This is a genomic window from Streptomyces sp. NPDC005202 (assembly GCF_040608235.1).
Classification (GTDB): Bacteria; Actinomycetota; Actinomycetes; order Streptomycetales; family Streptomycetaceae; genus Streptomyces.
This window is the reverse complement of the sequence record NZ_JBEXHW010000013.1, coordinates 1-57,177: the sequence shown is the minus strand read 5'-3', so window position 1 is coordinate 57,177 and position 57,177 is coordinate 1. Positions and strand designations below refer to the sequence as shown.

The 57,177-nt window shown below is 71.4% G+C and carries 44 protein-coding genes and 13 pseudogenes (1 of these 57 only partly in view); 32 read left to right on the top strand and 25 right to left on the bottom strand.

What is annotated here, in order from left to right:
- Positions 1-109: pseudogene (locus ABZV31_RS20320) on the bottom strand (alpha-amylase family glycosyl hydrolase) (its annotated part extends 844 nt beyond the left edge of the window); the annotation flags it as partial.
- A gap of 204 nt (positions 110-313) precedes the next feature.
- On the opposite strand from ABZV31_RS20320, the gene ABZV31_RS20315 reads away from it, so the two are divergent.
- The 3 genes and pseudogenes from ABZV31_RS20315 to ABZV31_RS20305 form a co-directional block, all read left to right on the top strand.
- Positions 314-436 (top strand): putative leader peptide, encoded by a 123-nt coding sequence (locus ABZV31_RS20315; protein WP_355895547.1) that lies wholly within the window; start codon positions 314-316, stop codon positions 434-436.
- 240 nt (positions 437-676) lie between these two features.
- A pseudogene (locus ABZV31_RS20310) lies at positions 677-871 on the top strand (glutathione S-transferase family protein); the annotation flags it as partial.
- 620 nt (positions 872-1,491) lie between these two features.
- Positions 1,492-2,677, top strand: a pseudogene (locus ABZV31_RS20305) (LuxR C-terminal-related transcriptional regulator); the annotation flags it as partial.
- Between the two features lie 32 nt (positions 2,678-2,709).
- Here the strand turns inward: ABZV31_RS20305 and ABZV31_RS20300 are convergent.
- Positions 2,710-5,274, bottom strand: a complete 2,565-nt coding sequence (locus tag ABZV31_RS20300) for a CHAT domain-containing tetratricopeptide repeat protein (protein ID WP_355895838.1) — start codon at positions 5,272-5,274, stop codon at positions 2,710-2,712.
- A gap of 148 nt (positions 5,275-5,422) precedes the next feature.
- Between ABZV31_RS20300 and ABZV31_RS20295 the strand changes: the two genes are divergently transcribed.
- Genes ABZV31_RS20295 through ABZV31_RS20285 form a run of 3 tightly spaced genes read left to right on the top strand, consistent with a single transcriptional unit; the run spans position 5,423 to position 7,976 of the window.
- Positions 5,423-6,859, top strand: a complete 1,437-nt coding sequence (locus tag ABZV31_RS20295; RefSeq protein WP_355895545.1) for a S8/S53 family peptidase — start codon at positions 5,423-5,425, stop codon at positions 6,857-6,859.
- Between the two features lie 59 nt (positions 6,860-6,918).
- Positions 6,919-7,494: a sigma-70 family RNA polymerase sigma factor gene (locus tag ABZV31_RS20290; protein ID WP_355895542.1), complete on the top strand. Its 576-nt coding sequence runs from the start codon at positions 6,919-6,921 to the stop codon at positions 7,492-7,494.
- Positions 7,491-7,976 (top strand): hypothetical protein, encoded by a 486-nt coding sequence (locus tag ABZV31_RS20285; protein ID WP_355895540.1) that lies wholly within the window; start codon positions 7,491-7,493, stop codon positions 7,974-7,976. The genes ABZV31_RS20290 and ABZV31_RS20285 overlap by 4 nt, the downstream gene beginning before the upstream one ends.
- A gap of 35 nt (positions 7,977-8,011) precedes the next feature.
- Here ABZV31_RS20285 and ABZV31_RS20280 read toward each other — a convergent pair.
- The 6 genes and pseudogenes from ABZV31_RS20280 to ABZV31_RS20255 all read right to left on the bottom strand — a co-directional run.
- A pseudogene (locus tag ABZV31_RS20280) lies at positions 8,012-8,216 on the bottom strand (hypothetical protein); the annotation flags it as partial.
- 57 nt (positions 8,217-8,273) lie between these two features.
- A complete protein-coding gene (locus ABZV31_RS20275) occupies positions 8,274-9,071 on the bottom strand; it encodes an N-formylglutamate amidohydrolase (RefSeq protein ID WP_355895538.1) in 798 nt (265 codons plus the stop codon).
- Positions 9,072-9,111: 40 nt separating this feature from the next.
- A pseudogene (locus ABZV31_RS20270) lies at positions 9,112-9,535 on the bottom strand (helix-turn-helix domain-containing protein).
- 9 nt (positions 9,536-9,544) lie between these two features.
- Positions 9,545-9,842, bottom strand: a pseudogene (locus ABZV31_RS20265) (homoserine O-acetyltransferase); the annotation flags it as partial.
- Positions 9,841-10,806 (bottom strand): annotated as a pseudogene (locus tag ABZV31_RS20260) (aminotransferase class I/II-fold pyridoxal phosphate-dependent enzyme); the annotation flags it as partial. The pseudogenes ABZV31_RS20260 and ABZV31_RS20265, both read right to left, overlap by 2 nt.
- A gap of 414 nt (positions 10,807-11,220) precedes the next feature.
- Positions 11,221-13,440, bottom strand: a complete 2,220-nt coding sequence (locus ABZV31_RS20255; protein ID WP_355895535.1) for an NADP-dependent isocitrate dehydrogenase — start codon at positions 13,438-13,440, stop codon at positions 11,221-11,223.
- Between the two features lie 693 nt (positions 13,441-14,133).
- On the opposite strand from ABZV31_RS20255, the gene ABZV31_RS20250 reads away from it, so the two are divergent.
- Entirely contained in the window at positions 14,134-14,637 is a 504-nt protein-coding gene (locus tag ABZV31_RS20250) for a hypothetical protein (RefSeq protein WP_355895835.1), read from the top strand.
- Positions 14,562-15,197, top strand: a complete 636-nt coding sequence (locus ABZV31_RS20245; protein WP_355895832.1) for a M1 family aminopeptidase — start codon at positions 14,562-14,564, stop codon at positions 15,195-15,197. Before ABZV31_RS20250 ends, ABZV31_RS20245 begins: the two co-directional genes overlap by 76 nt.
- A gap of 41 nt (positions 15,198-15,238) precedes the next feature.
- Here the strand turns inward: ABZV31_RS20245 and ABZV31_RS20240 are convergent, their stop codons facing one another.
- The 4 genes from ABZV31_RS20240 to ABZV31_RS20225 all read right to left on the bottom strand — a co-directional run bounded on the left by ABZV31_RS20240 (position 15,239) and on the right by ABZV31_RS20225 (position 19,621).
- On the bottom strand, positions 15,239-15,658 hold the full coding sequence (locus ABZV31_RS20240) for a DUF4186 domain-containing protein (RefSeq protein WP_355895534.1): 420 nt from the start codon (positions 15,656-15,658) through the stop codon (positions 15,239-15,241).
- A 102-nt stretch (positions 15,659-15,760) separates the two neighbouring features.
- Positions 15,761-16,852, bottom strand: coding sequence for a mechanosensitive ion channel family protein (locus tag ABZV31_RS20235; protein ID WP_355895532.1), 1,092 nt, complete (start codon positions 16,850-16,852; stop codon positions 15,761-15,763).
- Between the two features lie 200 nt (positions 16,853-17,052).
- Entirely contained in the window at positions 17,053-18,585 is a 1,533-nt protein-coding gene (locus ABZV31_RS20230) for an amino acid permease (RefSeq protein ID WP_355895529.1), read from the bottom strand.
- A 37-nt stretch (positions 18,586-18,622) separates the two neighbouring features.
- Positions 18,623-19,621 carry a hypothetical protein gene (locus tag ABZV31_RS20225; protein WP_355895527.1) on the bottom strand — a complete coding sequence of 333 codons (999 nt, stop codon included), beginning with the start codon at positions 19,619-19,621 and terminating at the stop codon, positions 18,623-18,625.
- A gap of 253 nt (positions 19,622-19,874) precedes the next feature.
- On the opposite strand from ABZV31_RS20225, the gene ABZV31_RS20220 reads away from it, so the two are divergent.
- From ABZV31_RS20220 to ABZV31_RS20210, 3 genes are read left to right on the top strand one after another with little or no spacing between them, the layout of a single operon-like run.
- Positions 19,875-21,305 (top strand): FGGY family carbohydrate kinase, encoded by a 1,431-nt coding sequence (locus ABZV31_RS20220; protein WP_355895525.1) that lies wholly within the window; start codon positions 19,875-19,877, stop codon positions 21,303-21,305.
- Positions 21,302-22,705 carry an FAD-dependent oxidoreductase gene (locus tag ABZV31_RS20215; protein ID WP_355895522.1) on the top strand — a complete coding sequence of 468 codons (1,404 nt, stop codon included), beginning with the start codon at positions 21,302-21,304 and terminating at the stop codon, positions 22,703-22,705. The genes ABZV31_RS20220 and ABZV31_RS20215 overlap by 4 nt, the downstream gene beginning before the upstream one ends.
- A complete protein-coding gene (locus ABZV31_RS20210) occupies positions 22,702-23,928 on the top strand; it encodes an FAD-dependent oxidoreductase (protein WP_355895519.1) in 1,227 nt (408 codons plus the stop codon). Before ABZV31_RS20215 ends, ABZV31_RS20210 begins: the two co-directional genes overlap by 4 nt.
- Before the next feature lie 3 nt (positions 23,929-23,931).
- Here the strand turns inward: ABZV31_RS20210 and ABZV31_RS20205 are convergent, their stop codons facing one another.
- A complete protein-coding gene (locus tag ABZV31_RS20205; protein ID WP_355895516.1) occupies positions 23,932-24,696 on the bottom strand; it encodes a crotonase/enoyl-CoA hydratase family protein in 765 nt (254 codons plus the stop codon).
- Positions 24,697-24,765: 69 nt separating this feature from the next.
- Positions 24,766-25,758 carry a lysylphosphatidylglycerol synthase transmembrane domain-containing protein gene (locus tag ABZV31_RS20200; protein WP_355895514.1) on the bottom strand — a complete coding sequence of 331 codons (993 nt, stop codon included), beginning with the start codon at positions 25,756-25,758 and terminating at the stop codon, positions 24,766-24,768.
- Positions 25,759-25,932: 174 nt separating this feature from the next.
- Between ABZV31_RS20200 and ABZV31_RS20195 the strand changes: the two genes are divergently transcribed.
- Positions 25,933-27,834 (top strand): ABC transporter ATP-binding protein, encoded by a 1,902-nt coding sequence (locus tag ABZV31_RS20195; protein ID WP_355895829.1) that lies wholly within the window; start codon positions 25,933-25,935, stop codon positions 27,832-27,834.
- Between the two features lie 202 nt (positions 27,835-28,036).
- Here ABZV31_RS20195 and ABZV31_RS20190 read toward each other — a convergent pair whose 3' ends face one another.
- From ABZV31_RS20190 to ABZV31_RS20175, 4 genes and pseudogenes are all read right to left on the bottom strand, one after another.
- Positions 28,037-28,477 (bottom strand): hypothetical protein, encoded by a 441-nt coding sequence (locus ABZV31_RS20190; protein ID WP_355895511.1) that lies wholly within the window; start codon positions 28,475-28,477, stop codon positions 28,037-28,039.
- The gene (locus ABZV31_RS20185; RefSeq protein ID WP_355895508.1) at positions 28,474-29,883 is read right to left on the bottom strand and encodes an NAD(P)/FAD-dependent oxidoreductase; all 1,410 of its coding nucleotides are present in this window, start codon (positions 29,881-29,883) and stop codon (positions 28,474-28,476) included. Before ABZV31_RS20185 ends, ABZV31_RS20190 begins: the two co-directional genes overlap by 4 nt.
- The gene (locus ABZV31_RS20180) at positions 29,876-30,637 is read right to left on the bottom strand and encodes a DUF3556 domain-containing protein (RefSeq protein WP_355895505.1); all 762 of its coding nucleotides are present in this window, start codon (positions 30,635-30,637) and stop codon (positions 29,876-29,878) included. Before ABZV31_RS20180 ends, ABZV31_RS20185 begins: the two co-directional genes overlap by 8 nt.
- A 13-nt stretch (positions 30,638-30,650) precedes the next feature.
- Positions 30,651-30,965: pseudogene (locus tag ABZV31_RS20175) on the bottom strand (AMP-binding protein); the annotation flags it as partial.
- Positions 30,966-31,265: 300 nt separating this feature from the next.
- Here ABZV31_RS20175 and ABZV31_RS20170 point away from each other — a divergent pair.
- Entirely contained in the window at positions 31,266-32,279 is a 1,014-nt protein-coding gene (locus tag ABZV31_RS20170; protein WP_355895502.1) for an NADP-dependent oxidoreductase, read from the top strand.
- A gap of 5 nt (positions 32,280-32,284) precedes the next feature.
- Complete coding sequence (locus ABZV31_RS20165) at positions 32,285-33,073, top strand: SDR family oxidoreductase (RefSeq protein ID WP_355895500.1); 789 nt, start codon at positions 32,285-32,287, stop codon at positions 33,071-33,073.
- A gap of 15 nt (positions 33,074-33,088) precedes the next feature.
- Here the strand turns inward: ABZV31_RS20165 and ABZV31_RS20160 are convergent, their stop codons facing one another.
- The 3 genes and pseudogenes from ABZV31_RS20160 to ABZV31_RS20150 form a co-directional block, all read right to left on the bottom strand.
- Positions 33,089-33,460 carry a hypothetical protein gene (locus tag ABZV31_RS20160; protein WP_355895497.1) on the bottom strand — a complete coding sequence of 124 codons (372 nt, stop codon included), beginning with the start codon at positions 33,458-33,460 and terminating at the stop codon, positions 33,089-33,091.
- Positions 33,461-33,646: 186 nt separating this feature from the next.
- Positions 33,647-33,862, bottom strand: a pseudogene (locus tag ABZV31_RS20155) (respiratory nitrate reductase subunit gamma); the annotation flags it as partial.
- 2 nt (positions 33,863-33,864) lie between these two features.
- Positions 33,865-34,643 (bottom strand): annotated as a pseudogene (locus ABZV31_RS20150) (nitrate reductase subunit alpha); the annotation flags it as partial.
- A 704-nt stretch (positions 34,644-35,347) separates the two neighbouring features.
- Between ABZV31_RS20150 and ABZV31_RS20145 the strand changes: the two are divergent.
- The 12 genes from ABZV31_RS20145 to ABZV31_RS20090 all read left to right on the top strand — a co-directional run bounded on the left by ABZV31_RS20145 (position 35,348) and on the right by ABZV31_RS20090 (position 48,651).
- A complete protein-coding gene (locus ABZV31_RS20145; protein ID WP_355895495.1) occupies positions 35,348-35,677 on the top strand; it encodes an MBL fold metallo-hydrolase in 330 nt (109 codons plus the stop codon).
- 1,341 nt (positions 35,678-37,018) lie between these two features.
- Positions 37,019-38,359, top strand: a complete 1,341-nt coding sequence (locus ABZV31_RS20140; RefSeq protein ID WP_355895492.1) for a LytTR family transcriptional regulator DNA-binding domain-containing protein — start codon at positions 37,019-37,021, stop codon at positions 38,357-38,359.
- Between the two features lie 135 nt (positions 38,360-38,494).
- On the top strand, positions 38,495-40,639 hold the full coding sequence (katG, locus tag ABZV31_RS20135) for a catalase/peroxidase HPI (protein WP_355895826.1): 2,145 nt from the start codon (positions 38,495-38,497) through the stop codon (positions 40,637-40,639).
- Positions 40,640-40,973: 334 nt separating this feature from the next.
- Complete coding sequence (locus ABZV31_RS20130; RefSeq protein ID WP_355895490.1) at positions 40,974-41,435, top strand: MSMEG_3727 family PQQ-associated protein; 462 nt, start codon at positions 40,974-40,976, stop codon at positions 41,433-41,435.
- A 16-nt stretch (positions 41,436-41,451) separates the two neighbouring features.
- Positions 41,452-43,155 carry a PQQ-dependent dehydrogenase, methanol/ethanol family gene (locus ABZV31_RS20125; RefSeq protein WP_355895487.1) on the top strand — a complete coding sequence of 568 codons (1,704 nt, stop codon included), beginning with the start codon at positions 41,452-41,454 and terminating at the stop codon, positions 43,153-43,155.
- Positions 43,156-43,203: 48 nt separating this feature from the next.
- The gene (pqqA, locus tag ABZV31_RS20120) at positions 43,204-43,299 is read left to right on the top strand and encodes a pyrroloquinoline quinone precursor peptide PqqA (RefSeq protein ID WP_355895484.1); all 96 of its coding nucleotides are present in this window, start codon (positions 43,204-43,206) and stop codon (positions 43,297-43,299) included.
- Positions 43,300-43,409: 110 nt separating this feature from the next.
- Complete coding sequence (gene pqqB, locus ABZV31_RS20115; RefSeq protein WP_355895481.1) at positions 43,410-44,297, top strand: pyrroloquinoline quinone biosynthesis protein PqqB; 888 nt, start codon at positions 43,410-43,412, stop codon at positions 44,295-44,297.
- Positions 44,298-44,301: 4 nt separating this feature from the next.
- Entirely contained in the window at positions 44,302-45,000 is a 699-nt protein-coding gene (gene pqqC / locus ABZV31_RS20110; protein WP_355895478.1) for a pyrroloquinoline-quinone synthase PqqC, read from the top strand.
- 5 nt (positions 45,001-45,005) lie between these two features.
- Positions 45,006-45,335: a pyrroloquinoline quinone biosynthesis peptide chaperone PqqD gene (gene pqqD, locus ABZV31_RS20105; RefSeq protein ID WP_355895475.1), complete on the top strand. Its 330-nt coding sequence runs from the start codon at positions 45,006-45,008 to the stop codon at positions 45,333-45,335.
- The gene (gene pqqE / locus ABZV31_RS20100) at positions 45,328-46,470 is read left to right on the top strand and encodes a pyrroloquinoline quinone biosynthesis protein PqqE (RefSeq protein WP_355895472.1); all 1,143 of its coding nucleotides are present in this window, start codon (positions 45,328-45,330) and stop codon (positions 46,468-46,470) included. The genes pqqD and pqqE overlap by 8 nt, the downstream gene beginning before the upstream one ends.
- Positions 46,471-46,700: 230 nt before the next feature.
- Positions 46,701-48,104, top strand: a complete 1,404-nt coding sequence (locus ABZV31_RS20095; protein WP_355895470.1) for an NF041680 family putative transposase — start codon at positions 46,701-46,703, stop codon at positions 48,102-48,104.
- A gap of 91 nt (positions 48,105-48,195) precedes the next feature.
- Positions 48,196-48,651, top strand: a complete 456-nt coding sequence (locus ABZV31_RS20090; protein WP_355895468.1) for a hypothetical protein — start codon at positions 48,196-48,198, stop codon at positions 48,649-48,651.
- A 25-nt stretch (positions 48,652-48,676) separates the two neighbouring features.
- Here the strand turns inward: ABZV31_RS20090 and ABZV31_RS20085 are convergent, their stop codons facing one another.
- Entirely contained in the window at positions 48,677-49,471 is a 795-nt protein-coding gene (locus tag ABZV31_RS20085) for an IS5 family transposase (protein WP_355895465.1), read from the bottom strand.
- A gap of 297 nt (positions 49,472-49,768) precedes the next feature.
- Here ABZV31_RS20085 and ABZV31_RS20080 point away from each other — a divergent pair.
- Together ABZV31_RS20080 and ABZV31_RS20075 are read left to right on the top strand one after the other, a co-directional pair.
- A pseudogene (locus ABZV31_RS20080) lies at positions 49,769-49,933 on the top strand (transcriptional regulator); the annotation flags it as partial.
- Positions 49,934-50,151: 218 nt separating this feature from the next.
- Positions 50,152-51,969, top strand: coding sequence for a glycoside hydrolase family 15 protein (locus ABZV31_RS20075; protein ID WP_355895823.1), 1,818 nt, complete (start codon positions 50,152-50,154; stop codon positions 51,967-51,969).
- An 11-nt stretch (positions 51,970-51,980) separates the two neighbouring features.
- Here ABZV31_RS20075 and ABZV31_RS20070 read toward each other — a convergent pair whose 3' ends face one another.
- Positions 51,981-52,820 (bottom strand): SDR family oxidoreductase, encoded by an 840-nt coding sequence (locus tag ABZV31_RS20070; protein ID WP_355895463.1) that lies wholly within the window; start codon positions 52,818-52,820, stop codon positions 51,981-51,983.
- A 436-nt stretch (positions 52,821-53,256) separates the two neighbouring features.
- On the opposite strand from ABZV31_RS20070, the gene ABZV31_RS20065 reads away from it, so the two are divergent.
- The 3 genes from ABZV31_RS20065 to ABZV31_RS20055 are packed head-to-tail and all read left to right on the top strand — an operon-like array spanning position 53,257 to position 56,112.
- Positions 53,257-53,484, top strand: a complete 228-nt coding sequence (locus ABZV31_RS20065) for a ferredoxin (protein ID WP_355895820.1) — start codon at positions 53,257-53,259, stop codon at positions 53,482-53,484.
- A complete protein-coding gene (locus tag ABZV31_RS20060; protein WP_355895460.1) occupies positions 53,481-54,878 on the top strand; it encodes an FAD/NAD(P)-binding oxidoreductase in 1,398 nt (465 codons plus the stop codon). Before ABZV31_RS20065 ends, ABZV31_RS20060 begins: the two co-directional genes overlap by 4 nt.
- Before the next feature lie 13 nt (positions 54,879-54,891).
- The gene (locus ABZV31_RS20055; protein WP_355895457.1) at positions 54,892-56,112 is read left to right on the top strand and encodes a cytochrome P450; all 1,221 of its coding nucleotides are present in this window, start codon (positions 54,892-54,894) and stop codon (positions 56,110-56,112) included.
- A 67-nt stretch (positions 56,113-56,179) separates the two neighbouring features.
- Here the strand turns inward: ABZV31_RS20055 and ABZV31_RS20050 are convergent, their stop codons facing one another.
- Positions 56,180-56,680 (bottom strand): GAP family protein, encoded by a 501-nt coding sequence (locus tag ABZV31_RS20050; RefSeq protein WP_355895454.1) that lies wholly within the window; start codon positions 56,678-56,680, stop codon positions 56,180-56,182.
- A 72-nt stretch (positions 56,681-56,752) separates the two neighbouring features.
- On the opposite strand from ABZV31_RS20050, the pseudogene ABZV31_RS20045 reads away from it, so the two are divergent.
- Positions 56,753-57,013: pseudogene (locus ABZV31_RS20045) on the top strand (integrase core domain-containing protein); the annotation flags it as partial.
- An 18-nt stretch (positions 57,014-57,031) separates the two neighbouring features.
- Here ABZV31_RS20045 and ABZV31_RS20040 read toward each other — a convergent pair.
- A pseudogene (locus ABZV31_RS20040) lies at positions 57,032-57,177 on the bottom strand (IS5/IS1182 family transposase); the annotation flags it as partial.

Genomic DNA, 57,177 nt, shown 5'->3' with positions numbered 1-57,177 from the left:
CGGCGACGAACGACCGGTCGCCGGGGAACTCGTCGGCCACCTCGCGCCAGGCGCGGTAGATGTCGTGGACCTCGTCACGGTCCCAGTGCGGGTGGTCGGCATGCTGCCGGGGCCGCTCGTCCTCCGTCTCCCGGCGGGGCGGCGCGGACCACGCCCGGCACATCGTCCTGCCCACCCACCTGATCCCGCGGGCCACCACCGCCCCGCCGGCCGGCCCGCACGGCGAGCAGAAGGTCCGGCGGACGCCCTCTTGACGGCGGATCGAGGTGGATCGACACTCCAGTGGGGAATCCTAGTGAACAGGTAGGGAAACATGGGGCGCCTTGAGCCGGTCACCAGCCGAGTGAGCCGCAGGCCTCGGCTGTCGCCTCTTCTGACTTCCCGCCGTCACATCGATCTGCTGCGTGTCTGCAGCGCGATCAGCCCCCTGGGCTGAGTCGGACCCACCCGCGCGCCGAAACCGGACCGGCGGTGTCCCGACGGCTGCCGTCCCCGCCGACCGGCGGTGTCCCGACGGATGCCGTCCCCGCCGACCGGCGGTCCCGACGGATACCGTCCCCGGCGGCGCGCACGGGTGAGCGCCGCGCCCCCTGTCCGCCGCCGCTTCCGCAGCGCGCCCCTGTCCGCCGTCGCTTCCGCCGCGCACACGTCCGCGCGCCCGTACCCGGGGAGACTCATGTCCGTCACACCGTCCGCCGCCCACCCGCCCGCGCAGCCCGCCCCCGCCTTCCGGGGCCGCATCGGCCGGGACGCGCGCAGCGGCCACTACGCCGTGCCGCGCCGTTACCGCCTCCATCTGTCGACCGCCTGTCCGCAGGGCCTGCGCATCGCCGTCACCCACAGCCTGCTCGCCCTCGACGACATCTGTCCCTGCGTGGTTCGCGGCCTTGGTGGCCTCGAACTGCTCCAGTGCCTGGGCTATCTGCTCGGGTGTCCAGGTGCCGCAGCCCGGGGTGGACGCGTAGGGCAGGGGATGGGGCAGGTCGGCGTAGCTGAAGGCTTCGACGGACACTGCGGTGATGCGCAGCGCTGCCAGCCCCTCGTCGACCACTGACAGCCAGTCGCCCCGGTGCGGTGTGAAGCAGTCGTTGGGCAGGAAGGAACCGGTGAGGTCGCACAGCCGCTGCTACGCGTAGCCGTACTGGAAGCGTGGTCCTTGTCGTCGCTGAACGGCCCGCCGTGCACCACGGCTTGCAGTGCCTCGTAGGCCGTCGGGGCACCCGGCTCGATCTCGTACCGGAAGTAGTCGTCGTCGTGCGCCAGCTGGTCGCCGAAGCTGTCGCGGATCACCTGAAGAAGCTGGCCGTCACCGGACCCGACGAGTGCACGCGTCGCGGCAACGTCCAGCAGATACACACTCAGCCCGAACTCATGCCCCGAACCTATCGGCCCCCACTGACATCGCCGCGCACGGAGAAAACCGCACGCGAGCGCGGAGCGCTGACCCTCTCCCAGCCTCCGGCCGGGGGGACCCCCATCCCGCTTCGCTCGCCGGACGCGGACGAGTGGGCCTGGCGGGGCCCGGTTCCGCTCACCGCGACCGTCCGGGAGCGGACGTCGCAGGTTCTCGACCGCGCCCGCCCCGAAGAGCGGGAGACCCTCGAACGGCTCGCCTTCGCCGAACCCCTCCCGCTCGACATGAACCTACTCGACCTGCACATTCTCGAACACCTCGAGGCCGAGGGCCCGGTCGGCGTCGGCGATCTGGGGGCCGTCCGCCTCGCCCACCCCCTGCACGGCCCGGCGCTGCGGGCCGCGGCCGGACGGCTGCGGGCCGGGCGGCTGGCCCGTACGCCGGAGCAGTGCGGACCGGCCCTCCGGGCCGAAGCGGCCGCGCTGACGCGGAGGATCGAAAAGGCCGACGTACGGGCGCTGCCGACGCCCGTGGGGGAGTGGCTGGTGCAGGAGGGCGCGCCGCTGCCGGCCGGGTACGCGGCCGTGCGGGCGCGGTTCTCGCGGCTGCGGGGGGAGCTGCGGGAGGCAACCGCATGGGCGCGCAAAGGCCTGCGGGGGACTCCGGACGATCCGGACTGCCGTGCCGAACTCGCCCTGGCGGCTGCCCAGTCGGGTGACGCGACGGCCGCCGACGGGACGCAGACGGCACAGGCGGCCACCTGGCTGGCGGCGGCGCGCGGTGACATCGACGGTGCGCTGGAAGGGATCGACGAGGGCGACCCGCTCTCCCTGTACGACGCCGTACGCCTCGGCGCTCCGATCACGGCCGCCGAACGGCTGCCGGACGACGGGCCGTTCGCCCTGCTCGCCGACGCCCTCGCCCGCGGCGACGGGCCCGCCCTCGACCGGGCGGCCGAGGCGCTCGAGAAGCGGGGGTTCCTGCTGTTCGCGGCCGAGGCACACGCACAGGCCGTACGGGCGCACCGCGACCCGCGCGCCGCCCCGCAGGGCACGCACGCGTGCCGTCGCGCTGGCCCGCCGCTGCCAGGGTGCCCGCACCCCGGCGCTGTCAGGGCTGGTGCTGGGCGGCCTCACCGCCCGGCAGCGGCAGATCGTCACGCTCGCGGCCGCGGGTCTGAGCAACCGGCAGATCGCAGAACGGCTCACCCTGTCCGTGCGGACCGTCGGCAACCACCTCTACAGCGCCTACGCCCGGCTCGGCGCGAGCGATCGGGGTGCGCTGCCGTGGCTGATGGAGCTGCCCGACGCGCAGTCGGCATGAGGCGGGGGCGGCGTCGGCCACCTCCGCGGCCGTCACGCCGCCCCGAACGCCGAGAACGCCCACCCCGTGGCCTGGTGCACCGCGTCGCCCGGCAGCGAGGCCCGCGCGTCACGCAGCGCCTCGGCCAGGGACAGGCCGGCGCCGAGCCCCTTGTGCAGCGCGAGCATCAGCGGCACCACCGCGGCGTCGTTGACGGGCGCACTGCACGCCACCACCCCGGCCGTGCCCAGCGGCAGCAACGCGGTGACCAGGCCGAGGAGTTCGTCGGCGCCGACCGACGCGAACCGGGCGGTGTCGCAGCAGGACAGGATGATCCGGTACGGGCTGCTGTCCAGGCGCTCGAAGTCGTGCACGATGAGCGGGCCGTCCGCCATCGTCAGCGACGAGAACAGGGGGCTGTCCGCGCGGAAGGTGCCGTGCGCAGCGATGTGCGCGAGCGCGGCCCCGTCGAGCTCCTGAAGCACGCGCGCCACGTGGGCGTCGTCGTCCTCCAGGACGGTCGGCGTGCCGTACCGGCCGGCCAGTTCCGGCACCTCCGCGCCCCCGGTCGCCAGGCCCGGCCCGCGCACCAGCACCTGGCCGCCGCCCGGCGGCGGCTCGGTCTCGCGGGCCCGCAGCCAACTGCTCGCCGAGGGCGACACGCTCAGCACCCGCTCCCGCAGGGACGGCAGCAGCGCCCAGGGGACCCGGTGCAGCGAGCCCGGCGGCACCACCACGACCGGACCGGAGCCCAGGTGCCGCGCGGCCGGGCCCAGCAGCAGCTCCTCCAGGCGGCGGCCCGCCGCCTCCACCAGTGGCAGCCGGGCCTGTGCGCCCGGGTGCGCCAGACGGCGCAGCCCGGCCTGCACGTGCTCCGCCTCGGTCACCGCCTCCGCGAGCCGGCCCGCCTCGAACCGGCGCACGCGCCCCTCGCCGCACAGCAGCACGTGCACCCGCCCGTCGATCACGGCGAGTTCGACCAGCCGCCCGTCGCCCAGCCGCTCCAGCAGGCGAGCCGGATCGAACCGGTCGCTGCCGCCCGGCCTGTCGCCGCGCAGGTGCAGGGTGCGGGAACGGATCTCCCGCTCCAGCCGCCGCTGTTCCCGCTCCAGCGCCGGGACCGGATAGCCGTCCCTGCGGGCGGCCTCCGCGCGGGCGGCGATCTCCCGGAAGGCGGTCAGGCCGCTGAGCAGCGCCGGGTCGGCGGGCGGCCGGGTGGGCGGCGCGGACAGCACGGTGGCCCGCCAGCGCTCGCTCCACACCAGCAGCCGCCGCGGCTCGCCCGAGGCGAGGCTGGCCTGCTGGGCCAGCGCGGCCAGCTCGGCCCCCTGCGCGGTCGCCCGGGCGCGTAACTCCGAGGCGCCGAGCGTCATCCGGTGGTCGTCGAGCACGTCGAGCCCGCGCCGGCAGGCCTCCAGCACGCCCCGGCCCGAGCCGGCCGCCCGCGCCCGTAGCGCCTGCGCGGCCCAGCCCGTCATCCGCGCCGGCGGCGGCCCGCTGCGGCGGCTGCGCGCGGCGACGGACAGGTGCCGTTTCGCGTCCGCGGTCCAGCCCAGGGCGAGCGCGATCCGGCCCGCCAGCAGCGACGCCTCCGGTGCGGCCGGCGAGCCGAAGGAGGCCAGCCGCTCGGCCACCGCGGCGGCGTCCGCGACCAGCCGCCCGGAGCGGCGCCCGGTCGCGACCCGCGCCTCTATCAGCACCAGCCGGGCATGCGTCTCCCACCAGGTGCGCCGCTGCCCGGCGAACAGCCGTACGGCCACGGCCGCCCGGGCAATCGCCGTGTGCGGGTCACCGGCCAGCCGCGCGGCGCGGGCGGCGGCCAGCAGCAGCTCCGCCTTGCGGGTGGACTGGCCGCCGATGCCGTCGAGTTCCGCGATCGCCGCATCGGCCTCGGCCAGCGCCTCGGGGGCGAGCCCCGCGGCCATCAGGACCTCGCAGCGCCGGATGTTGAGCATGAACGTCGGCGTGCCGAGCTTGGCGTACCGCTCCTCGGCCTCGTCGAGCAGCCGCAGCGCCGCCGGGATGTCGCCCTGACGGAAGGCCGCGAGGCCCCGGCTCTCCACGGCGTCGGCCTTGTCGTGCTCCTGGCCGGTGGTGTCCCACAGCGCCTCGGCCGCGGTGAAGTCGGCGTCGGCCCGCTCCACCGCTCCGAGCGCCAGATGCACGGTGGCCCGCAGCGTCAGCGTTCGCGCCGTCCAGATCACGTCGTCCGCCTGCCGCAGCACGGGGATCGCCCGGCGTACGTCCTCCAGCGCTTCGCGGTGCCGGCCCAGCACCCACCAGACGTACGCCCGCCGGTACAGCACGCGCGCCCGGGTGTGTCCCGTCCCGCGCGCGACACCCCGTTCGAACGCCTCCAGACCGTGCCGCGTGCGCCCCGCGTGCACCAGCGCGACCCCGAGTGTGGCCAGCACGTCGGCCTCCCGGTCGGCCGACTCCGCCCGCGCCGCCAGATCCCGGGCGCGCCGCAGATGCCGCAGGGCCAGGCGCATGTCGCCGAAGTCCCGCTGCCAGATGCCGATCACCTGGTGGGCGACGGACGCGTGCAACGGCGACGGACCCGCGTCGAGCAGCCCCCGGGCGCGCGCCAGGGCCTCGCCCGGGGCGGCGAAGACCATCGGCAGGAGTTCGAGAACCGAGTCGCTTCCCGCTGTCACTCCTCGGATGGTAGTGGCCCCTGGAACCGCGTCACACAGGTTTGGCGCTGTATCAAGCAACAGCCGCGCGGCTCTGACTGACGACCGCCGCTCAACGGGAGGACACGCCATGGCACCTCAGCGATTTCACGAGCAGTTCGACCAGATCCAGCGCTCGATGCCCGACGTCCCGCTGGCGATGGGCCCGGACGACTCGGCCGAGTTCTTCTACGAGAAGGGCGTCGTCCTCGCCCGCGACGGCGAGGAGGCGCGGCTGGTCGAGGACACCGTGCGCTCCCACTTCACCGAGGCGACCGGTCTGACCGCGGACCATGTGCGCCGCGCGAGCCCGGAGACCAACCGCACCGGCATCACCCGTATCCAGGTCGGCGACCCCGGCCACGGCGACCGCCGCGGCGACCGCGCCGTCGCGCACGCGCTGCGGGCCCTGCGCGAGCACGAGGGGCGGGCCGGACGGCGGCTGGTCAGCCGCAACCACGTCGTGTCCATCGCGGTCAACGCCTGCCCCGGCGACGAGCCCGTGCCCGCCCCGCTCACCCAGGGCACCAACCCGGCGCCCGCCGAGACCGCCCACGACCCGGACACCGCCGTCGGCGTCCTCGTCATCGACACCGGCCTCATGCACGACTACCGGTCCCTGCCGCTGCTGGCCCACGTCCAGGGCGACGGCCAGGTCACGGAGACCGACGACACGGGCATCCTCCAACAGTACGTCGGCCACGGCACGTTCATCGCCGGGCTGGTGGCGGCCGTCGCACCCAACACGGACATCACCGTCCGGGGCACGCTCAACGACGCCGGTGCCATCCTGGAGTCCGACTTCGGGCACAAGCTCTTCGAGGCCGTCGACCAGCACGGCTGGCCCCACATCATCAGCCTCTCCGCCGGCACCTCCAACGGCCGCACCGACGGCCTGGTCGGCGTGGAGAACTTCATGCAGGAGCTGCGCGCGCAGGGCACCCTGCTCGTCGCGGCGGCCGGCAACAACGCCAGCGCCACGCCCTTCTGGCCCGCCGCCTACGCCGACCTTCCCGACTACGCCGACTCCGTGCTGTCGGTCGGAGCGCTGCGCAGCGACGGCGAGTTCGGCGCCTGCTTCTCCAACCACGGCGCCTGGGTGAAGGCCTACGCCCCCGGCGAGCGGCTCACCAGCGCCCTGGCCGGCTTCGACGCGCCCGTCCCGTACGTCTACCAGCACTCCACGTACGACGCCTGCCGGTTCGGCTTCACCTACGCCTGCACCTGCCAGTACCCGCGGCACACCGGAGTGTTGAGCGAGGGGCAGGAGAGCGCCTCGGCCAAGCCGGACCAGGTGATGTTCGAGGGGTTCGCGCACTGGAGCGGGACCTCCTTCGCCACCCCCGTGGCCGCCGGCATGGTCGCCACGCACATGACGGCGCACAAGGAGCGCGACCCGCGCGCGGCGCGGCGCCAACTGCTCGAAGCGAACGCCGAGTACGCGGAAGTGCGCGGGGCGCACGTACCGGCGCTGCGTCCGCCCACGTGGCGCCCGGTCCCGGTGGTGCGTCTCGCTCCGTCGGCATGAGGGCCGAAGCCGTCCCCTCCACGGCGTACGATGACTTGCCGTACACGAGGGGTGGAGCCGTGGACCGTGCAGATGTCGGCGCGCTCGTCCAGTCCGCCGTCGACGGTGATGCGGCGGCCTGGAAAGCGCTGGTGGAAGGGCTGAGCCCGCTGGTGTGGTCGGTCGTGCGCGCACACCGGCTCTCCGACGCCGACGGGCACGAGGTGTACCAGACCGTCTGGTTCCGCTTCGCCCAGCACCTCGGGCGGATCCGGGAACCCGACAAGGCGGGGTCGTGGCTGGCGAGCACCGCGCGGAACGAGTGCCTGAAGACACTCAGGAGCCTGAGCCGGCTGACGGTGACGGACGATCCGCAACTGCTCGACCGGGTCAGCGAGGACCGTACGCCCGAGCAGTCGTTGCTCGACTCCGAGGAGGCCGTGGCCCAGAGCGAGCGGATCCGGCGGCTGTGGCAGGAGTTCGAGGAACTCGGCGAGCGATGCCGGCAGTTGCTGCGCGTGATGATGGCCTCGCCACCGCCCAGCTACCAGGAGGTGTCCGCCGCACTGGGCATCGCCGTGGGCAGCATCGGACCTCTGCGCCAGCGCTGCCTGCGGCGCCTGCGCGCACGACTCGACGCACGGGGGACGCTGTGAGCGACAACGACGACGGCCCCCTCGGGCAAGAGGGCTTCCACGACGAGGAGTTCGACGAGGAATTCCTGGAGGAGGAGCTGCGGCAGGCCGCCGGCATCCTGGACCCGGTGCCGGACGAGCTGCGCCAACTGGCCGTCGAGGCCTACACGCTGCACGACCTGGACGCCCGCATCGCCGAGCTGACCTTCGACTCGCTGGTCGACGCCATCCCCGTCCGGGGGTCGACGGACGTGCCGCGGATGCTGACCTTCCAAGCCGGTGAGCTGACCGTCGACGTCGAGGTCACCGGGGAGGGCCTGATGGGGCAGGTGCTCCCGCCGCAGCCGGCCCGCATCGAGGTGCTCAGCGGCCCCCAGCCGGGAGCGCCCCTCACCGCCGACGACATGGGCCGCTTCACGGGCGACGCACCGCCCACCGGTCCGTTCGCGCTCCGGCTGCGGGCGGGCGGGGAGGTGGTCGTCACGGAGTGGCTGCGGGCCTGAGCGGGGCGACGTTCGTGATCAGCTTCACGTCGTGGGTAGAGGGTGACCAGCCACGCCCACCCCTCGCCGTGCGGCAGGCGGACACGGTGATCGGGCCCTCGCGCATCAGGTCGGCGAGAACCGGGTCGAACTCCGTGCCCACCAGGTCCCAGGTCCAGCAGGTCCCAGGTCCAGCGCGGGCCAGTCCCGTACCGGGGGCGGCGTCGCCCGGTCGGTCAGGGTGGTGATCTCCTGCGTCATACACCCACCCTGGCCGCGTTGCGGCCGCCTGTCGCGCCGGAGTGCTCCAGCCGGAGGTCAGCGGGAGACGCCGTCGACGAGGGCGGCCAGCGCCGCCGCGAGCCGGGTAAGTCCGGGGCCTGCGGGACCACCCGGCTCGGTCATGTACGTGTCCCGGCGGATCTCCACCATCAGGGCGCCGACGCGGGCGTTCGTGCCGTAGAACTCCAGCGGGACATAGGCGCCGCCGAACGGGCTGTCCATCCCCGTCTCTCCGCAGCCGGCGAACACCTTGCGGGCCAGGTCGGCCAGTTCGGGCGGCGTGTGGAAGGAGTCGGTGCCCAGGCACACGGGCGGCCGCGGGCCCTCGCCGTGCAGTTCGTACGGCAGGGCGGCGCGGGGGTAGGAGTGGACGTCGATGATCACGGCCCGTCCGGTGGCGGCCAGCCGGTCGGCCACCGCCTCGGTCATCGCCCGGGCGTACGGGCGGAAGTAGCGCTCGAGCAACGGCTCGGGGTCGGTGTCCGCGGGCCGCAGGACGTCTCGGTGCGTGGTCCGGGTGTACACCGCGCCCATGCCGACGGCGAGCATCTCCTCCCGCTCGTCCGGGAACCGTTCCGGGTCGACGACCAGCCGCGACAGCCGGTTGACGAACCGCCAGGGGGTCACGGCGGACAGGCCGGCCGCCTCCTCGGCGAGCTCCGCGGTGTGCGCGTCGGTGATGTGGTCCAGCTCCCGCTCCAGCGCCGCGTCGTCCAGCACGATGCCCGCACGCACCGCGGGCGGTATCTCCCGTGCCGAGTGCGGCACATGCAGGATCACGGGCGAGTCGCCCGCGCCGGGCAGGACGTCGAAGGACGGTGCGGCGTCGGGCACAGGGCTGCTCCAGGGGCGTTGTCAGTGGTGTGCGGCAGGATCAAGGTGTCACACCGTCGAAGGGTCCGGGAACACCCGCCCCGGCACCGGCGGAGGACTGCGCGGGCCTGCTCCGGGCTTCGTCGGTGAGCCGGTTGTGGTGTTCGATGTCCGCCATGTGCTGCTCGGCCCAGGCGCGCAGAGGCGGCGAGCGGGCCGTCGAGGGAGAGGCCCAGCTCGGTGAGCCGGTAGTGCACGCGGGGCGGCACCGTGGGTTCGACGCGGCGGGCGACCAGACCGTCCCGGACGAGACTGCGCAGCGTGGCGGACAGCATCTTCTGGGAGACGCCCGGCATACGGCGCCGCAGCTCTGCGAAGCGGACCTTGCCCGGTGCCGCGTCGGCCAGCACTTTGACCGTCATCGACGTCCACTTCGTGCCGATGCGGTCGAGTAACTGGCGGGTCGGGCACAGCGGATCGAACAGGTCGCCGACGCCCCAGCGCCGCCGCCCGTCCGGGCGGAGCGAGGCCGGTCCCGTACTGCCCTGGCAGCCCCCCCAGCACGTTCGGGGCGACGACGAACCAGCGGTCGGTGTCGAGCGCCAGGCCGGGGCCGACCAGCCCCTCCCATCAGCCGGGCGTGGGATGACCGGCACCGGCGCGCCCGGCGAGATGACTGTCCCCGGTGAGCGCGTGCAGCACCAGCACGGCGTTGGAGCGGTCGGGCGCGAGCCGCCCCCACGTCTCGAACGCAAGCCGGACGCCCGGGAGTTCACCGCCCGCCTCCAACGGCGGAGTGCCGTTCGATGTGCAGGCTCAGCGTCTCCACGCCCTGCAGCAGCAGGAACGCGGAGTGCGGGGAGAGCGCCGGACCGAGGTCGCGCAGGAGCTGCACCCGCAGCTTGACGGCGAAGGCGCCCGGGCCGAGCGCCGGCCAGTACCGCAGCCCGTGGTAACTGGGGTCCGGCTCGATGAAGTCGGGGAAGCGGTCGGCGTGCGCACCGAAGTCGAACGTGCCGCCGTCCACCACGACACCCGCGATCGCGGTGCCGTGGCCGCCGAGGAACTTGGTCGCCGAGTGCACCACGATGTCCGCGCCGTGCTCGACGGGCCGCAGCAGATAGGGGGTCGGGACCGTGTTGTCCACGATCAGCGGCACGCCCGCCGCGTGCGCCACGTCCGCGACCGCCCGCACGTCGAGCACGTTGCCGCGGGGATTGCCGAGCGTCTCCGCGAACAGGGCCTTGGTGTCCGGCCGGATCGCCGCCCGCCAGGCGTCGAGGTCGTCCGGGTCGTCCACGAACGACACCTGGATGCCCAGCCTGGGCAGCGTGTGCCGGAACAGGTTGTACGTGCCGCCGTACAGGGAGGCACTGGAGACGATGTGGTCCCCGGAGCTCGCCAGCGTCAGGATCGCCAGGGTCTCCGCGGCCTGCCCGGAGGACAGTGCCACGGCCGTGACCCCGCCCTCCAGGGCGGCGACGCGCTGCTCGAAGACGTCCTGGGTGGGGTTGTGGATGCGGGTGTAGATGTTGCCGGGCTCCGCCAGCGAGAACAGGTCGGCGGCGTGCCGGGTGTCCCGGAACACGAACGAGGTGGTCTGGTAGATCGGCGTCGCCCGCGCGCCGGTCGCCGGATCGGGCGCGGCTCCGGCGTGGATCTGCTTGGTTTCGAACGACCAGGCCGAGGTGTCGGGCCCGGCCGGGGTCTCCTCAGGGGTGTGACCGGCGGTGACGGAGTCGATGGGCTGGCTCATGGTGCTCCTCGTACGGAGTGCGGCGTGCGTTGTGCGAAGTGCGGAGTGCGGAGTGCGAATGCGGAGTGCGAATGCGGAGTGCGAAGTGCGGCGTGCGGAGCGGGACATGCTCGGGCGCGCGTGCGGACACGCGGAACGCGAGGGAGGGGAAAGGGGAAAGGTGACGCGAGGTGCAGCGGAAACCGGAGCGGAGCGTCAGCTCGCGGCGCGACCACCCGTGGTGGTGACGCGCACGAAATCGACGTGGCGGCGGGTCACGAGCACGGTCATGCGACGAGGTAACCACAACTGGTCACGGCGCACCAGCGCCACGTCGGCGGTGACATCCAGCCGTCACAAAACGGCTCCGCCCCGGCCGGGCGGTGCCGGTCGGGGCGGAGCGGTGAGGGGCCGTCAGGCCTGGTGGGTCAGGGGTCAGCTCAGGGACGCGAGCGCCTCGTTCCAGGTGGCCGATGGGCGCATGACCGCGGCGGCCTTGGCCGGGTCGGGCTGGTAGTAGCCGCCGATGTCGGCCGGCTTGCCCTGGACGGCGATCAGCTCGTCGACGATCTTCTGCTCGTTCGCGGCGAGCGTCTCGGCGAGCGGCGCGAAGGCCTTGGCCAGGTCCGCGTCGTCGGTCTGCCGGGCCAGCTCCTGCGCCCAGTACAGGGACAGGTAGAAGTGGCTGCCGCGGTTGTCGATGCCGCCGAGGCGACGGGTCGGGGACTTGTTCTCGTTGAGGAAGGTCGCCGTCGCGCGGTCGAGGGTGTCGGCGAGGACCTGGGCGCGGGCGTTGCCGGTGGTCTTGGCGTACTGCTCGAAGGACGGCACCAGGGCGAAGAACTCGCCCAGGGAGTCCCAGCGCAGGTAGTTCTCCTTGATCAGCTGCTGCACGTGCTTGGGCGCGGAGCCGCCGGCGCCCGTCTCGAACAGGCCGCCGCCCGCCATCAGCGGGACGATCGACAGCATCTTGGCGCTGGTGCCCAGCTCCAGGATCGGGAACAGGTCGGTCAGGTAGTCGCGCAGCACGTTGCCGGTGACGGAGATGGTGTTCTCGCCGCGCCGGATGCGCTCCACGGACAGCTTGGTGGCCTCGACCGGGTTGAGGATCCGGATGTCCAGGCCCTCGGTGTCGTGCTCCGGCAGGTACTGCTTGACCTTGGCGATCAGGTTGGCGTCGTGGGCGCGGGTCTCGTCCAGCCAGAACACCGCCGGGTCGCCGGTGGCGCGGGCGCGGGTGACGGCCAGCTTCACCCAGTCGCGGATCGGGGCGTCCTTGGTCTGGCAGGCGCGGAAGATGTCGCCGGCGGAGACGGACTGTTCGAGGACGACGTTGCCGTTCTGGTCGACCAGGCGGACGGTGCCGGTGACCGGGATCTCGAAGGTCTTGTCGTGGCTGCCGTACTCCTCGGCCTTCTGCGCCATCAGGCCGACGTTCGGGACCGAGCCCATGGTGGCCGGGTCGTAGGCGCCGTGGGCGCGGCAGTCGTCGATCACGGCCTGGTAGACGCCGGAGTAGCTGGAGTCCGGCAGGACCGCGAGGGTGTCGTGCTCCTGGCCGTCCGGGCCCCACATGTGGCCGGAGGTGCGGATCATGGCCGGCATGGAGGCGTCGACGATCACGTCGGAGGGCACGTGCAGGTTGGTGATGCCCTTGTCGGAGTCGACCATGGCCAGCTCCGGGCCCTCGGCGAGCTCGGCGTCGAAGGAGGCCTTGATCTCGGCGCCCTCCGGCAGGTTCTCCAGACCCTTGAAGATGCCGCCCAGACCGTCGTTCGGGATCAGGCCGGCCGCGGCGAGCGTCTCGCCGTACTTCGCGAACGTCTTCGGGAAGAAGGCGCGCACCACGTGGCCGAAGATGATCGGGTCGGAGACCTTCATCATCGTGGCCTTCAGGTGCACGGAGAACAGCACGCCCTCCTGCTTGGCGCGGGCGACCTGCGCGGCGAGGAACTCGCGCAGCGCGGCCACGCGCATCACGGAGGCGTCGACGACCTCGTCCTTGAGGACGGGTACGGACTCGCGCAGCACGGTGGTGGAGCCGTCGTCGCCGACCAGCTCGATGCGCAGCGCGCCGTCCTCGGCGATGACGACGGACTTCTCGGTGGAGCGGAAGTCGTTCTCGCCCATGGTCGCCACGTTGGTCTTGGACTCGGGGCTCCACGGGCCCATGCGGTGCGGGTGGGTCTTGGCGTAGTTCTTGACCGAGGCGGGGGCGCGGCGGTCGGAGTTGCCCTCACGCAGGACCGGGTTGACGGCGGAGCCCTTGACCTTGTCGTAGCGGGCGCGGATCTCGCGCTCCTCGTCGGTCTTCGGGTCGTCCGGGTAGTCCGGCAGCGCGTAGCCCTTGCCCTGCAGCTCGGCGATCGCGGCCTTGAGCTGCGGGAGGGATGCCGAGATGTTCGGCAGCTTGATGATGTTGGCCTCGGGCTTCTTGGCCAGCTCGCCCAGCTCGGACAGCGCGTCCGGGATCCGCTGGTCCTCGGTCAGGTACTCCGGGAACACGGCGATGATGCGCCCGGCCAGCGAGATGTCACGGGTCTCCACAGCGACACCCGCCTGCGAGGCGTACGCCTGGACCACCGGCAGGAAGGAATACGTCGCCAGGGCCGGGGCCTCGTCAGTGTGCGTATAGATGATGGTCGAGTCAGTCACCGGGTGCTCCGCTCCACGTCTGCAACATTGCTCGACATCAAGATATCTCGTGATCGACCCCGACTCGACAGGGGCCGGGGGCGGATCTGCCCGACCGGGTGACGTGTTCATGCAACCAGAACCCGCTTTTTTGCGGTCAAGGAAGGAGATCGGCCCCTTGATCCGACGGCCGGACCGACCACCCGGCCGCCCGAGCGAAAGCGGACCATGAGATATCGCACCAGAGTGACGGCCCCGGCGGCGCCCTGATCGGCACGGCCGCGGCGCTGACCGCGGGATCCCCCGGCGCAGGCCCGGCCCGCCGACCCGGGGGACGGGGGCTCCCCGGGCCCCGAGACCCTCGGCGACCCCGTCTTCCCGAGCCTCGGCAACGACGGCTACCGCGTCACCGCCCACCACCTCGACCTCTCCTACGACGCGACGACGAAGCTCGTCGACGCCACGGCGACTTTGGCGATCCGCACCACCCGGCCCCTGACCCGCCTCTCGCTCGACGCCCTCGCCTGGACATACGGGCCGTCCGCGTGGCCGACCGCACCGCCATCTTCGAACAGGTCGACGAGAAGTTGCGGATCACACCTGAGCGCGCCCTGCCCGAGAAGGCCTGGGTCACCTTTTGCGTGGAGTACTCCGCCGACCCGCGCCGCGCCCTGCCGCACACCGGCTGGGTCGCCACCCCCCGAGGGGTTCGCGGTGTGCGGCCAGCCGAACTCGGCGCACACCGTCTTCCCCTGCAACGACCACCCTTCCGACAAGGCGGACTTCACCTTCCGCATCACGGTCCCGAACGGCCTGCGCGGCGTCGCAGGCGGCCTCCTGGTCCGCACCGAGAGCCTGGACGGCGACCGGACCGCGTACACGTACCGCTCCCGCTCCCCGATGGCCACCGAGCTGGTGCAGATCACGGTCGGGGACTACGTCGTCAAGGACCGGCAGGGCCTGCACGGCCTGCCGCTGCGCGACGTCGTGCCCACCACCCGCGCCGCCGCCCTGGAACCGGCGCTCGCGCTGACCCGGGCCTGGTCCAGTGGCTGGAGCAGCGGCTCGGCGCCTACCCGTTCGAGACGTACGGCCTGCTGCCGTGCAACTCCGACGACCCGAACGCCTTCGACTTCACGGGCCTGGAGACCCAGACCCTCACCCTGTTCAAGCCGAAGTTCCTGCTCCAGGAGGAGAAGAAGATCGGCTCGCACATGATGCACGAACTGGTCCACTCCTACTTCGGCAACAGCGTCAGCCCCGCCACCTGGGCCGACCTGTGGCTGAACGAGGGACACGCCGACTTCTACGGGCTGCTGTACCGCTACGAGCGCGGCTGGCCGGACTCCCTGGGCTTGACCACGATGGAGGCCCGGATGAAGGACACCTACGCCCGCGGCGACCAGTGGCGGCACGACTCCGGCCCGGTCGCCGCGCCGAACGCGGCCAACCTGTTCGACAGCCAGCGCTACCTGGGCGGCGTGCTGGTCCTGTACGCGCTCAGGCAGGCCGTCGGCGAGGAGGCCTTCGCCGCCATCGAGCGCACCTTCCTCGCCCGGTACCGCAACTCCTCGGCGACGACTCAGGACTACATCGCCGTCGCCTCGGAGGTCTCCGGCCCGGACCTGTCCGGCTTCCTGCGGGAGTGGCTGTACGGCACCAAGACGCCGCGGATGCCCGGCCACCCGGACTGGACGGTGACCCCGGTGAACACCTCACTGGTCGCCCCGCACGCCCGCAGGGGCGGGCACTACCACGACGCCTCGGCCACCCTCTGACGTCCGGAAGCGTAGGCCGAGCTGACGCCGAGGTTTTGCCGTCAGTCGTGGCGGGCGGAGGTCCCTGCGCCCGCCACCTCGCGCTCGATCCAGCGGCAGATCACGTCCACCACGTAGGCGCGCTCCGCGCGGCTCAGTTCCCGCCCTTTCGGGATTCCGTGCCAGCGCTGGAGGCAGGTACGGCAGCACGTCGCGGTTGCGTGCTGGGCGACGAAGACCGGGTGGCCCCGGTAAGGGGTCTGCTTGCCGTCCTTGTACGGCTCGGCCGGTGCCAGCCGCTTGGCGACGAGGTCGTAGGCGTGCCATCGCATCGTGGAGGGGCCGCGCAGTTCGGCGGTGGCCTGGTCCCGCCCGCGCAGATGGAACTTCGCGCGGAACGGATGGCGCGCGATCGCGTCCAGGCGTTGGTCGAGCGAGCGAGTCGTCCGATCGGGTATCGAGGATTCCGGGGAAGACATCATGCCGTTTCGAGCATATGACTCTCGGCCCGTGGACGCCGAAGCCGTGCTCCGGGTCCCGCCGACCTGGCGGGGCGCTGTACGCCGCCCACGGGCCGTCCGGTACTAGCCGACGGCGGCGGAACTCGACGCCACGTCGGCGCCGCTGCGCTGCTGCGGGATGACGGCCGACCCCTGCTGCAACGCCACCGTCCGCGTCGGCGCCGGGATGCGGATGCCCTCCTCGCGGTACCGCCGGTGCAGGCGCTTGATGAACTCGTGCTTGATCCGGTACTGGTCGCTGAACTCGCCGACGCCCAGGATGACCGTGAAGCCGATGCGGGAGTCGCCGAAGGTGTGGAAGCGGACGGCCGGTTCGTGCTCGGGCACGGCGCCGGTGATCCCGTGCATCACCTCGGCGACGACCTCGGTGGTCACCCGCTCCACGTGCTCCAGGTCGCTGTCGTAGCCGACCCCCACCTGCACCAGGACCGTCAACTGCTGCTCGGGCCGCGTGAAGTTGGTCATGTTCGTCTTCGCGAGCTGACCGTTGGGGATGACGACCAGGTTGTTGGAGAGCTGGCGGACGGTCGTCTGGCGCCAGTTGATGTCCTCGACGTAGCCCTCCTCGCCGGTGCTCAGCCGGATGTAGTCGCCGGGCTGGACGGTCTTGGAGGCGAGGATGTGGACGCCGGCGAAGAGGTTGGCGAGGGTGTCCTGCAGGGCGAGCGCGACCGCCAGACCGCCGACACCCAGGGCGGTGAGCAGCGGCGCGATGGAGATGCCCAGCGTCTGCAGCACCACCAGGAAGCCGATCGCCAGGACCAGGATCCGGGTGATGTTGACGAAGATCGTGGCCGACCCGGCGACGCCGGAGCGGGACTGGGTGACGGTCCGCACCAGCCCGGCGATCACCCGGGCCGCCGACACTGTCACGACGAAGATGAGCAGCACCGTCAGGCTCTGGTTGACGGTGCGCTGGACCGTCCTGGTCAGCGGCAGCACCGCGCCCGCCGCCGCCGCGCCCCCGGCGATCGCCGCCCACGGCACCACGGTCCGCAGCGCGTCCACGATGACGTCGTCGCCGCTCCAGCGGGTGCGTTTGGCGTGCTTGGCCAGCCAGCGCAGCAGCGTGCGCGACAGGAAGGCCGCCAACAGGCCCGCGGCCAGGGCGACGCCGGAGAGGATGAGATCGTCCAGGGTCAGCGCGCGGTTCACCGGTCACCTCCGGGGAGTTGTGCTGCGGCGCACGGGGCCGCCGACGGCCGGATGTGAAGTTGCGTCACGTTGTCACCTGCTCGATTCCGGGATGTGCGATCGCGCCGGCCGGTACGGAGGACCGACGGCCGGCGCGATCGTTCATCCTGCCGTATCCGGCACGGCAGTTCGTACCGGGACCGGCGCGGCGGGCAGGCGGCTCAGACGATGCCCTCGGCCAGTTCGGCCTGGTCGCGGTCGGTGCCGTAGGCGGCGGTCGTGGGTGTTCCGTACGAACGGCGGGCGACGTACCACCACACACTGGCCAGGACCAGTACGACGGCGAGGGCGACCGAGGCGTAGTTCATCGTGTCGACGGTCACCGGCGACGACTGCGGCAGGCAGAACAGCACCGTGACCAACGCCACCCACAACACCGCGGTCCAGCCGATCGGCCTGCTCCACCGGCCCAGGTTCCACGGACCGGGCCGGAACCGGTCGCCTGCGCGCAGCCGCAGCAGCACCGGGATGGCGTACGCGGGCGTGATGCCGATGACGTTGATGGCCGTGACCGCGCCGTACGCCGTCGCCGAGTACAGCGACGGCAGGGCCAGCACGCAGGCGACCGCCACCGACAGCCACACCGCGGCGACCGGGGTCTGGGTGCGGCTGCTGACCCGGCGCCAGAGGGCCGAGCCGGGCAGGGCCTTGTCCCGGCTGAACGCGAACACCATGCGGCTGGCCGCGGCCACCTCGGCGTTCCCGCAGAACAACTGGGCGACGATGACGACGAGGAGCAGCGCGCCGGCGCCGTCCGAACCGAGGCCGTCGAGCAGGATCTGCGCGGGCGGCACCCCCGTCTCGCTGTTCCGGGTGGCGTCGTAGTCCTGGATCGCGAACGTCAGGCCCGCGAGCAGGACGAAGCCCGCGAGCCACGACACCCAGATGGAGCGCACGATGCCGCGCGCCGCCGCGACCGAGGCGTTGGAGGTCTCCTCGGACAGGTGGGCCGAGGCGTCGTAGCCGGAGAAGGTGTACTGCGCGAGCAGCAGGCCGATCGCCGCCACGTAGACCGGGCTGGACCAGCCGGTGTCGTTGACGAACTTCGTGAACACGAAGGACGGCGACTGGTGGTGGTCGGGCACGATGGCCAGCGCGCCGACGATGAGCGCCACGCCGGCCAGGTGCCACCACACGGAGACCGAGTTGAGCAGGCTGACCAGGCGCACGCCGAACAGGTTCAGCGCGGCGTGCAGCAGCAGGATCCCGACGAAGATCAGCATCGTCCGGCCGGGCGTAGGCTCGAAGCCCCACTGGAGGTTGGCGAAGGCGCCGGTGAACAGGGCGGCGCCGTAGTCGATGCCGGCGATCGCGCCGAGCAGGCCGAGCAGATTCAGCCAGCCCGTGTACCAGCCCCAGCGACGGCCGCCGAGCCGGTCCGCCATGTAGTACAGGGCGCCGGACGTCGGATAGGCGCTGGTGACCTCGGCCAGCGCGAGGCCGACGCACAGCACGAACAGGCCGACGCCCGCCCAGCCCCACAGCATCACGGCGGGGCCGCCGGTGCCGAGGCCGAAGCCGTACAGGGTCATGCAGCCGGACAGGATCGAGATCACCGAGAAGCTGATCGCGAAGTTGCCGAACCCGCCCATGCGGCGGGCGAGCACCGGGCGGTAGCCGAGTTCGCGCAGCCGCTGTTCCTCGTCGTGCTGCGGCAGACCGGGCGGAGGGGACGGTTCAGAGGTGCTGGACATGCGGAAACCTCCGAGGAGATCGACAAAAAGGGTGCGTTCAGGGGCGGGCGGGATCGTCCGCAGCCGCGCGACAGCGGGCCCGGGCCTGGAGGAAGACCTCCACGGCCCCGGCCCGGTCGCTCGGATCGGGGGTGCGGTAGGCCCAGGGGAGAGGCGTGTAGTACGGCCCGAGTGCGTCGAACACCCGGGCCGCGTCCCGGAACTGCAGCGCGCCCCACAGGGCGTGGGCCAGGTGGTTGAGGTCCAGCAGAGACCGCTCGGCGGTGTGCGTGTGCTCGAACCAGGCCGTCAGCGCCCGGCGCGCCTCGCGGGTGGCGTCCTCCGCCACCCAGTGCAGGTCCAGCGCGGCGTCCTGCCCGCTGCCCCGCCGATAGCGCTCGACCCGTACGTACAGCGGCAGCACGTGCAGTGCCGAGCCGGGCGGTGCGGAGGCGGCAACCCAGTGGGCGTAACCGGCCGCCTCCGCCGCCCTCTCCGAGGACCCGCACGCGTAGAGGAACTGCAGCATCCGGTGGTGGGCCTCGCGGTTGTGCGGGTCGCGCTTGTCGGCCTCGGCGAGCAGTCCCCACGGGCCCGGCGGCAGCATCGGGTCGGGCGGCGCCACCCGGTGCTCCTCCCAGCGCAGTTCCCGGTCCAGTTGCGCCAGCGCCAGCAGGCACACCCACGGCACCGGGTCCTGCGGGGTGATCCGCGTGGCGGTGTGGCCGGCGTCCCAGGCCTCGATCCACAGCTCGTGCGCACGGCGGTGGCGCTCCCGCTGCGCCCGCAGCGCGCGCTCCACGGCGACCCGGGCGTGCATCACCGCGGCCGGCACGCTCTCCGGTTCCTCCGTGCGCCAGGCGCGCACCACGTCCGTGCCGGCCGCCGCGGCGGCAAGGACCTGCGTGCGCTGCGTCCACTGCCACCAGGCCGAGGTCCGCTCGAGCAGGTCCCGCATCGCCATCCAGCGCCCGGTGCGCAAGTCCTGGAGGGCCGTGCGCAGGGCCGTGTCGTGGCCGGCGGGATCGTAGGCGGGACGTGCTCCTTCTTTGGCCATCAGCCGTCCGCTCCGGTCCGCGGTCGGGACAGGACGGCAGGGTGGAGTAACAACAGCCCTCCTCAGGGCGGCGGTAGAGGAGCAGGTGCCGGTCGGCGGTCACTATAGAGGCGGACGTTCCGTATCACCCGCGGGTTTACTGATCCTCCCCAACTCCGGTACTGCCTGAGAAAGTTGACCGAGATCAGGGTCGCTTGACGCGGTGTGGCGCTCGGCGGCAGGCTGTCGCGCAGTGATCGGCGGAAGGGGTGGGATGACGGGTCCGGTGCTCGCCGTGGACCAGGGCACGTCCGGCACCAAGGCCCTGGTCGTCTGCCCCGAACGCGGTGTCGTCGGCACCGGCTTCGCCGCCGTACGACCCCGCCACCTGCCCGGCGGCCTGGTCGAGGCCGACCCCGCAGAGCTGTACGCCTCCGTGCTCGACGCCGGGCGCCGCGCCCTGGCCGAGGCGGGTGAACCCGTCGTGGCGATGGGGCTGGCCAACCAGGGCGAGACCGTGCTTGCCTGGGACCCGGCGACGGGCCGGCCGCTGACCGACGCGCTGGTCTGGCAGGACAAGCGGGCGCAGGGCGTCTGTGCCGAACTCGCCGAGCACGCCGAGGAGCTCAGGCAGCTGACCGGGCTGCCCCTCGACCCGTACTTCGCCGCGCCCAAGATGGCCTGGATCCGCCGCCGGCTCACCGGGGAGGGTGTGGTCACCACCTCCGACGCCTGGCTGGTCCACCGGCTCACCGGCGCCTTCGTCACCGACGCCGCCACGGCCGGCCGCACCCAGCTGCTCGACCTCGACCGCACCGCGTGGTCGCCGCGCGCCCTGGAGGTGTACGGCCTGTCGGGGGAGCGGCTCCCGGACGTCCTCGACACCGCGGCACCCGTCGGCACGACCACTGCCTTCGGCCCCGAGATCCCGCTCACCGGCCTCATCGTCGACCAGCAGGCCGCCCTGCTCGCCCAGCGGATCACCGAGCCCGGCGGCGCCAAGTGCACCTACGGCACCGGGGCGTTCCTGCTCGCGCACACCGGCGACACGCCCCGACGCGGCACCTCCGGACTGGCCGGCTGCGTCGCCTGGCGGCTCGCCGGGCACACCAGCTACTGCCTCGACGGGCAGGTGTACACCGCCGCCTCCGCGGTGCGCTGGCTCACCGACCTCGGCGTCATCACCGGCGCCGCGGACCTCGACCCCGTGGGCGGCGCCGTGCCCGACAGCGGCGGCGTCACCTTCGTCCCGGCGCTCGCCGGGCTCGCGGCCCCCTGGTGGCGCGGCGACCTGCGCGGCTCCCTGACCGGACTCGGCCTCGACACCACCCCCGGACACGTGGTGCGCGCCCTGTGCGAGGGCCTCGCCGCCCAGGTCGTCGAGCTCGCCGAGGCCGCCGCGACCGACCTCGGCACCCCCCTGGACTCCCTCCGCGTCGACGGCGGCCTGACCCGCTCGGGCCTCCTCATGCAGACCCAGGCCGACCTGCTGCAACGCCCCGTCGAGGTGTCCGCGCTGCCCGACGCGACCGCCCTCGGCACCGGCGCCCTGGCCCGGCTCGGTGCCGACCCCCGCCTCGCCGTCGAGGACGCCCTGCCGGACTGGAAACCCGCCGCCGTCTACGAGCCGCGCATCACGCGCGACGAGGCCGCCGAACGCCTTGGCGCCTTCCGCGCCGCCGTCACCGCCCTGCTCGACTCATGACGGTCACCACACAGGGGGCGCTGCCCGCACAGACGTACGACGTCGCGGTCGTCGGCGCCGGAGTCGTCGGCTGCGCGATCGCCCGTGAACTCGCCCGGCACCCGGGGCTGCGCGTCGCCCTGGTCGAGGCACAGGACGACGTCGGCCAGGGCACCTCCAAGGCCAACACCGCGATCCTGCACACCGGGTTCGACGCGGTGCCCGGCTCCCTCGAGGCCCGCCTCGTCCGCGACGGCTCCCGACGACTGGCCGCCTACGCCGCCGCGTCCGGCATCCCCGTCGAACCGGTCGGCGCGCTGCTCGTCGCCTGGGACGAGGACCAGCTCGCCGCCCTGCCGCGCCTCGCCGAGAAGGCCGAGCGCAACGACTGCCACGACACCCGGCTCCTCGGCCCGGCCGAGCTGTACGCCCGCGAGCCCCACCTCGGCCCGGGCGCCCTCGGCGCCCTGCATGTGCCTGGCGAGAGCATCCTCTGCCCCTGGACGACGACCCTCGCATACGCCACCCAGGCGGTCCGGCACGGCGTCGACCTGCACCTCGACTGCTCGGTCGATCAGGCCAGTCGGCAGGACGGTGTGCATCTGCTCGGCACCACCCGGGGCATCCTGCGCACCCGCTTCCTCGTCAACGCGGCCGGACTGCACGCCGACGTGCTCGACCGGCACCTCGGCCACCGCGACTTCACCGTCACCCCGCGCCGCGGCCAGCTGATCGTCTTCGACAAGCTCGCCCGGCCGCTGGTCCGCCACATCCTGCTGCCCGTCCCCACGGCCCTCGGCAAGGGCGTCCTGGTCGCCCCCACCGTGTACGGCAACGTCCTGCTCGGCCCCACCGCCGAGGACCTCGACGACAAGCGGGCCACCGGCTCGACTGCGAAGGGTCTGGCCCTGCTGCGGGAGAAGGGCCGGCGCATCCTGCCCGACCTGCTCAAGGAGGAGGTCACCGCCGTCTACGCCGGGCTGCGCGCCGCCACCGAGCACGACGACTACCGCATCACCGCCCGTCCCGACCAGGCGTACGTCACCGTCGGCGGCATCCGCTCCACCGGTCTGACCGCATCCCTCACCATCGCCTCCCACGTCACCGAGTTGCTGGCCGGCACCGGGCTCGACCTCGGTCCGACGCGGGACCTGGAGCCGGTGCGGATGCCGAACCTCGGCGAGGCCTTCCCGCGCCCGTACCAGCGAGCCGACCTCGTCGCCGCCGACCCGGAGTACGGCACCCTCGTGTGCCACTGCGAGCGGGTCTCCCGCGGCGAGATCCGCGACGCGCTCGCCGGTACCGTCCCGCCGCGCAGCCTCGACGGACTGCGCCGCCGCACCCGGGCCCGGGCGGGCCGCTGCCAGGGCTTCTACTGCGGCGCCGCGGTGCGGGCGCTGTTCGAGGAGGGGACAAGGTGACCGGCGTACGACACGTCGACGTCCTCGTCGTCGGCGCCGGCCCCGCCGGACTCGCGGCCGCCGCCCGCCTGGGCGCCGCCGGCGTGGGCCGCATCGAGGTGCTGGACCGGGAGCAGCAGGCCGGGGGAGTGCCCCGGCACTGCGCCCACGGCGGCTTCGGCACCTGGCTGCATCCGCTGACCGGCCCGGCGTACGCACGCCTGCTCACGCGGGCCGCGGTGAGCTCCGGGGCGGTCGTCCGCACCGGGGTGACCGCCCTCGACTGGGCGGGCCCGCTGGCGCTGACGACGGTCGGCCCGGGCGGCCCGGAGACGATCGGGGCGAGGGCGGTCGTGCTGGCCACCGGTGCCCGTGAACGTCCCCGCGCGGCACGGCTGGTGCCCGGCACCCGGCCCGCCGGGGTGTACACGACGGGCGAGGTGCAGCAGGCGGTGCACCTGTACGGGCAGCGCATCGGCACCCGGGCCGTGGTGGTCGGCGCGGAGGACGTCTCGTACGCGGCCGCCGACACCATACGCACGTCGGGTGCGGACGTGGTCGCCCTGGTCACGGACCTGCCCCGCGCCCAGGCGGCGTTCGCCCGCGCCGCGGACGCCCGGCTGCGGCGCGGCATCCCGCTGCTGACCGACACCACGGTCACCGAACTCCTCGGCCACGGGCGGCTGTCCGGCGTGCGCGTGCGCCACCGCGACGGCCGTACGGCCGTCCTGCGCTGCGACACCGTCGTGTTCACCGGCGACTTCGTGCCCGACCACGAACTCGCGCGGCGAGGCGGCCTGACCCTCGACCCCGGCACGCGCGGTCCCGCCGTCGACGGCGGCCTGCACACCTCGCGCCCCGGCGTGTTCGCGGTGGGGAGTGTGCTGCACCCCGTGGAGAGCGCGGCGACGGCGGCCCGCGAGGGCGCGCACGCGGCCGGCGCCCTGCGGGAGTGGCTCACGGGCGCCGCGTGGCCGGGCTCCGTCCCGCTGGTCGTGGAGGAACCCCTGCGCTGGATCGCGCCGCACCGCGTCACCCCGGCCGACCGGCACGGCCGGTACGTCCTGCGCACCTCCGCGCCGCTGACCCGCCCGGTGCTGCACGTCACCCAGGACGGCCGCCTCCTGCACCGCGCGCGCCTGCGCGTCCCCACGGCCGTCCCGCACCGCACCCTGTCCCTGACGGCCCGCTGGACCCACCGGGTCGACCCGAAGGGCGGGCCGGTGCGGATCGCGGTCGGGTGAGGCTCACCCGTCGGAGAACGAGCCGTGCCGCCCCGCTCCCGCGGCGAAGCGGGCGGCACCCTCAAAGCTCTCCGCCAACACGCCCATGCCGTGGCGGAGTTCGCCCAGCATCGCCGCTGCCTCGTCCCGACCCTCCTGCTCCAGGACCGAGGCGCGGTCGGAGCGCAGACAGGCCTGCGGGTACCGGGCGATCGCGGCGGCCAGCTCCTCGGCCTCGGCACGCGCCCGCCCGGTGGGCACGACCCGGTTCGCGAGCCCCATCCCGTACGCCTCGCGGGCCGGCACCGGTCGCCCGGTGAGGATCATGTCCAGTGCGCGGCTGGTGCCGATCAGCCGGGGCAGCCGTACCGTACCGCCGTCGATCAGCGGCACGCCCCAGCGGCGGCAGAACACCCCGAACACGGCGTCCTCCTCCGCGACCCGCAGATCGCACCACAGCGCCAGTTCCAGGCCTCCGGCCACGGCGTGCCCCGCGACCGCCGCGATCACCGGTTTCGACAGCCGCATCCGCGTCGGCCCCATCGGCCCGTCGCCGTCCTCCGCGACCCGGTTGCCCCGCTCGGTGCCGATCGCCTTCAGGTCCGCGCCCGCGCAGAACGTGCCGCCCTCGCCCCACAGCACCGCCACCCTGGCCTCCTCGTCGGCCTCGAACTCCCGGAAGGCGGCGGCCAGTTGGGCTGCCGTGGGACCGTCCACGGCGTTGCGGGCCTCGGGGCGGGAGAGGATGACGGTGCTGACGTGTCCCTGGCGCTCGATGCGGACCGGCATGAGTGGCGACCTCCTGCTGCGGTGACGAGACCGGCAGGTTACTCCTCGGTCACCCCGCCCGGGGCGTTCTCAGATGACCTTCAGTCGTACCAATGCACCGAGCGTCAGCGCCCCCGGCAGCAGCGGGAGCCAGACGGTGATGATCCGGTAGGCCAGGACCACCGCCGTGGCGACCGCGGCCGGGCCGCCCGCCGCCACCAACGCCACGATCAGCGCGGCCTCGACGGAGCCGAGACCGCCCGGAGTGGGCACGAGCGCGACGGCGACCGTCGCGGCCAGATAGGCGAGCGCCATGTGCGCCGGCGGCACGGGCAGGCCCAGCGCCCGCCCCACCGCGACCAGTCCGGCCGCCTGCAGCGCCGGGAAGGCGAGCGAACCGCCCCACAGCGCCAGTGCCCGCGCCGGACGGGCGTGCACCGAGCGCGCCTCGCTCAGCGCGGTGCGCAGGAAGGCGGACACCGCCGTGCGCAGCCGCCGTACGAGGACCAGTGCGCCCGCCGCGACGACCAGGACCGCGCCCACGCCGAGCAGCAACGGGCCGACCGCACCCGCGGGCAGCAGGGCACCGAGCCGCAGCGCGTCCGGGAAGGCGAGGAACAGGACGGCCAGCAGGGTCAGCCGGGCGACGCTCTCCGCGAGCAGGTACAGGGCGAGCGCGGCGGAGGACCGGGCGAGGGGAACCCCGCACACCGTCAGGAACCGCAGGTTCACCGCGCTCGCGCCGAGGCCCGTGGGCAGCAGGTGATTGGCCGCCCCGGCCGCGAACTGCGTGGCGAGCAGCCGCCGCCTGGGCAGCCGCTCGACGACCGCGCCCTGCCGGGTGAAGGCCGCCGCGACCCAGGTCAGGCAGGTGGCAGCGGCCGCGGCCAGCAGCCACGGCCACTCGGCGCTCGTCAGGTGCGCGAAGCCCTGGGCCAGGACGGACCGGTGCTGCACCGCGGCCACCGTCACGAGCAGGAGCGGGACCAGGCACAGGACCTGGCGGACGGGGACGCGTCGGGGGAGTTGGGGGAGTCGGGGGAGTCGTCCCGGGGGGAGATCGGGGAGTTCTGCGGCTGTCACATCCCAAGAGGTTCTCCGCGCCGCGCCAACTGGGGGTTGCGGACGCGGGGACGGCGGCTTACGGACGGGCAGCGGGTGGGGAGGAGGAACCATCGGGTCCGAAGTCATGGGGTCCTTTGTGGCGCGCACATTGACCTCAACGAAGCTTGAGGTTCTAGGTTCTCTCCCATGAGCATGGAGACCACCGCCTGGACGCAGCTGCACAGCGTCATGACCGCCCAGCAGGAGCGCCGCCCGTTCGCCCGCGCGACGCTGCGCCGCATCAGAGCGTTCGCCCGCCCGCACCGCCGCCGGATCGCGCAGTTCGTCGCCCTGGGGGTGGTGACCGCGCTGCTCGCCGTGGCGACCCCCGTGCTCGCCGGCCGCGTCGTCGACGCGATCGTGTCGGGGGGCGACCGGAGCACGGTCGTACGGCTGGCCCTGCTCATCGCCCTGATCGCGGTGGCGGAGGCGGCGCTCGGCATCCTCGGCAGACGGCTGTCGGCGACGCTCGGGGAGGGGCTCATCCTCGATCTGCGGACGGCTGTGTTCGATCATGTGCAGCGCATGCCGGTCGCGTTCTTCACACGCACTCGTACGGGAGCGCTCGTCTCCCGTCTCAACAACGACGTCATCGGCGCCCAGCGCGCGTTCAGCAACACCCTGTCCGGCGTGGTGAGCAACGTGGTGACGCTGCTGCTCACGCTCGCCGTCATGCTCACCCTGTCCTGGCAGATCACGCTGCTCGCGCTGGTGCTGCTGCCGGTGTTCGTGGTGCCGGCCCGGCGGATGGGCAGCCGGATGGCCCGTATGCAGCGGGAGGCGGCCGCGCTCAACGCGGCGATGGGCACCCGGATGACCGAGCGTTTCTCGGCCCCCGGCGCCACCCTGGTCAAGCTCTTCGGCCGCCCGGAGGAGGAGTCGGAGGAGTTCGCGGGCCGGGCCCGCCGGGTGCGGGACATCGGCATCCGCACGGCGACCGCCCAGTCGGCGTTCATCACCGCACTGACCCTGGTGTCGTCCCTGGCGCTGGCCCTGGTCTACGGCCTCGGCGGCTTCTTCGCCCTGCGCGGCACCCTGGAGCCGGGCGCCGTCGTGTCCCTGGCGCTGCTGCTGACCCGCCTGTACGCGCCGCTCACCGCGCTCGCCGGGGCGCGCGTGGAGGTGATGAGCGCCCTGGTCAGCTTCGAGCGGGTCTTCGAGGTGCTCGACCTCAAGCCGCTGATCGAGGAGAAGCCGGACGCCCGTGAGGTGCCGGAAGGTCCGGTGGCGGTGGAATTCCACGGCGTCCGCTTCGGCTACCCGGCCGCCGACAAGGTCTCCCTGGCCTCGCTGGAGGAGGTGGCGACCCTCGACACCCGCGGCGGCGCCGAGGTGCTGCACGGCATCTCCTTCCGCGCCGAACCCGGGCGGACCGTCGCCCTCGTCGGCTCCTCCGGCGCCGGCAAGTCGACCATCGCGCAACTGCTGCCGCGCCTGTACGACGTCGACGAGGGCGCGGTGCGCATCGGCGGCGTCGACGTCCGCGACCTGAGCTTCGCGTCCCTGCGGGCCACCCTCGGCATGGTCACCCAGGACGGCCACCTCTTCCACGACTCGGTGCGCGCGAACCTGCTGCTGGCCCGTCCCTCGGCGAGCGACGAGGAGCTGTGGGACGCCCTGCGCCGCGCCCGCCTCGACGACCTGGTCCGCTCCCTGCCCGACGGCCTCGACACGGTCGTCGGTGAGCGCGGCTACCGCCTGTCCGGCGGCGAGCGCCAGCGCATGACCATCGCCCGGCTGCTGCTCGCCCGCCAGCGGGTCGTCATCCTCGACGAGGCCACCGCCCACCTCGACAACACCTCGGAGGCGGCGGTCCAGGAGGCGCTCACCGAGGCGCTGGAGGGCCGGACCGCGATCGTGATCGCCCACCGGCTGTCCACGGTGCGGGCCGCGGATCTCATCCTGGTCCTCGAGGCGGGCGTGATCGTCGAACGCGGCACGCACGAGGAACTCCTGGCGGCGGGCGGCCGGTACGCGGAGCTGTACCGCACGCAGTTCGAGAATCAGCCGGGCGAGGAGACGGACACCGCCCCGGCCGGGGAGGCCGTGGCGTAGGCGGACGCGGGCGGCCGGCCGTGGCCGGGTCGGCCGTGGTCGGGTGGGCGGCCGTGGTGGGGTGCTCGGCCCTGGTCGGGCGGTCGGCTGCGTTCAACTCCTTGGACCTCGGTGCCAGTTCGGGGCGATCGTTGCTTCACCTCTTGACGCCTGTGGTCCGTACCTTTAGTTTCACGCCTTAAACAAAGCCCCACGGATGTGCTCAACGTTCAGACATCTGAATGGCGTTGGGCATCCATCTCCGTCGCCCCCCACGCGAAAGGCGGTACCGCCCATGGCCAGACCCCTCCCCGGCTCCGCTCCTGCCCGCACCGCCGTCGCGACCCAGCGCCACGGTCCAGCAGCGCACGGTGAGGCGGTAGGCGCGCAGCAGCGCGGACAGGGAGACGTCGCGCTGGGCGAGGCGGCGGGCGTAGGTGAGGGCCGAGGCGGGGGCGTCCACCGTGTGGGGGTCCATGGCGTGCGTGAGGATGTGCAGGGACGTCACCACGTTCTCGGTGATGCTGGCGTCGAGCAGTCCGCGGAGGGTCTCGTCGTGTTCGAGCGCGGCGATCTCGGCCTCGGTGGTGTCGACGAGACGCCGGATGAAGTCGTCGCGGTGGCGGAAGACCGCGTGGGCGACCAGGGCGACGGGGTCGGTCACAGCTCGTCCAGCGCGGATCGGGCGGCGTTGTGGCCGCACATCCCGTGCGCTCCGGGACCGGGCGGGGTCGCCGCCGAGCAGAGGTAGTGGCCCGGCAGCCCAGTGCGGTACGGGTTCAGGGCGAGGCGGGGACCGAAGACCAGTTGGGGGACGTTCTTGGCGCCGGTCAGGATGTCCCCGCCGACGTAGTTGGGGTTGTACGCGGCGAGTTCGGTGGTGGTGCGCACGGCGGTGCCGACGATCCGCTCCCGGAACCCGGGGGCGAACCGCTCGATCTGGGCGACGATCGCCTCGGTGGCGTCGCCGGTGTAGCCGTTCGGCACGTGCGCGTAGGTCCACACCGGGTGGACGTCTCCGACCGAGCGTTGCGGGTCGGCCAGGTACTGCTGTCCCACCAGGACGAACGGTCGCTGCGGCATCCGGCCGGCACTGATCTGCCGTTCCGCGGCGGCCACCTCGGCGAAGGTGCCCCCGAGGTGCACCGTGCCGGCCCACCTGGCCGGCTCGGCCGTCCAGGGCACGCCCCCTTCGACGGCGAAGTCGACCTTGAAGGCGCCCGGGCCGTACCGGAACCGGCGGTAGGCGCGCGCGACGCGCGGCGGCAGCCGGTCGCCGAGGATGTCGGCCACTGCCGTGGGGCTGAGGTCGAACATCGTGATGGCGGCGGCCGGGAGCTGGGAGGCCGAACGGATCCTGACTCCCGTTTCGATCGTGCCGCCGAGGCCGGTGAGGACCGCCGCCAACGCGCGGGGGATCGACCGCGATCCGCCCGCGGCGACCGCCCAGCCGTGCCGGTGACCGGCGGTGAGGATGCCGAGGCCGATGCTGGAACTCAGCGGCAGGTGCAGCGGCTGGAACGCGTGGGCCGCCACACCCGCGAACAGGGCCCGGGTCTGTTCCTCGGCGAACGTCCGCGCCAGCGCCGAGGCCGGAAGCAGCGCGGGGATCGCGAAGCGGGCGAGGCGCAGCGGATGGTGCGGGATCCGAACGAGCGGGCCCATGATGTCCTCGGCCAGCTCGTCGTAGGCCGCGGCGGGCCCCTCGAACAACCGCCGCCAGCGCGCCCCGTCCGCACCGAGACCGGCTGCGGTGTCGGCGACGGAGCGGCGCAGGACCGCGGCCGTGCCGTCGTCGAGCGGGTGCGCGCAGTCGATGTCGGGCAGCCGCCACTGAAGACCGTGGCGGCCGAGGTCGAGGCTGTGCAGGAAGGGCGATCCCACGGCCATCGGATGGACGGCGGAGCAGTGGTCGTGCAGCAGGCCGGGCAGGATCGCCTCGCTGCTGCGGGTGCCGCCGCCGATCTCGTCGGCGGCCTCCAGGACGGTGACCCGCAGGCCGTGCCGGGCGAGGGTGACGGCGGCGGCCAGCCCGTTCGGGCCGGCCCCCACCACGATCGCCTCATCCATGGGCCGCTGCCTTGGCGGGCGCCGCCGCCGCGCAGTGGTGGTGCACGGGGACGGCGGCTTCCGCCGCGTCGAGCCACGGCTGACGCGTCACCATGTCGCCGACGGTCACACAGCCCTCCTCGATCAGTCCGGTGGCCGCGTCCACGATGCGGTAATGCTGGCACGGGCGGTGCATCGGCTGCTCCAGGACGATCACGCGCAGCTCGCCCGGCTGGTAGCCGCAGCGCTCCTGGACCGCGCGGAGCAGCTGCTCGTTGTGCAGGTGGCCGTCACCGAAGTTCCAGCCGAGGATGGCGCCGGCCACCGTCTCGCCATCGCGGACATCGTAGACGTCGGGGTCGTCGAGGGCACGGGGCAGGAGGCCGTTGAGCGCGCGGCCGTGGCTGTGCAGGGCCCGCCAGGCCAGGGCCTGGTGCAGCATCAGCTCGGCGGTGTCCCGGTCGTAGAGGCGGGCCAGCTGGTCGATGGGCAGTGCGGCGGCCTTGACGATGCCCGCGTCCAGTTTGCGTTCCGTGCCGTGGCGGAAGCACCACAGGCTCGTCGGCCAGTTCCCGGCGTAGTAGCGCATGGCGGGAAGGAAGGACACCAGGTCCGGACGCACATGCCCGAGCACCGGGACGGCGACCAGGCACACCAGCAGGATCACGCCCAGCAACGGTGAGGCCGGCGCCGTCACGCCGACGGCGGCTTCGTGGCCGAACAGGACCAGCGACGAGTACAGGAAGAAGACATTCCACTCCAGTGGTACGCCCATCCGGGGACGGTCCGTCGGTGACGACCACATCCGCGCCGGAGTCGCGGATCTGGTACCCGGCCACTGCCGCGGTCGGCATCGGATTGACCGGTGTCACGGCCGCGCCCAGCCGCCAGGCGGCGAACAACGCCACGACGAAGTCGACACGGTTGGGCAGCATGACTGCGACCACGCCGCCGGGGCGGACTCCCCGCTCACGCAGGATGCGGGCAGCCCGGTCGACGCGCGCGAGGAACTGGGCATTGGTCAGGTCGGACGCGTCGTCGGCGACGCAGGGTCCGTCGGGATCGCGCTGAGCACGCAGGTCCGGAAGGGCGGCGAAATGCATGGCGGCTCCTGATTCCGTGCTCCCCTCGCCACGAGGGAAACGACATGAGGACCCTGGGAATCCGCTGTGCGTACGGCCCATGGGCGCGGGTCACGACACTCGGCGCGGCTCTTGTGCGCCCCGCACAACACCGCGCGGGCACCTGTCCGTGCCTTGCCCTCGGCGCGGCGGCGCCGTACGCTCACCACCGCGTACCGACCAGTCGGTACGCGCCTGGCTGCGGGCCGACGCCTCGATGGCGGCTTGCCGGCCACCCCCGCCGGCCCGATCCACCGATGACAGCCGAAGGAGCCGCCGCAGATGAGCCGGATCAATCACCAGGTGCGCCTGGCCGCACGTCCCGTCGGACAACCGCGACCCACCGACTGGGAGCACGTCGAGGAGCCGGTCGGCGAGCCGGGCGAGGGCGAACTGCTGGTCCAGGTACTCTACTTGTCGATCGACCCGGCAATGCGCGGCTGGATGAACGCCGGCAGGTCGTACATCCCGCCGGTGGAGATCGGCGAGGTCATGCGCGCCGGTGCGGTGGGACGGGTCATCGCCTCCCGGCACCCCGGCTTCGCGGTCGGCGACCATGTGTCGGGCACGTTCGGCGTCCAGGAGTACTGCCTGTCGAACGGGCGCGGCGTCACCAAGGTCGACCCGGCACTGGCACCCCTGCCGACGTATCTCGGCACTCTGGGCATGACGGGCCTGACGGCCTACTTCGGCCTGCTCGACGTCGGACGCCCCCAGCCCGGGCAGACCGTCGTGGTCTCCGGAGCGGCCGGGGCGGTCGGCAGCGTGGTCGGCCAGATCGCCAAGATCCTGGGCTGCCGGGTCGTCGGCATCGCCGGTGGTGAGCGCAAGTGCCGGCTGGTGGTCGAGGAGTTCGGATTCGACGCCGCGATCGACTACCAGGCCGAGGACGTGCGCAAGGCGCTGCGCGAGCACGCCCCCGACGGTGTGGACGTCTACTTCGACAACGTCGGTGGAGACATCCTGGACGCCGTGCTGGTACGGCTGGCGCACGGCGCTCGCGTGGTCATCTGCGGCGCCGTCTCCCAGTACAACAACACCGAGCCGGTCAAGGGACCGAGCAACTACATGTCGCTGCTGGTCAACCGCGCCACCATGACCGGAATGGTGGTCTTCGACTACGCCGACCGGTACCCCGAGGGCATCGCCGAGCTGGCCGAATGGCGGGCGGCGGGCCGGTTGCGGTCGATCGAGGACGTCGTGTCCGGCGGTGTGGCGGCATTTCCCGAGACCCTGCTGCGGCTGTTCCGCGGTGAGAACCTCGGCAAGCTCGTGCTGAAGGTCGGAGGCGAGTGAGGCAGATGGCAGCGCTGGAACTCAAGAACGCGGGCGTGGTCGTCACCGGCGCCGGGTCGGGCATCGGCGCGTCGCTCGCCCGTCGATTCGCCGCCGAGGGTGCCCGGCTCGTGGTCAACGACCTGGACGGCGCCGCCGCGGCCCGGGTGGCCGCCGAGGTCGGCGGACTCGCCGTGCCGGGCGACGCCAGTGCCGAGGAGAGCGTGGCGGCCCTGGTGACGGCGGCGCGCGAACACCTCGGCGAGATCGATCTGTTCTGCGCCAACGCGGGGATCGAGCCCGGCGGCGGGGAACACGCTCCGGAGGAGATCTGGGACCGGGTCTGGCAGGTGAACGTCATGGGACACGTGCGGGCGGCCCGCCACCTGATCGGGCCGTGGCTCGAACGCGGACGCGGACACCTGCTGGCCACGGTGTCCGCCGCCGGCCTGCTGACCCACCTCGAATCGGCGCCGTACTCGGTGACCAAGCACGGCGCGCTGGCCTTCGCCGAGTGGCTCTCGGCGACCTACGGCGACAAGGGACTGACGGTCCAGGTACTCTGCCCGCTGGGCGTGCGCACCGAGATGTACGAGAAGTCCGACCCCGCCGCCCGGACGGTGCTCGCCGGCGAGGTCCTCGAACCCGGCCAAGTGGCCGACTCCGTGGTGGAGGGACTCGTGGACGGGCGGTTCCTCATCCTTCCCCACCCGGAAGTGCGGGAGCACTACGCCTTCCGTGCCAACGACACCGAACGCTGGCTCCGCGGCATGCGGCGCCTCCGCCGGCGCATCGACGAGGCCGCCAGCGGCTGAGCCGGAGCCGGCCGCTCACTCGTCCGAGTAGCTGAAGTCCCCCACCGTCCAGGCGCTCACGTCCTTGATGGCGATCCGGTACATCCCGCCCGTCTCGGGGATGCCCACCGGGCCCTGAAGGATCCTGGCAACATGGAAATGCAGATGGGAGGGCGGCCCGGTGCGGCGGGGCTCCGTGCCCTCGGCCGGCGCCACGGTGCCGGCGAACGGGCCGAGGCGCTCCGAGTCCCTCAGGACCTCGGCCACTCGCTGCCTCCACACGTTCTCGGGCGCCAGCCTGCCCGTGATCACAGCTCCGTGGACCACGACGGTGAGGGACATCTGATTGGTTTGCTCCGACTCCACCGTGGCCGCGATGGCAACGAGCAGCTCATCAGGGTTCGACATGAATGCTGATCCTATGAGCAAAGGCCGTGTCCCGGGCGGGGACGGTGCGCCCGGGTGTTGGCCCGGGCCACCTCGGTCGACGTGACCGGGCCGTCCTTCACCTCCCGGCCGCCCGGCAAGGACGATCACTTCCGGCCACGGTACGGCACCCGATGCGGCGCCGACCCCGGTGAACCCCCCCGCGAATTACCCGATGCGTTCCCATCCGCGGCGCGGGACGCGGGTACCGAGTCGGGGGTTGCGGCTGCGGTAGACGATGTACGGCCGGGTGAGGTAGCCCAGAGGCGCAGTGAGCATGTGCACCAGGCGGGTGAACGGCCAGAACGCGAAGAGCAGCATCGCGCTGATCGCGTGGAGCTGGAACAGCAGCGGGGTGACGGTCATCCGGTCCGGGTCGGGCTGCAGATCATCTGCCGCGCCGGGCGGTTCCAGTCGGCCGCCGTCGCGATCACCGAGTAGCCGGTGAGGGGGCGGACCTTCTCCTGCCCGACGTAGTGGGCCCAGCCGCCGCCGTTGACGCCCAGGCAACCCGTCAGGGTCGTCGGAGTGAGGAACGCCCGGTAGATGGTGTCGGAGTGGAACCAGTGGTTGGTCCCCGCCCCCATGACGATCATCGAACGGCCCCGTGACTCCTCGGCGTTGGCCGCGAACTCCCGCGCGATCCGTGCCGCCTTCTCCGAGTCCACCCCGGTGATCGCGGCCTGCCACGCCGGCCTGTACGGTGCGGCGGCGTCGTCGTAACCGTAGGGCCATCGGCCGGGCAGGCCGTCCCGGGCCACGCCGTACTGGGCCAGCAGCAGGTCGAACACGGTGGTCACCAGTGTCCGGCCACCCGCCGCACCGGCACCCCGCGCAGCAGGCGCCCCGCCTCGCCCTCCGGGGCGTCGAACCGCGGGACCGCGACGGCCACGGGTTCCTCACCGCCGTCGGCCGTCAGCAGCGTATCGACGTCGCCGGGATCCAGGTTCCACTTCCCGGCACCGGAAGCGCCGAAGCGGTCGCCGAGCGTCCCGTTGGGCACCACCGGGGCCGGTGGCCGTATCCAGCAGCACGGTGCGGAACTCCGCGTGCTCGGCTGCGGCATGCTCGCCGCCGAGGTCCGCGGCGGTGAGGAACTTGCCCGGGCGTACGTGCCCGGCTCACGCTCCTCCACCGCGACCAGGAACGGCAGATCGGTGTACCTGGCCCAGCAGGTTCGCGCCACCTCCGCGACAGTCTGCCGGGTGCCGTCATCGTCTGCGCTCGTTACGTCAGCGTTGCCGTCACTGCCGTCGGCGTACTGCCTGACCACCGCCTTGAGAAGTTCGATTGGGTGGCGCCTCTGGCGGTGGTCGGGCGCGGTCGGCTGCGATGGTCGTGTCGCCTCTGAGCGTTCCCTCCGCCATTGATGTCCAGCTACGGATGCCGGCCAGACCTCGATGCGAACGATCGGTGTGGGGTGGTCATTGAGGGCTGCGCTGCTGGTCAGTCCGCTGCCCGGGACCTGTCCAGCTACTGTGGCCAAGCTGGTTGCTGCATCACTGCGGATGTGCGGATCACTGACTTGCCGGTCACGTCCGCTGGAGTGGCCGTCGATACACCACTCCAGCGGACGTGACCCGCGCCTTGCAGGGACGGGTGACGCAGCGCGGGAGGACCGGCCGAGTGGATTGCGCCTCCAGTACGCCTGAACCAGATGCCGACAGGGTGGGCTGAGTGCGTACCGACTCGTCTTCCCAGCCCGACGCCCGACCAGGAGGCCGCCATGGCAACCATCCGCCCCGTGGGGCCTGTTGGTGAGTCCCCGGCGGACGGACCGGACCGGCACAGGCCCAGGCTTGAAGAGGTCGCCGACGGGGTCTTCGCCCATCTCCAGCCGGACGGGGATGGTGCCTGAACAACGCCGATGTGCTGGTGTCGGACGGCCGGGCGGCGGTGGTCGACACGGCGGCGACCGAACGCCGTACGCGGCTGCTCCGCGAGGCGGTCGCGTCCGTGGCGCACGGCGAGCCCGAAGTGCTGGTCAACACGCATCACCACAGTGACCACACCTTCGGGAACTCCCTGCTCGGGCCGAGCACCGTAATCGTGTCGCACGACGAGACCCGACGGCAGAGCGCGGATGCGGGGCTGGGGCTTTCAGCCATCAGTCAGCTTCAATACGGAAACAACAGCCGGGAACCCAGCCGGGAACCCAGCCGGACCGCGGGCCATTGTAGAGTGAAGAAATGCCCTTGACCTGCAGCAGCAGGCAGGGAGCCGAATTCTGGGAGCACTCAATGCTGCGTACTCTGTTCAAGTCCAAGATCTAATACTTGGACGAACCCGCAGGTCAGGCGCATAGCGTGAGCGTCGAGGTCAGCAACAGGTCAGCATCAGTCTGCAGGGGCGGCCTTCTGCTGGCCGAGTCATGGGTCCGGGAGCGGTCAGGCATGCTCCCGGACCTACTCGAGGAGTTCGTCCGATGCCCCGACAGCGGGCCCGCGAAATGGCGCGCGAACGCGCGGTTCGTGAGGGCAAGGCCACCGGCCGGTCCATCGCGCACATCGCGCGAGACCTCGGCATCCGTCCCGAAGCCCTGTGCGGCCGGGTAGGTCAGGCCGAGCCCGACGCCGGCGAACGTGGCGACCGGCTGACCACCGCAGAGGGTGAGGAACTCAAACAACTCGCAAGGAAAACGCCGCATAGAAGCGGGCGAGCGAGATTCTCAACGCCGCCCGTGTTTCGCGAACGAGCTTGACCGTCCCCGGACGAGGTTGAGCCGGTGATCGACACCTGCGGGCAATGAGTCTCCGGGCGACGTCGGCCTGCCGGGTGCTGGACCTGTCGGCCTCCTCCCTGCTACGCGCGCAAGAAGCGGCCCCACGTCGGCCCGGCGTCGGCGGGAATAGCAGGTCATGCCGCTGATCGAACACGTCCACGCCGAACCCGACGGCACCTGTGGTGCCCGCCGGATCACCCGCGCCCTGCGGTGCAGGAGTCGCCGTGGCTCGCGGCGCCGTCGAGCGGCTGTGGCCGACCTCGGCATCGAGGGCGTCATCGGCGGCCGGCGGTGCCGCGCCACCGTGCCGGAGCAGTGGGCACCCCGACCGCCGGACCTGGTCGACCGCGACTTCACCGGCAGGAGGACAAAGCGCATCGCGTGGCTCACCAAGCCGTTACCGGAAGAAAACTTGCGCGTCCGGCTGGGCGTAGGCGCTGCTCCGAGTACCGCTCCACCGGGTGGACTGACTGCTGTGAGCCGCGTACCTCGCCCGCGGGTGCGCTGTCCACGGCTGGCCTCCACGGCTGGCCAGGAAGCGGCATTTCGCATACACGGCCCGGAGAGGGAGGTGCGCAGGCCGACAACGGTACCTAGGGTGGGGAGTGCAGGTCTGTGACACAGCCTGGAACGAGTGACGAAACAGGAAGACGCGCGACGCAGTGCCCACTCCGCTGTAGGCTCGGCCGCGACGAGCGGCGACCGGCGCGGACCCGTGCGAACGCCGTCGGGCGTTGGGGATGAACCAAGGGCGGTTCTGAACCATGAGGGATGTACATCGGCTTGAGTCCATCTCGGCGAACCTGGGCAGCGGCACCGTGCTCGCGGCGTGGGAGCGGTTCGTGCAGGGCGAGGATCACATCCCGGGTGTCCGGCCCCTGGTGGCGATCTCCTGGCATCGCTGCCGGGAGCAATACCGGGTCGACCCTCACCTCACAGAGGCTCCGGTAGCCGTCGTGGAGCCCGACCATACGCCCGAGCACGATGTCGTATTCGCTGAGCTGGGCTTCCGTGCCGCCTCCGTGGCACATGAGGTGGGCAACCTCGGTGGCGTCGTCACCGTCACCGATGCCACTGGCCGGATCCTGGCCGAGTGGGGTGATCAAGCCACGCTCGCCAGAGCCGGCGACTCCAATCTGGCGCCCTGGTTCTGCTGGTCCGAGTGCGCGGTCGGCACGAACGGCATGGGCACGGCGCTCGAGGCGCACGGCCCGGTACCGATCAGGGGCGCGGAGCACTGGTGCCAGGCGTTCCACAACTGGGTCTGCGCGGGCATCGCGGTGCGTGACGTGGTGACCAGGGAACCAATCGCGGTCCTGAACCTCTGCTGCTGGCGTAGCCCGCTTCCCGCGTCCGCGGAAAGCTGGCTGGCGAACGCGGCCACCATGACCCAGCACCCGCTGAAGAGGCGCGCCCGGGACAGCGGCGCCGAGCTGGTCGCGGCCTACACCCAGGCCAGGGCACGCTCCAGTGCGGCGCTCGCCGCGGTGGACACCGCGGGCAAGGTGGTGATCGCCGACGACATGGCAAGCGTGCTCCTGGGCGTCCCGGCATGCACCCCAGCGGTCGACCCCACGCTGCGATGGAACCCCGGGCTGCCGGGATTGATCGCAGCCGCCCGGTACGCCACCAGGCAGGCAGCCCACAATCCTGACTGGGTCGGCTCGACGCAGATCTTCGCCCACCTCGCCGACGAGCCGACATCGATCAGCATCCGGCCCGTCTTCTCATCCGGACGCCTGATCGGGAACCTGGTCTCGTTCGGCGCCTCCGACGGGGCGCAGTTGCCCCAGGCGGAGGGGCCCGCGCACCCTCGGGTGCAGCCGCGCCGACTGGTCGCGATGCGCGCCAACCGGATGGTGCTGTTGCGGCTGCCGGAAGTCTCCTTCGCCGAATCGCAGGGAAACGACGTGTGGCTCTCCACCGATCAGGGGCGATTGCGAGCCGCCTCTCCGAGCCTGGACAAGCTCGACAGTGACCTGGCGGATGTCGGCTTCCTGCGGGTGCACCGCCGGTATGTGGTCAACCTCAGCCGCATCCGGGAGATCGAGCGCGGGCTCAAGGGCGAGCTGTCTCTGGTCATGGACGACCGGACGCACGAGATGGTGCCCGTTTCCCGGCGGAACGCGCCGGCCGTGCGTCGCGCGCTGGACATCTGAGTGCCCCGGCACGACCATTGTTCCCGGAAGGAAAATGCCGTGTCTGACAGCCCGGACGCCGTTGTCGGCGAGAGGAACGATGTGAGCGCGGGCGGCCTCGGCCTCTCTGTCCCGGCCGTGCACCGCAGTCACCCGATCGGCGGCGCGAGCAACCGCGACTCGTGGCCGGACCGGCTCGACCTGACGATCCTCCGGAAACACCCCGTCATGGCCGACCCCATGGGCGAGGACTTCGACTACGCCGCGGAGTTTCGCACGCTCGACCTCGACGCCCTGGCGCGGGACGTCGACGAGGTGCTGACGACGTCGCAGGAGTGGTGGCCGGCCGACTTCGGCCACTACGGGCCGCTCGTAATCCGGATGGTGTGGCATTGCGCCGGGACGTACCGCATCGACGACGGCCGCGGTGGTGCGAGCGCGGGCATGCAGCGTTTCGCGCCGCTGAACAGCTGGCCGGACAATCGCAACCTCGACAAGGCGCGCCGGCTGCTCTGGCCGGTGAAGAAGAAATACGGCCGCAAGATTTCGTGGGCCGACCTGATGATCTTCGCGGGCAACCGCGCCCTGGAGACGATGGGCTTCACGACCTTCGGCTTCGCCGGCGGCCGGCCGGACGTCTGGGAGCCCGACGAGGACATCTACTGGGGTCCCGAGCGCGCCTGGCTCGGCAACGAACGCTACGGCGGCGTCCGGGAGTTGGAGCACCCTTTGGCCGCCGTCCAGATGGGCCTCATCTACGTCAACCCGGAGGGACCGAACACCGTCCCGGACCCGCTCACCGCGGCCCGGGACATCCGCGAGACGTTCCGGCGCATGGGGATGAACGACGAGGAGACCGTCGCGCTGATCGCCGGCGGCCACACGTTCGGCAAGACCCACGGCGCGGCCGCCCCGGACGCCTACCTCGGCCCCGAACCCGAGGGCGCCCCCCTCGAGGAGCAGGGCCTGGGATGGAAGAGCAGCTACGGCACCGGGAAGGGCGCGGACGCCATCTCCAGCGGGCTCGAGGGTACGTGGACGCCCTCCCCGACGAGATGGGACAACAGCTTCTTCGAGACCCTGTTCGGCTATGAGTGGGACCTGGAGCTGAGCCCCGCGGGTCTGTGGCAGTGGATCCCGAGAGACGGCGGCGGGGCCGGCACCGTGCCGGACGCCCACGACCCGTCGACGACACACGCCCCGACAATTCTGACGACGGACCTCGCGCTGCGGTCGGACCCGGTCTACGAGTCGATCTCGCGACGCTTCCTGGAGAACCCGGACCAGCTCGCGGATGCGTTCGCCCGGGTCTGGTTCAAGCTGACACACCTCGACATGGGCCCGATCCAGCGCTATCTCGGACCGCTGGTTCCCCGGGAGACGCTGCTCTGGCAGGACCCGGTCCCTGCCGTGGACCACGACCTCGTCGGGGCGGCGGACATCGCCGCGCTCAAGAGCCAGGTCCTCGCCTCCGGGCTGTCCGTCTCCCAGCTCGTCTCGACCGCGTGGGCGTCGGCCTCGACGTTCCGCGCCAGCGACAAGCGTGGCGGGGCGAACGGCGCGCGCATCCGCCTCGAACCGCAGCGGGGCTGGGAGGTCAACGACCCCGACACGCTGGCACAGGTGCTGCAAACCCTGGAGGGGATCCAGGAGTCCTTCAACTGCTCCGAGACCGGCGACGAGAAGATTTCGCTGGCCGACCTCATCGTGCTCGGCGGAGCCGCCGCCGTCGAGCAGGCCGCCAGGACCGCTGGCCACGCCGTTCAGGTCCCCTTCAGTCCGGGACGCACGGACGCCACGCAGGAGTGGACCGATGTGGAGTCCTTCGCCCCGCTCGAGCCGACCGCGGACGGGTTCCGCAACTACCGCGGCAAGGCCAGCCGGCTGCCGCCGGAGCACCTGCTGGTCGACCGCGCGAACCTGCTGAACCTGAGCGCGCCCGAGATGACCGTCCTCGTGGGTGGCCTGCGGGTGCTGGGCGTCAACTACCAGCAGTCGCCGCTGGGCGTCTTCACCTCGGCGCCCGGGTCGCTGAACAACGACTTCTTCGTGAATCTGCTCGACACGGACACGGAATGGAAGCCGACATCCGCGACCGCCGAAACCTTCGAGGGCCGCGACCGCGCCACTGGCGGGATCAAGTGGACCGGTAGCCGTGTCGACCTCGTCTTCGGCTCGAACTCCGAGCTGCGTGCCGTCGCGGAGGTCTACGCGAGCGACGATGCACGGGAGAGGTTCGTGCAGGACTTCGTCGCCGCATGGACCAAGGTCATGAACCTCGATCGGTACGACCTCGCTTGATCGACGCGTCGCAGTGCGGCCCGGCTGCTCTCAACGGCGGCACATCGGGTACGAACGGCAGATGGTCGCGGACGAACGGTATGAGCCGGCCCGAGCCAGGGCTCACCTTGTCGGTGTGATTCGTCCGGCGTAGCGTCTTTCTTGACTACCGATTTCGCATCCTTTCCGGTGCTATTCATTCGGCGTGGCGCGCTCCTTGAGTACCGATTACAGCCGGGCATCAGGCGATGCCAAAGGGGAATTTCGCGGTGTGTGCAACCGGCTGCGACGTGCCGCCGTCAGCGCGGCCTATGCGGAATGAACAGAGATTCGGGATGAGGGGAGTGAAGCCCCGATGACGACCGCGCAGGAGCGAGCCGACCTGCTGGACAAGCTCGGGTTGGCCGCACAGAACAAAGCATCGCTGGGACAAGTGCTGGGAACCGGAAGTATCGGGCAGGCCACCGAGGGATCGGAAGGCCGCATGCAGGCCACCATTCGTATCCACCCGGATGAGCTGACCTGGGATCCCTCCATTCTGGTCATGCCCCATGGCGGTGATATCGAGCTCGAGCTCGTCAATGACGACGAGAACACGCACTGCGCGCTCCTGCCGAGCAATGGCGACCGGAAGTTCATCTGGTTGGTGAACCATTCGCGAGGACGGGCGCACCTCAACCTCGACGGGCCTGGCTACTACTGGTTCAGCTCGCCCACGGGCAATGACGAGGGCCGGGGGCTGACCGGTGCCATCGTCGTCCTGGGGGACGCTCCGCCGGAGGCTCGCCTCGACCGTCCCGAACAGCCGCGGCCGTAGGAAGAAGGAGGAGCAAATGACCACCGTCGACTACGTGGACGCGGGAGAGGCTGTCGACCAGGGGAAGCTGAGCGGCAAGGTCGCGGGCGGGGACGTCGCGCCGCCGGTAGTGGCCGGCGTCAACTACGAGCGCATACTCAATGCCCGCGAGGAACCCCAGAACTGGCTCACCTACTACGGCGCCTACAACGGGCAGCGGTACAGCCCGCTGGACCAGATCAACACGGAGAACGTCAAGCGCATCGGCCCCGCATGGGTCTTCCAGGCCGGCACGACCGGCCTGATCGCGGGCGCGTCGACCTACTCGTTCGAGGCCGCCCCAATCATCGTCGACGGGGTCATGTTCCTCTCCGGCTGGGACGGCTGGGTCTGGGCCCTCGACGCGAAGACGGGTGTGGAGATCTGGCGGTACAAGCATGCGGTCCCCTTCGACGTGTCCTTGTGCTGCGGGAACGTGAACCGAGGGGTAGCCGTGGCTCAGGGGAAGGTCTTCTTCGTCACGGCGAATGCCCGTGTGCTCGCGCTCGACGCCACCACCGGCAAGCGGGTCTGGGACAAGACCTACGGAGACGTCCGGGCCGGGGAGAGCGCCACGGTCGCCCCGCTGATCGTGAAGAACATGGTCATCGTCGGGAGTTCCGGCGGCGAGTTCGGCGTACGCGGCCACCTCGACGCGTTCGACCTCGAAACCGGCGAGCACCAGTGGCGCTGCTACACGGTGCCGAAGCCCGGGGAGCCCGGCTCGGAGACCTGGCCCGCCGACGGCGAGGCCTGGGCACGGGGCGGGGCGAACTGCTGGGTCACCGGCACCTTCGACCCGGAGACGAACCTGCTGTACGTCGGCACCGGCAACCCGGGGCCCGACTTCGACGGAGGCGTCCGCGAGGGCGACAACCTCTTCACCGACAGCGTCATCGCCGTCGATGTGGACAGCGGACGGATCCGCTGGCACTACCAGTGCACCCCGCACGACCTGTGGGACTACGACAGCATCGCCGAGTGCATCCTGTTCGAGCAGGACGGGCGCAAACTGCTCGGACACTTCGACAAGAACGGCTACTTCTTCGTCCTTGACCGCACGAACGGCGAGAGGGTCCAGATCACTCCCTTCGTGGACCGGATCACGTGGGGGGCGATCACGAGGGACGGCCAGGTGACGGCCAAGGTGTACCCGGACAAGGAGGGAGAACCGGTCCACTTCTACCCGGGTCCGGCCGGCGCCAAGGAATGGACCCATGCGGCCTACAGCCCGAAGACCGGGCTCTTCTACGTCCCGGTCCAGGACACCGGAGCCACGGCAACCCGGCGGCGCCGGGAGTTCAAGGAGAGCATTCCGTACTGGGGCGCGGGCGTTCAGGTGGACATCGAGGACATGGCGGGGTCCATCAGCGCGTTCGACGCCACCGGCGAGGAGAAGTGGCGCTGGCGCAACGAACTCCCGATGTGCGCCTCGGTGCTGGCCACCGGCGGTGACCTGGTGTTCGCCGGTGAAGCCTCCGGGGAGTTCAACGCGCTCGACGCCCGCACCGGGGAGCTGCTGTGGCAGTTCCAGTGCGGAAGCGGCCACCACAGCAGCCCGACCACCTACATGGTCGACGGCAGGCAGTACATCGCCGTGCCGGTCGGTTGGGGCGGATGGGCCGAGGGGTTCCTCCCCGGCATGCTCGGCGCGGGGCACGGAAGCGCCCTGATCGTCTTCGCCCTCCCGGAATCGTCGTGACGCGTGCCCCGGAGGCTGCCGTAATCCGGGCAGACAGGAGGTGGATCCATGGAGTCTCAGCTCGATGTGTGGGAGACGCCCGAGTTCGACGAGATCACAGTCGCGGCCGAAGTGACCATGTACCTCGATCGGTTGGAGGAGTAGCGGACGTAGGAGGGCGCCGGACCTGGTCCGGCGCCCTCCGGCGGCTCGGGCCCGGCCACAGACGGCCGGGCTGGCGACGGACCCGGATCTTCGATGAACGGAGTGTCGGCGTGTTGCTGCGAGTGCTGGGCTCGGCGGCGGGGGGCGGCTCCCCGCAGTGGAACTGCGGCTGTCCGGTGTGCGCCTCGGTCCGCTCCCGGGGCGGCCTCGCGCGCACCCAGTCGTCGGTCGCGGTCAGCGCCGACCGCCGCCGCTGGTTCCTCATCAACGCCTCGCCCGACGTCCGCACCCAGATCGAGTCCTTCCCCGGCCTGCACCCGCACGACGACCGGACGACGCCGCTGGAGGCGGTGCTGCTCACCGACGCCGAGCTGGACCACACGCTGGGCCTGCTTCTGTTGCGCGAGGCCCGCGCCCTGCGGCTGTACGCCACGCCGGCGGTGCAAAAGACCCTGTGTGACGGCTCGGGGATTCTGCGCACGCTCGAGCGCTACTGCCCGGTCGAGTGGCGGGCAGTGATCCCCGGCACCGGCCTTGCCCTGGCGGACGGGCTGTCCTGCCGGGCGTTCGACGTGCCCACCACCAAGCGCGCCCGGTTCGGAGCCGGGGCGGACCACGGCCGCGTCGTGGGCTACCGGCTGACCGACGAGCGCAGCGGGGGGACACTGGTGTACCTGCCAGGGGTGCAATCGCTGACACCGGCGCTGCGCGTGGAGATCGAGGGCTGCGCATGCCTGCTGATCGACGGGACCTGCTGGCGCGACGACGAACTCGTACGGCTCGGCCTGGCCGGCAAGACGTCCCGGGAGATGGGCCACCTGCCCATCGACGGCCCGGACGGCAGCCTGGCGCAGCTCCCGTCGCTGGGCGTGGGGCGGACGGTCTTCGTGCACATGAACAACACCAACCCGATCCTCCTGGAGGACACGCCCGAGCGGCGTACCGTGGAGGAGAGCGGCATGGAAGTGGCCATGGACGGCCTCGAGGTCCGGGTGTAGAGCCGTGACGACAACAACCACCAGAACCGGCGCCGACGGCTTCGTCGAGACGTTGCGGGCCCACTCGCGGCGGTACCACGACCAGCACCCCTTCCACCTCCGGATGAACGCCGGCCGACTGAGCCGCCGGCAGATCCGAGGCTGGGTGGCCAACCGTTTCTACTATCAGGAAAACATCCCTCGCAAGGACGCCGCGATCCTTTCCAACTGCCCCGACCTCGAGGTCCGCCGCCGCTGGATCCGACGGATCGTCGACCACGACGGCACCGCCGCCGGCGAGGGCGGCATCGAGGCGTGGCTGCGCCTCGGCGAGGCCGCCGGGCTGACCCGCGAAGAGGTCCGGGACCACCGGCACCTGGTACCGGGGGTGCGGTTCGCCGTCGACGCCTACGTGAACTTCGCCCGGACCCGCCCGTGGGTGGAGGCGGTGGCGTCCTCACTCACCGAGCTGTTCGCGCCCGACCTGATGGCGGCACGGCTGGCCGCATTCGAGCGCTGGTACCCGTGGATCGACCCCGAGGGTCTTGCCTACTTCCGCGCCCGCCTGGAGCAGGCTCCTCGCGACTGCGAGCACGCCCTCGAGGTGGTCACGTCGCACTGCCTCTCCGCCGAGTCCCAGGCGCGCGCCGTCGACGCGCTGTCGTTCAAGTGCGACGTCCTGTGGAGCCTGATGGACGCCATTGACCAGGCCTACCCGGAGTGACCACCATGGACCCGACCCGCAGCGGAACGACCCAGACCAGAACCAGGACCGGACCCGGCGTCGAGGTGTCCCGCTCGGACCGGCCCCGGTTGGCGCCCCATGTCCGGCTGACCTTCTGCCGGACCAGGCAGCGTCAGATCCTGCTGCACCCCGAGACGGTGGTGGTTCTCAACGGCAGCGGCGCGGCCATCCTCGAACTGTGCGACGGGCGGCACACCGTGGCCGAGATCGTGACCCAGCTGGGCGCCCGCTACCAGACCGTCCCCGGTGACGAGGTGCGGCAGTTCTTGACCCGGCTCGTCGCCCGTCGCTGGATGGAGCTCACCGATGGATAGCCCGTTCGGGTTGCTCGCCGAGCTCACCTACCGCTGCCCGCTGGCCTGCCCGTACTGCTCCAACCCGCTGAACATGGCCGGCTACCAGGACGAGCTGGCCACCGACGAGTGGCGGCGGGTGCTCGTCGAGGCCGGCGACCTCGGGATTCTGCAGTGCCACCTGTCCGGCGGGGAACCGCTGCTGCGGCGCGACCTGGTGGAGATCGTGGCGGACGCCCACGACCTGGGCCTCTACACCAACCTCGTGACCAGCGCCCTCGGGCTCTCGCGTCCGAGGGCCGAGCAGCTGCGGGCCGCCGGCCTGGACCACGTGCAGATCAGTATCCAGGCCGACGAACCGACCGTGTCCGACCGGATCGCAGGGACCCCGTCCTTCCAACGCAAGATCGAGGCGATGGGCGTGGTCAAGGAGCTGGGCTGGCCGCTCACCATGAACGTGGTGCTGCACCGGCACAATATCGACCGCGTCGCCGACGTGCTCAGGCTGGCCGAGGAGGTGGGCGCCGACCGCGTGGAGCTGGCCAACACCCAGTACTACGGCTGGGCCTGGCGAAACCGTGACGCGCTGCTGCCGAGCCGGGCCCAGCTCGAGGCGGCCGAGGTCGTCGTGCGGGCCGCCCGCGAGCGGCTGCGGGACCGCATGGACGTCATCTACGTCATCCCCGACTACTACAGCCGCTACCCCAAGCCCTGCATGGGCGGCTGGGCCTCCCGGCAACTGACCGTGACGCCGAACGGCGACGTTCTGCCCTGCCCGGCCGCCCAGTCCCTGCCGTTGCCGCGGGCCAGCGTGCGGGAGGACTCACTGGAGCGGATCTGGGCCGAGTCCCCGGTGATGACCGCCTTCCGGGGGACCGACTGGATGCCGGAGCCCTGCCGGAGCTGCTACCGGCGGGAGCTGGACTTCGGCGGGTGCCGCTGCCAGGCGTTCCTGCTCACTGGTGACCCCGCTCGCACCGACCCGGTCTGCTACCTGTCGCCCGACCACGACTTGGTCGCCCGGGCGGTCGAGGCCGCCAACGCTGGCTCGCGGGCCGACGGTCTTCCGCTGGTCCCCCGCTCGCACCGATCCGGTCTGCCGCCTGTCGCCCAACCACGACCTGGTCGCCCGGTCGGTCGAGGCCGTCAACGCTGACTCGCGGGCCGACGATCTTCCGCTGATCCCCTGCCCGCCGGCTGGCCTGCCTCCCGGTGGAGAGCGGGCTGAGCCTGCTCCCGGGGTTTTTAGACGGTGTCTAAGCTTGACGTTTAACCTCGCCTGTCACCCGACCTGCTGATCTGCGGTTTTTCTCGGGACAGCGAAGGCGGCCGTTCTCCACGCTTCGAGATGTCGAGTCACGAAGCACGAGAGAACGGCCGCTGCGTATGAGTCTCCCGGTCCACGCGCCCGCGGGCGAGGCGTTCGACGTCTTGTCCCGCTTTCGGGTCGAGTTCTACGAGTGCCTTTACGCCCGCGCGGATGCGCTCTTCGAGCTCACCGACGCGGTGCTGTGTGCGGACGGGCCGGTGAAGACGCTGGTCGAGCTGTCGCTGGCGGTCGAGCACCGGCGCGGGCACGGGGCGATGTACGCGGCGTTGGACCGGGGCTGGGCGGAGCCGGCCCGGTTGCGGCGCGCGCTGGCGGGCCTGCCGCTGCCCAGGGCGGCCGACGGGCGGATCGTGCTGGCTGTGGACGTGAGCAACTGGCTCCGCCCCGACGCCCCGACCAGCGAGGACCGGCTGTTCTGCCACGTCTACGGACGCGGTGCCCGCAGTCGGGATCAGTTCGTGCCGGGCTGGCCGTACTCCTTCGTCGCCGCTCTGGAGACCGGCCGGACCTCCTGGGTCGCGTTGCTGGACGCCGTGCGCCTCGGGCCAGCGGACGACGCGACCACTGTCACCGCTGCCCAACTGCGCGACGCCGTCGAGCGGTTGATCCAGGCCCAGCAGTGGCGGGCGGGTGATCCGGAGATCTGGATCGTCATGGACTCCGGCTACGACGTGGCCTACCTCTCCCACGCCCTGGCGGACTTGCCCGTCGTCCTGGTCGGACGCCTGCGTTCGGACCGCGTCATGCTCCGCGACCCCGGTCCCGCCCGCTGCGGGCCGAAGGGCGGACGGCCGCGCCGGCACGGCGGCGTCCTGACCTTCGCCAAGCCCGACAGCTGGCACGAACCCGAGGTCACCACGGTCACGGACACCACCCGCTACGGCAAGGCCGAGGCCAGAGCCTGGGACCGGATGCACCCCCGACTCACCCACCGCGGCCCCTGGCTGGACCACGCGAAAGAGGAACTACCCGTCCTGCACGGCACGTTGATCCGTCTAAAGGTCGAGCGCCTGCCGGGCGACCGCGACCCGAAGCCGGTCTGGCTGTGGTGCTCGGCCACCGCCGCCACACCGGCGGACGTGGACCGCTGGTGGCAGTCCTTCCTCCGCAGATTCGACCTCGAGCACACCTTCCGGCTCATGAAACAGACCCTCGGTTGGACCGCACCGAAGGTCCGCCACGCGGACACCGCCGACCTGTGGACCTGGCTCATCATCGCCGCCCACACCCAGCTCCGCCTCGCCCGGCCCTTCGCCGAGGACCTACGCCGCCCCTGGGAACGACCGGCCGAGCCCCGCCGACTCACCCCGGCCCGGGTGCGGCGGGGGTTTCGCAACGTCCACGCGACCACGGCCCGTCCAGCGGCCGCACCGAAACCGTCCCGGCCAGGGCCGGGACGGCCTGCAGGCTCGAAGAACAAACACCGGGCCAGGCCGAAGCCGTATCTCAACCGAACATGATCGCTTGATTTCTGCTGGTCAGGCATGGTCTAGCTCCGAATGAGAGAGGCATCCGGCGTCTTGTTTCCGCTCCGTGAGCGAGGGGTGCGCGATGGCGTCGGTGCTGGGAATGCTGGAGGAGCGGGAGACAGCGGCCCGTGTGCGGGTGGAAGGGCTGCGGGAGGAAGTCGCCCGGTTGGCTGGGGTGTTGGAGGCCGCGGAAATCGAGCTGGACCGACGGGTGATCGCGCGGGAAGAGCTGGTCGAGGCCCTGGCAGCCTCGGCTGCCGAGACCACCGCCGTGACCGACACCGAGGCGGAGCAGGAAACCGTGCCCTCGCCCGCGCCGGTGCCGGGATCGATCGTGCCACCTTGGCGCGAAGGATTGCCGGTGACGGTGCTGGCGCCGGACTACCAGCGGATCCTGGGCGTGCTCGACGAGCGGCAGCCGGCGGGCCAAGGACCGCTGAAGGCCAAGGAGATCACGGTGGAGCTGGGCCTTCAAACGACGTCGGCGAAGGTCGAGGGGGTGCGCTCGAAGGCCAGGCGCCTGGCAGAGCGCGGGTGACTCGTGCAGGAGACGTCGGGGATGTTCAGCGCCGGCCGGCGGCCCGCGGCCGTGCCAGGCGCCGGCTCATCCGCGTGACCATCGACCACCGGATCATGGCCTCGCTGCTGGCCGGCAACGTCTCGTAGTCCCGGGCCAGCCGGCGCGAATGCATCAACCACGCGAACGTGCGCTCTACCACCCAGCGTCTCGGCAGCACCACGAACCCCTCCATATCGTCGGTGCGCTTGACGACCTGAAGGGTGAGCGCGAGTTTCTGCCGGCACCAGCCGGCCAGGCCGCCGGTGTAACCGCCGTCGGCCCAGACCAGGCAGATGTCGCGGTGCAGGCGGCGCAGCCGGGTCAGCAGGCCCGTCGCGGCGTCGCGGTCGCCGATGTTCGCGGCGGTCACCGCGACGACCAGGAGCAGGCCGAGGCAGTCGGTCACGATGTGCCGCTTGCGGCCGCCCACCTTCTTCCCGCCGTCCCAGCCGCGCGAGACGGACGGCACCGAGGCCGCGGCCTTCACCGACTGCGCATCGATGATCCCTGCCGTGGGCTCCGCCTCACGGCCCTCCCGCTCACGCACCCGTCCGCGCAGCCGGTCGTGGAACTCTGTGATCAGCCCGTGCTCGCGCCAGCGGCGGAAGAAGGCGTAAACCCGGCCCCAATCAGGGAAGTCCACGGGCATCGCCCGCCAGGAGATCCCGCCTGCGACCAGATAACGGATCGCGTCCAGCATCTGGCGGTGGCAGTAGCCCTCGGGCTGCCCGCCCCGGCCCTGGAGCCAGGCCGGCACCGGCAGCAAAGGCCGGATGGCCGCCCATTCCGCGTCCGACATGTCGGAGGGATACCGGCGTTCCCGGTCCGGATGGTCGGCCGCGTTGCCGTACACATGCGCGAGGCAATCACACGATGGAGCAGCGGAGTTGAACTGAACGGGTTCGGACGCGTACAACAACGACACCAGGGCCTCCCGGCACCGCTCGGTTAGATTCGCATCCCCGAGCTACCGAGAGGCCCTGTCTTCATGCGCGTACAACGGGAAGATCACCCCGGCGGGAAACCTGTTCGACCCGCCCGTTCCATGATCGGTTGAGATACGGCTTCTCACCCTTGATGAGAAGTCACATGCGCCACCTGGCACCAGGCACTCGACGACTACCCCATGGTCCAGTCCGGCCGCGCCGACGACCGGATCAAAACCATGTTCGGCCTCCTGCGCCCCCACGTGAAGAACACGACAGCGCGGGACCTCTACGAGCGCGCACGAACGGTCGCCCCACCGTCCCTGGTGCTTTGAGCGCGTCAGGGCGTCGGGCTGGACGACCAAGCCCATGATGAGGAGGGACTGCCGTCGTCATTGGATGCCTTGCCCCTACGGTCTCGGTCGAATGCGTACACCACTTCGGTGGACGCAACCCCACCGGATTCTCTCGCACGCTCGTACCCGCGTCACGTGGCAACCTCACCGCACACGGCGGACAGTGGAATCAGGGGCATCAGGGAAGCGAGATGATCATGGACCGTTATCCGCCTATTGCCGATCACGGTCTGGTCGGCGACCTGCAGACTGCTGCTCTGGTCTCGTCTCAGGGGGTCGTCGACTGGTTCGCGGCTCCCCGGTTCGACTCGCCCAGTGTCTTCGCCGCCCTTCTCGATCACGACCGCGGCGGGTACTTCCTGTTCGCGCCGGTTGATCGGAACACCGTTTGCAAGCAGCTCTACTACCCCGACACCGCGGTCCTGGTGACGCGGTTCATGTCGCCGGACGGGGTCGGCGAGGTCTTCGATTGCATGCCACCGGATCGCACCGGCACCCCCACTGGCAGACATGTACTGATGCGCGGCGTGCGGGCGGTGCGTGGAACGGTGCACTTCACTCTGGAGTGCCGCCCGCGCTTCGACTACGGCCGGGCCACCCACCATCTCGACGTGCAGGACAGCACCGCCACGTTCCGGACACCGAACGTCACCGCCTATCTGCAAAGCACCTTCCCCGTGCAGCAGGACGGTACGGACGTGCGGGGTGCGGTGACCTTGAGGGCGGGAGAGGTGGCCGCGGCGGTGTTCACCGTCGGCGGGCCCGATGACGACCCCCCGCCGCCGGTCACCCCGGACCGGGCGGTGGAGCGGTTCTGGGACGTGGTGGACTTCTGGCAGCGCTGGGTGCGCTCCTCCCGGTACCGCGGCCGGTGGCCGGGTGTGGTGCACCGCTCGGCCATCACGCTCAAGCTGCTCACCTACGCACCCACGGGTGCGCCCGTCGCCGCCGCGACCATGGGTCTGCCCGAGCAGGTCGGTGGTGAACGCAACTGGGACTACCGCTACACCTGGGTCCGTGACGGCTCCCTGTCCGTGCGTGCCCTGCTCGACCTGGGGTTCGCCGAGGAGGCCGCGCAGTTCACGCACTGGATGGGGGAGCGCCTCCAGGCGCGGGAGGGCGTCGATGGCGAGCCGCTGCAGATCATGTACCGCGTCGACGGGGACCCCGAGCTGTCGGAAGAGGTTCTCTCGCACTTCGAGGGCTATCGGGGTTCACATCCGGTGCGGGCCGGGAACGCGGCGGCCGATCAGCTGCAGCTGGACATCTACGGGGAGGCACTCTACGGCTTGTCGGAAGGGCATGAGGCTGCCATGGGAGGCAGCTATCACGGTTGGAAGAACCTCGCGCGGACGCTGGACTGGCTCGCTGATTCCTGGGATCGCCCCGACGAGGGCATCTGGGAGACCCGGGGTGGGCGCAAGGACTTCACCTTCAGTCGGATGATGTCGTGGGTGGCGTTCGACCGGGGGCTGCGTCTGGCGAGAGAAACCAGCCGTCCCGCGGACGCTCCTCGGTGGACCGCGGCTCGCGACGCGATCCTCGAACAGGTGATGGAGCGGGGCTGGAACGAGAAGGAGCAGGCCCTCGTTCAGCACTACGGAGGCGATGTCCTCGACGCGTCGCTGCTGCTCATTCCGCGTGTCGGGTTCCTGGCTCCCAGGACGGCGAGCTGGCTGTCGACCCTGGACGCGATGGAGCGCACGCTGGTGTCGGACAGCCTCGTGTACCGCTACGACCCTGCGGCCTCGCCGGACGGTCTGCGGGGCTCCGAAGGCACGTTCAGTCTCTGCACCTTCCTCTACGTGGACGCTCTTGCTCGCGCCGGGCGCACTCGTTTGGCGCGCTACGCCTTCGAGAAGATGCAGACCTACGCCAACCACGTCGGCCTGTTCGCGGAGGAGATCGGGCCCACTGGTGAGCAGTTGGGCAACTTCCCGCAGGCGTTCACCCATCTGTCGCTGATCATGGCCGCCACCACCCTGGACGACGCACTCGACCAGCAGCGCGACTGAGGACCAGCGGTTCAGCCGCCGGTGGCGAAGCCAGGGAAGAGGGTCATGCCGCCGTCCACGTAGAGGGTGGTACCTACCACGTAGTCCATGAGGTCAGAGGCGAGCCCGACGGCCGCGTGGGCGATGTCCTCCGGATCACCGACGCGCCCGTAAGGGATCAGCTGCAACAGGTCCTTCTCGGCATCGGGACTGTCCCAGGCATCGCGATTGATGGGCGTCCTGATGGCTCCTGGAGCAATCGCGTTGACCCTGATCCTGTGGGGCGCGAGCTCCTGGGCGAGCGTTGCCATCATCATCTGCACGCCGCCCTTGGAGGACGCGTAGTTGACGTGGCCGGCCCAGGGGATGAGCTGGTGCACCGAGCTCATGCAGATGATCTTCCCGGCGGCTCGCGACACCTCCGGGACGACCCCCCGTCTCAGGAATTCCTTCGTCGCCTCCCGAGCGCACAGGAACTGGCCGGTGAGGTTGACGTCCAGCACCTTCTGCCACTGGGCCATCGTCATCTCGGTGAACGGGGCGTCGCGTTGCAGCCCGGCGTTGGCCACGAGGATGTCGATGGTCCCGAACTCCTGGACCATCCGTTCCATCATCGCGGCGACCTGGTCCTCCTGGGACACATCGGCCTCGTACGCTGCCGCGCGCACCCCGAACCTGGAGATCTCCTCGACCACCTGCTCGGCCTCGTCGCGCCCGGCGACGTAGTTCACGACCACGTCGGCTCCGGCACGTCCCAGACCGATGGCCGTCGCCTTGCCGATGCCCGAGTTCGCGCCGGTGACCAGTGCCTTCTGGCCTTTCAGCAGCTGCGCGGGAATGACGCCCTGCGGGGCTCCCTGAGTCACGCTCACGCTGGTTCTCCTCCTCGACTGGCTGACCGTGGGACCTCATGTGAGTCCGGTCGGCTCCTGTCGACACCGAACCATCCGAAAGCCAAGGCCACACGCCGGGCGCGGGCAGGTTGCGCCGATCGGTCGAACACAGCCGGGCCTCGACATGGGCTCGGCGCCGATCGGCGGGGCAGCCCTTTCCCGGGGTGCGGGCCATGTGTGTGCGGGATAGGCTGAACTGGAGGAAGGTCAAGATCCCTGAGCGGTTTCACCCGCCGGTCGCCTTGTACGCGATATCCAGTTCTTTCTGCGGTGACCCGATGAGCGCGGTGCACCCCCTCGCAGTCCGCCGAGGTGGGCAACGGCCAAGTCCCTTCTCGCCAGCCGTTTCGCGCCTTGGGCGCCGCAATGGCGCTGGCTTCCGGGCCCGCAGCTTGCAGTCCCCGTGGAGGTTGGGATGCGAGTTGTCGTTGATCTTTCCCGATGTGAAGGGTATGCGCAGTGCGCCTTCCTGGCTCCGGAAGCGTTCCGGATGCACGGTGAGGAAGCGCTGATGTACGACCCGAACCCCGATGACGCCCGGCGGGACCAGGTGCTGCGCGCCGCGGCGGCCTGCCCGGTCCAGGCGATTCTGGTCGATCAGTTGGAGGGACGGGACGCACCGGCCGAGGCGGCGCCGTCATGACCAGCGCCGACAATCTGCAAGCGTTCAAGCGCGAGGGCCGCATCGTGGTCGTCGGGGCGTCACTGGCGGGGCTGCGGGCCGCGGAGGCGCTGCGGGACGAGGGTTTCACCGGATCGTTGACCATGATCGGTGACGAGCTGGGCGAGCCCTACGACCGACCTCCCCTCTCCAAGCAGGTACTGACCGGGTGGGTGCCGGCCGCGGACACCAAGCTGCCGCGCCGTCGGGAGATCGATGCGGAGTGGCTGCTGGGCGTGCCCGCCAGTGGGCTGGACCTGGCGACCAACCACGTGCGGCTGGCCGACGGACGTGAGGTTCCCTTCGACCGGGTGCTGATCTCCACCGGGGTCCGGGCCCGGCCGTGGTTCGTCGAGAGCGAGGCGGCTCTGGACGGGGTCTTCGTCGTGCGTACGCGCGAACACGCCGAGGGTCTCCAGCGAGCCCTCGCCGCCGGGCCCTCCCGGGTACTGGTCATCGGCGCGGGATTCACCGGCTCCGAGATCGCGTCCATGTGCCGCGAGCGGGGCATCCCGGTAACCGTCGCCGAACTCGCGCCGGCCCCGCTGGTCGGGGCGCTCGGCGCCATGATCGGTGAGGTCGCGGCGGACATGCAGCGCGCACACGGTGTGGACCTGCGCTGTGGTGTCAAGGTGACCCGGCTGGAGGGCGACGCGCAGGGGCGGCGGCTTCGCCGTGCTCACTTCGACGACGGCAGCACGATCGACGCCGATGTGGCGGTGGTGGCACTCGGTGGCATCCGCAACACCGAGTGGCTGCGGGACTCGGGACTGGCGGCAGGCGTCTGGGGCATCGCCTGCGACACGGGCTGTCGCGCCCTCGACCTCAACGGCCTGGTCACCGACGATGTCTTCGCTGCCGGAGACGTGGCACGCTGCCCGAACCCGGTCTACGAATACCGGCTCATCTCGCTGGAGCACTGGGCCAACGCCGTGGAGCAGGCCGAGGTCGCGGCGCACAACATGGTCAGTGGCCAGGCGGACCGCTGGCCGCACCTGTCCATCCCGCTGTTCTGGTCGATCCAGTTCGGGGTCAACATCAAGTCCGTCGGCGTGCCGACCTTCGCCGACGAGGTGGTTGTCACCCAGGGATCGGTGCCCGACCGCCGTTTCGTCGCCGCGTACGGCTATCGGGGCCGCGTCACCGCGGCAGTGAGTTTCAACAACGCGAAGTGGCTGGACCACTACCGCAGCCTCATCGAGACGGCCGCGCCTTTCCCGCCGCCCTGTCCCACGCCCGACCAGCCCGCCGACATGAAACCGGTGCCCGTCGACTTCCCCGGCCCCGTCCTGCTCGCCCAGGGCGCCACCGTGGTCGTCACCGGCCACGACCCGAGCGAGCGACGCGTCACGGCCGTACACCAGCACCACCGGTAGGAGGGAAAGCGAGATGACCACGACCGAGACGCCCGGCATGCTGCGCCGGATCCTCGACTACTCCTCCCGGGCCGACCCGTACCCGCTGTACGCCGAACTGCGCAAGACGCCGGTGGCCCGGCAGGAGGACGGCAGCTACGTCATCAGCACCTATCGCGAGATCACAGACATACTGCACAACCCGCACCTGAGCTCGGACACCCGCAATCTCGCGCATCCGACGGCCGGAGCCGAGGAGCAGACCACGCCCGCGTTCATCAACCTCGACCCGCCCGAGCACGACCGCCTGCGGCGTATGGCAATGCGCCATTTCGGCCCCCCGCACACCCCGGGGCTGGTCACCGGCATGGAACCCGCCCTGACCGCTACCGTCAGCGGCTTGATCGACGACTTCTCGGACAAGGAGCAGATCGACATCGTCGACGACTTCGCCTACCCGTTCCCCGTCGCCGTGATCTGCCACCTGCTCGGCGTGCCGCGCGAGGATGAACCGAGGTTCCACCTGTGGGTGAACGACATCATCAATTCGATCGACTACGACCCCAAGACCGATCCGAAGGAAAAGCTGGACAAGGGCGTGCAGGCCCGCAAGGAACTGCGCCAGTACCTCGGCGGGCTGCTGGAGCAACGCCACGGCGGGCAGGGCGACGACCTGTTGTCCCGGCTGGCCAACGATGACGGGCCCGACGGGCGGATGACCGACGAAGAGATCGTCTCCACCGCCAACCTGCTGCTGATCGCCGGCCACGAGACCACCGTCAACCTCATCACCAACGGCATGCTGACGCTGCTGCGCCACCCTCCAGTGCTGCAGCGACTGCGCGACGAACCCGACCTTGTCGTACCGCTGGTCGAGGAACTGCTGCGCTACGAACCCCCCGTGCACATCATCCCCTGGCGGGCGGCATACAGCGATATCACCGTCGATGACACCGTCATCCCCAAGGGTTCGCAGATCATGCTCATGCTGGCCTCGGGCAGCCGCGATCCGAAGCGCTTCCACGAGCCCGACCGCTTCGACCCCGATCGGCGCGACAACCAGCACCTCGGCTTCGGCAGCAGCATCCACCTGTGCTTCGGCGGCCCGCTGGCCCGGCGGGAAACCCAGATCGCGCTGACCGAGCTCGTACGCCGCCTCGACCGGCCCAGGCTGGTCGCCGACCCGCCGCCGTACCGGCGCAGTCCCGTTCTCCGTGGTCCGATCCATCTGCACATCGAGCAGGGCGACGCATAGCGCGAGAGCCGAGGGCCTTGGGCATACGGGTCCTGCGAGCCGGGTCCGGCCTGGTCGGCATGGCTCCTCAGGTCACGAGGATGCCGATGCCGTCGCCGAGGAGTTTGAGGCCGAGCACGAAGAACAGGGCGGCCATGACGGCGACGTTGTGCTGCGCGGCCCAGTCCCGCCAGCCGGCGAGAACGGTGGTGGCACGGTCGCCCATGACCAGGTAGACGGCGAGTGGTGCGAGCACTCCCAGGGAGGCGATGACCACGAAGATCGCGAGCGTTGCGATCTGCTGGGGTACGGGGAGCCCGGCAGAGCTGATCGAGGCACCCGCGGCGATGGTCAGGGGCGCGTTCTTGAGGTTGGCCGCCGAGAACAGCAGCCCCAGGCCGAGGATCTTGGCGGGGGTGAAGCGGTCGATCGCCGCCATCCACTTCGGCAGCTGTGCCTGGGCGGAGTTCTTGGGGCGACGCCGCCACTGACGGGCGCCGAAGAGGGCGAGGAGTGCGCCCAGGGCGAGTTTGAGGGCTCCGACCCAGGTGGCCGGGTGCTTGTGGGTCGAGGCTCCGCCCGTGAGCACCGACGGCCAGCATGATCGCGCCGAGCGCGGCGAGCCCCAGAACCCAGGCGAGGGCGAACAGCACCCCGTCTGTGGCGCGATGCCCTGGCCGCAGCCGGCATCACGCACAAGCGCACGCGCGCCTACCGGCCGCAGACGAACGGCAAGGTCGAGCGGTTCAACCGCACTCTGCTCGACGAGTGGGCCTACACCCGCCCCTACCGGTCAGAACAACAACGACGCGACGCCTTCCCCGACTGGCTGCACACCTACAATCACCACCGCGGACACACCGCGCTGAAAGGCCAGCCACCCGCCAGCCGCGTTCCTAACCTCTCAGGGCAATACACCTAGGCCTGTCTTCAGTTGTGATCAACGGGCTTGCAGGAGGCTGCCGATCCAGATGGTCGCTGCGCGGAGATGGAGTCCGGCGAGGTAGCTCTCGGGCGTCTTGTCGTAGCGGGTGGCGATGCCGCGCCAGTCCTTCATTCTGTTGATGGCCCGTTCAACCGTGTTGC

Excerpts from the sequence above, each read along its gene's own strand:
- ABZV31_RS20315 (WP_355895547.1), top strand. The coding sequence starts at position 314 with ATGGGGCGCCTTGAGCCGGTCACCAGCCGAGTGAGCCGCAGGCCTCGG.
- ABZV31_RS20300 (WP_355895838.1), bottom strand. The coding sequence starts at position 5,274 with ATGGTCTTCGCCGCCCCGGGCGAGGCCCTGGCGCGCGCCCGGGGGCTG.
- ABZV31_RS20295 (WP_355895545.1), top strand. The coding sequence starts at position 5,423 with ATGGCACCTCAGCGATTTCACGAGCAGTTCGACCAGATCCAGCGCTCG.
- ABZV31_RS20240 (WP_355895534.1), bottom strand. The coding sequence starts at position 15,658 with ATGATGTCTTCCCCGGAATCCTCGATACCCGATCGGACGACTCGCTCG.
- ABZV31_RS20230 (WP_355895529.1), bottom strand. The coding sequence starts at position 18,585 with ATGTCCAGCACCTCTGAACCGTCCCCTCCGCCCGGTCTGCCGCAGCAC.
- ABZV31_RS20225 (WP_355895527.1), bottom strand. The coding sequence starts at position 19,621 with ATGGCCAAAGAAGGAGCACGTCCCGCCTACGATCCCGCCGGCCACGAC.
- ABZV31_RS20220 (WP_355895525.1), top strand. The coding sequence starts at position 19,875 with ATGACGGGTCCGGTGCTCGCCGTGGACCAGGGCACGTCCGGCACCAAG.
- ABZV31_RS20215 (WP_355895522.1), top strand. The coding sequence starts at position 21,302 with ATGACGGTCACCACACAGGGGGCGCTGCCCGCACAGACGTACGACGTC.
- ABZV31_RS20205 (WP_355895516.1), bottom strand. The coding sequence starts at position 24,696 with ATGCCGGTCCGCATCGAGCGCCAGGGACACGTCAGCACCGTCATCCTC.
- ABZV31_RS20195 (WP_355895829.1), top strand. The coding sequence starts at position 25,933 with ATGGAGACCACCGCCTGGACGCAGCTGCACAGCGTCATGACCGCCCAG.
- ABZV31_RS20185 (WP_355895508.1), bottom strand. The coding sequence starts at position 29,883 with ATGGATGAGGCGATCGTGGTGGGGGCCGGCCCGAACGGGCTGGCCGCC.
- ABZV31_RS20180 (WP_355895505.1), bottom strand. The coding sequence starts at position 30,637 with ATGGGCGTACCACTGGAGTGGAATGTCTTCTTCCTGTACTCGTCGCTG.
- ABZV31_RS20170 (WP_355895502.1), top strand. The coding sequence starts at position 31,266 with ATGAGCCGGATCAATCACCAGGTGCGCCTGGCCGCACGTCCCGTCGGA.
- ABZV31_RS20165 (WP_355895500.1), top strand. The coding sequence starts at position 32,285 with ATGGCAGCGCTGGAACTCAAGAACGCGGGCGTGGTCGTCACCGGCGCC.
- ABZV31_RS20160 (WP_355895497.1), bottom strand. The coding sequence starts at position 33,460 with ATGTCGAACCCTGATGAGCTGCTCGTTGCCATCGCGGCCACGGTGGAG.
- ABZV31_RS20130 (WP_355895490.1), top strand. The coding sequence starts at position 40,974 with ATGACGACCGCGCAGGAGCGAGCCGACCTGCTGGACAAGCTCGGGTTG.
- ABZV31_RS20125 (WP_355895487.1), top strand. The coding sequence starts at position 41,452 with ATGACCACCGTCGACTACGTGGACGCGGGAGAGGCTGTCGACCAGGGG.
- pqqA (WP_355895484.1), top strand. The coding sequence starts at position 43,204 with ATGGAGTCTCAGCTCGATGTGTGGGAGACGCCCGAGTTCGACGAGATC.
- pqqD (WP_355895475.1), top strand. The coding sequence starts at position 45,006 with ATGGACCCGACCCGCAGCGGAACGACCCAGACCAGAACCAGGACCGGA.
- pqqE (WP_355895472.1), top strand. The coding sequence starts at position 45,328 with ATGGATAGCCCGTTCGGGTTGCTCGCCGAGCTCACCTACCGCTGCCCG.
- ABZV31_RS20095 (WP_355895470.1), top strand. The coding sequence starts at position 46,701 with ATGAGTCTCCCGGTCCACGCGCCCGCGGGCGAGGCGTTCGACGTCTTG.
- ABZV31_RS20090 (WP_355895468.1), top strand. The coding sequence starts at position 48,196 with ATGGCGTCGGTGCTGGGAATGCTGGAGGAGCGGGAGACAGCGGCCCGT.
- ABZV31_RS20085 (WP_355895465.1), bottom strand. The coding sequence starts at position 49,471 with ATGTCGGACGCGGAATGGGCGGCCATCCGGCCTTTGCTGCCGGTGCCG.
- ABZV31_RS20075 (WP_355895823.1), top strand. The coding sequence starts at position 50,152 with ATGGACCGTTATCCGCCTATTGCCGATCACGGTCTGGTCGGCGACCTG.
- ABZV31_RS20065 (WP_355895820.1), top strand. The coding sequence starts at position 53,257 with ATGCGAGTTGTCGTTGATCTTTCCCGATGTGAAGGGTATGCGCAGTGC.
- ABZV31_RS20060 (WP_355895460.1), top strand. The coding sequence starts at position 53,481 with ATGACCAGCGCCGACAATCTGCAAGCGTTCAAGCGCGAGGGCCGCATC.
- ABZV31_RS20055 (WP_355895457.1), top strand. The coding sequence starts at position 54,892 with ATGACCACGACCGAGACGCCCGGCATGCTGCGCCGGATCCTCGACTAC.